The sequence below is a fragment of the Lederbergia citrisecunda genome, assembly GCF_018343695.1.
Lineage (GTDB): Bacteria > Bacillota > Bacilli > Bacillales > Bacillaceae_C > Lederbergia > Lederbergia citrisecunda.
In genome coordinates, this window is record NZ_JAGYPJ010000001.1 from 791,029 (window position 1) to 848,699 (window position 57,671).

Genomic DNA, 57,671 nt, shown 5'->3' on the forward strand with positions numbered 1-57,671 from the left:
GAGTTGCTGCTGCAGATACAGTATATCCATTCTCTCAAGCGGAACCGGTATGGCTTCCAAACCATAAGGATATAATCGAAACTGCTAAGAAAGTATTACTATTTTAATCACTTTTATCTTACAGGAGGGGAATACCATTGTCATTTCAATTTAAAATGCCAGATATCGGTGAAGGTATCCACGAAGGCGATATAGTAAAATGGTTTGTAAAACCTGGTGACAAAGTAGCCGAAGATGATGTACTATGCGAAGTACAAAATGACAAGGCAGTTGTAGAAATTCCGTCTCCAGTAGCTGGAACAGTTGAAGAAATTCTCGTGCAAGAAGGTCAAACAGCTACAGTTGGAGATGTACTTATAAAATTCGACGCACCTGGATATGAAGATCTTCAATTTAAAGGTGACCACGAAGAAGAAAAAACTGAAGCAAATGTCCAATCTACAGCAGAATCCGGTCAAGAGCTTAAAAAAGAAGAAGTGAAAGCAGAAGAACCAAAAGCAGCGGAAGCAACAGGTGCCGGTGCACAGCCTGAAGCAGAAGCTGATCCAAATCAACGTATTATTGCGATGCCATCTGTAAGAAAATATGCACGTGAAAAAGGTGTTGACATTCGCCTCGTTACAGGAACGGGTAAAAACAGCCGTATCATGAAAGAGGATATTGATGCATTCCTAAACGGTCCATCAGTTACAGAAGCTGTCGAAACAGCAGCACCTGTACAAGAAGAAACTAAAGCTGCAGCAACTGCTCCGGTAATTCCTGAAGGAGAATATCCAGAAACTCGTGAAAAAATGAGTGGAATCCGAAAAGCAATTGCAAAAGCGATGGTGAATTCGAAACATACAGCACCACATGTTACTTTAATGGATGAAATAGACGTTGAAAAACTTGTCGCACATCGTAAGAAATTTAAAGATGTCGCTGCAGAAAAAAATATTAAACTAACGTTCTTGCCATATGTTGTAAAAGCTCTTGTAAGTGCATTGCGTGAATTCCCTGCACTTAATACATCAATTGATGATGCAACTGATGAAATTATTCACAAGCACTATTACAATATCGGTATTGCTGCCGATACTGAAAAAGGTTTATTAGTTCCTGTCGTAAAACGTGCAGATACAAAGTCTGTTTTTGCGATTTCAAAAGAAATCAACGAATTAGCTGATAAAGCACGCAGTGGAAAACTTTCACCTACTGAAATGAAAGGTGCTACATGCACAATTACAAATATTGGTTCTGCTGGCGGACAATGGTTTACGCCTGTCATCAATCATCCAGAAGTAGCCATTTTAGGAATTGGGCGCATTGCAGAAAAACCAGTCGTTCGCAATGGTGAAATTGTTGCAGCTCCTGTCTTGGCATTGTCACTAAGCTTTGACCATAGAATAGTCGACGGTGCAACAGCGCAGAATGCACTTAACCAAATTAAACGACTGCTTAACGATCCTGAACTTTTATTAATGGAGGCGTAAAAAATGGTAGTAGGAGATTTCCCTATAGAAACAGATACAATTGTCATCGGTGCAGGTCCTGGTGGATATGTCGCTGCTATTCGTGCAGCACAACTAGGACAAAAAGTAACAATTGTTGAAAAAGCTGAATTAGGTGGGGTTTGCCTTAATGTCGGTTGTATCCCTTCCAAAGCGTTAATCACAGCTAGCCATCGCTATGAAACAGCAAAACATTCCGATGATATTGGTATTTCTGCTGAAAATGTAACAGTTGATTTTTCTAAAGTACAAAACTGGAAAGGTCAAGTTGTTAACAAACTTACATCAGGTGTTGCTGGATTATTAAAAGGAAATAAAGTAAATATCGTAAAAGGTGAAGCGTATTTTGTTGATGCAAATACATTACGTGTAATGGATGAAAATTCTGCCCAAACATATACATTCAAAAATGCTATTATCGCAACTGGATCTCGTCCGATTGAAATCCCAACATTTAAATTCTCAGATCGTATTATCAGTTCAACTGGTGCGTTAAACCTACCTGAAATTCCTAAAAAATTAGTGATCATCGGTGGCGGGGTTATTGGTGTGGAACTGGGTACAGCATATGCTAACTTCGGAACTGAAGTAACAATCCTCGAAGGAAGCGGAGAATTATTTGCTGGAGCATTCGAAAAACAAATGTCATCTGTCGTTGTCCGTAATCTTAAAAACAAGGGTGCGGAAATTGTGACAAATGCAATGGCAAAAGGTGCAGTAGAGAATGAAAACAGTGTTGTTGTCACATACGAAGCGAAAGGTGAAGAACAAACTGTAGAAGCTGATTATGTATTAGTAACAGTTGGTCGTCGTCCAAATACAGATGAATTAGGATTAGAACAAGTAGGGATTGACATGACAGACCGTGGAGTAATTAAAACGGATAAACAATGTCGTACAAACATTCCTAGCATCTTTGCGATCGGTGATGTTATTGCAGGTCCTCAACTTGCACATAAAGCATCTTATGAAGGAAAGATTGCAGCGGAAGCTATTTCTGGTGAACCGTCTGAAATTGATTATTTAGGGATTCCAGCAGTTGTCTTCTCGGAACCTGAACTAGCGACTGTTGGATACACTGAGAAGCAAGCAAAGGAAGAAGGCTTAGAAGTTGTGGCGGCTAAATTCCCATTTGCAGCTAACGGGCGTGCACTTGCGTTAAACAATACAGATGGTTTCTTGAAATTGATTACACGTAAAGAAGATGGATTAGTGGTTGGCGGCCAAATTGCCGGTGCTAGTGCATCTGATATGATTGCGGAAATTGGCCTAGCCATTGAAGCAGGAATGACTGCTGAAGATATTGCGATGACTATCCATGCACATCCAACATTAGGTGAAATTACGATGGAAGCTGCGGACGTAGCATTAGGAACACCGATTCATATTGTAAAATAAATAATTTACCAAAAGGCTGTCTCCACTGAAGTACTATATACTTTCAGAAAGGGGATGGCCTTTCATTTTAAGTAATGTCTTTGCATAAAATCAATAATAACTCTAAAGATTCGTGCGAAAAACGCTTGAAATGATGGTGATTCAGATGGTAAAGAAATATATAGCTCTTCTACTGCAATTAATGATATGGAGCGGTTTTACACTTGCAGAGTGGTTTTCTGGAAAAGAACATCTATTATCAAAAGTCATTTTATTTATTGTTTTTAGTTATCTTGCCATACTTATTGCGAGGAAAATAGTGGAATCTAAAAAAGACACCCTCATTATTACCGTAGTAAGTTTATTCACATATGGACTGCTACATTCAGCGCTTCATTTTTTCATATAGTTTCTTGGACACTACAAAAATAAAAGTCTATAATTTAACAATATATACTCCAACTCTTGAAAGGGGAACAATATGAGATTACCTATCATCATGTTCGCTGTTGCTTTGTTGTTAGTTGCTTGCAACGGACAGTCTACACAAAAGGAAAATTCGATGAAGAAAAATGAACCAGTGACAGAAGAGAATAATTCCGATTTGGTAGAACAAGAGGATGAACAGATTCCCGAAACTAATGTTGAAGAGGAAAAAGAAGATAAAAAAGTTGAAGCGCCAGAAGTTGAAGTAGTTGCTCCTGAGTATAAAATGAATGCAGTTTTTGCTTTAGAGCCGGTTAAGGATGCAAATCCGAAGGTTGTATTACTAACAATTGATGATGCCCCTGATAAATATGCGTTAGAAATGGCTAAAACTTTAAAAGAATTACATGCACCAGCCATTTTTTTTGTTAATGGACATTTTATCAACTCACCTGAAAAAGAAGCGATTTTAAAAAAAATATACGATCTTGGGTTTGAAATAGGAAACCATACATTCTCTCATGCTAATTTGACCACATTATCTCCAGAAGAACAAAAGGAAGAAATACTTTCTGTTAATGATAAAGTTGAAGAAATAACCGGGGAACGTCCTAAGTTTTTTCGTGCCCCATTTGGCGCAAATACAGATGTGAGCAAACAAATTGCCACAGAAGAAAACATGCTTGTCATGAATTGGACATATGGATACGATTGGGAAAAGGACTATATGTCGAAGGATGCCATTGCTGATATTATGGTTAATACCGAGTTATTAGGAAACGGTGCAAATTTACTTATGCATGACCGTGAATGGACGAATGGTGGGTTAAAACAAATTGTCAAGGGTCTTAGGGATAAAGGATTTGAAACTTTGGATCCGAAGCTAATCGAAACACCTCAATAAAAAGTAACCGTCCGATTAGTCCTTAAAACAAATTAATTGGAAAAAGCGAGCTGTGCTATATGAGGCATATGATAGAATTTCGCACAATGTTGATTGTGGCGAGCGTGACTCCTGCGAGAAAAAAGTGAGGGTGAAACCCTTGCAGGTGCGACATGCGCTGAGGAGGCTCACCGAACTTCCCGCTGAAAGCGAGCGCCTGTAGAGGAAATCAACAACCCAGGTCAACAAAACAGAAAGGGGCTTTCAAAAAGTCAAAAACGACAACTTTTTGGACAGCCCCTCCTTAATATATTATCTAATCGCTTCGAATTCTTTAATAACCCTTATAGTTTTTAATGTTTCATCTTCAAGGCCTTGAACAGGTAAGCCTACTTCTATGTTTTTTCTAATATATAACAAATTTTCTTCAGTAATGATTTCCCCTGGTATAAAAATAGGTATACCTGGTGGATAAACCATAATAAATTCTGCACTAATTCGTCCTGCTGACTCATTTAGAGGGATAATCTCTGTCTCAGAATAAAAAGCGTCTCTAGGACTCATAGCTAGAAGAGGAATATCGGGCAGAATGACATGATGATGATTTGCTTCATCATCTGCTTTTCCAAATTGCTCAGATAATTTCTTTAATGCTTCAATCAGAATGGCTGCTTCTACTTCAGTATCTCCTGGAGTGACAATACATAAAATATTATACAAATCAGATAGCTCAACTTCTATTTGATATTCATTTCGGAGCCATTTCTCAGCTTCATATCCATTTATTCCGAGATCTTTTACGGAAATAATGAGCTTGGTTGGATCATAATCAAAAACTGCATCAGACTCTAAAATTTCTTTTCCAGGACACAAGAGATGAGGGATTTCATTTACTTCTTGACGAATCGTTTCAGCAAGAGTGATAGCAGCGCCAATAAGATCTCTTCCTTCTGTTGCAAGTCTTTTTCTAGCTGCGTCAAGTGAAGCTAGTAATAAATAAGAAGTTGATGTAGTCGTAAGCATACTGATAATAGATTGAACCCGCTGTGGTGATACAAGCCCTTCACGAACATTTAACACGGAACTTTGGGTCAAGGAGCCACCTAGTTTATGCACACTTGTAGCTGCCATATCTGCACCGGCTTCCATTGCAGAATAAGGCAATCCTTCATGAAAATGAATATGAACACCATGTGCTTCATCTACAAGAACTGGAACTTCGTAGGAATGGGCAATTTCAACAATCTTTTTTAAATCAGCTGTAATTCCAAAGTAAGTAGGGTTAATAACAAGTAATCCCTTTGCATCAGGGTGAATTTCAAGAGCTTTTTCAACAGATTCTATAGTAATCCCATGTGAAATTCCTAAGTTCGGGTCAATTTCAGGATGAATAAAAATCGGAGTAGCACCCGAAAACACAATTGCTGACATTACTGATTTATGAACATTACGAGGAACGATTATTTTATCGCCAGGTCCGCAAACCGACATAATCATTGTCATAATGGCACCACTTGTCCCTTGTACAGAGAAGAAAGTATGGTCAGCACCAAAAGCTTCAGCAGCCAATTTTTGAGCCTCTTTTATCATTCCTTTTGGCGAATGCAAATCATCTAATGGTGCTATATTTATTAAATCTATTGATAAGGCATTTTCTCCAATAAAATTTCTAAATTCGGGATCCATTCCAGCACCTTTTTTATGACCGGGAATATGAAATTGAATTGGATTTGATTTGGCATGCTGCACCAGCCCTGTAAATAGCGGTGTTTCATATTGGGACAATGAAGTCACATCCTTTGTTAGTGATAGGAAAGATACTGAAACAAGAACAAATTATAACATCAATATTTTGTTTTTCATAGAGATATTTACACACAATATTGGTATACGACAGAACAAGTGAACTCATAATACATAATAAGTTATAAAGGAGCGTTTTAGATGGAATATCAGTACCCATTTTCATTAGATTGGACTACAGAAGAAATAGTTGATGTCGTTCATTTTTATCAGGCAATTGAAAAAGCGTATGAAAAAGGAATCGATAAAATGGAATTAATGAAGAGATATAAGAGGTTTAAAGAAATTGTGCCGAGTAAAGCAGAAGAAAAAAAGTTTGATAAGGAATTCGAAGAGGTAAGTGGATATTCTTCGTATAAAACGATTAAAAAAGCAAAAGAAACTGAAAATAATTCAATAATATTAATGGGAAATCAATAATACTTACAATTCCGACGACGTTTATGTAAGTTTCTAAACGGGTACAAACAAGCAAGAGCATTGACAAATTCATTCATACTTTAGACATGATAGGTGAACACACAATTTTGTTACCGCGAATATTGCGGCAACATACAATATAATAAGCAAACCCGAAAGTTGAATAATCTACTATTTCGGAAGGGGTGTTTTTCCGTGAAACAAGTAATGAATGCATATAAGAAAAAAAATTTGGATAAACAAAAGCTTGCAGTACTTCGTTTAGAGTTAAATTATGAATTGGCCGTGCTTTTTGATGCCATGCAAGAAGCTGATGAAGAAATGAAAGCAAAAACGATGCGCAAACTGGAAAGAATTCGTTCAGAATTAATAAAACTCGAAGCGCTATGAGTTGTAAGAAAATGAGGATAGTGATGTTAATGAAAGATTAAAACGGACTCCCAAGTGTATATTAAGTCGGGTGTTCGTTTTTTATTCGTGGGACACACTAAAAACTTGAAAATAGTAGTTGTTTTCTCTAAGCTTGTGGATAGGTAGAACGTAATGGAGGTATCGAAATGATCAATTGGTCCAACGTCGATAAAGTGGCTAAGGAATGGTTAAAAGAAGCAGGTAAGAACATTATCGCCTCGTTTAAAACAGCTTTACAAATAGATACTAAAGCAGATGCAAATGACTTAGTTACTAATATTGATAAAGAGATTGAACAATATTTTATCAACCGAATTCGAGAAACATTCCCTTCCCATAACATATTAGGGGAGGAAGGATTTGGTGATGAAGTAGAAAGCATGGATGGGGTTGTTTGGATAATCGATCCTGTAGATGGAACGATGAATTTTGTCCATCAGCAGCGGAACTTTTTTATTTCAATAGGAATTTTTGAAAATGGGGAAGGGAAGCTCGGATATTTGTATGACGTAGTACATAATGAATTATACTATGCTAAGTCAGGTGAAGGTGCGTTTTGGGATGAGTTGAGACTCCCAACGCTGGAAAAAGTAGAAGTGAGTGAAGCAGTCATTGGATTAAGTGCCTCGCTATTAATTTCCAGTGATCCGAATAATCCCTTTGCTTCTATCGTAAAAGATGTAAGGGGGACGCGATCATACGGTTCAGCTGCTTTGGAATTTGCATACGTTGCAACAGGCCGACTTGACGCTTATATAAGCAAGACACTTTCACCTTGGGATTTTGCAGGGGGGATAATTATTGTAGAAGAGATTGGCGGAGTTGTTACAGATTTTAACGGCCAACCTCTAAACTTATTGAAAAAAAGCCCAGTTATAGTTGCAAAGCCAGGGCTACATGAAACGCTTATCAAACAATATTTTCAGGTGAACTAAAGGATTTACTTTAGCTCACCATTTTATTTAATGAACTGTTAAACTTTGATGTTAAATTCCGCTCCAGGCGCACACTTTCCGAAGGAATCGAAAGCGGAGGTGACTGTTCAATTGGCGTATACATTTTCAAGGTCACTGACTTATCGTAGGGAAGGGACAAGAAATATTACTAGCCATTAGATCCGAAGCGAGAAAAGGTTTAGGAGCCTACTCGGCGCTTAACGCCCTGTGGGGTCTCCCGATAACCGTTTTTCCCGCAGTAGTCTCGCGATTACGCTACAATTAACAGTGTCAATCAAAAGCTTAAACAAATGTAATTTTGACGTTTGCCAATATCACAGTTTTCCTTCATCTCTCATTTTTTTCTTTGTTTTAAATCCATATCCCACAACAGCTATTAAAATAATAAAGCAAGCAATCATTCCAATATAGCTACCTTCACCGAGTGATATTCCTATCCCTACAATTGAGAGGGCTCCTATTGTCGCAAATAATAAAAGATTCCATTTGATTCCGTTCATCATTTTTTCCTCCTTAAAGTTATATTGTACAAAAAAAATTCCAAATCTTCTATAGCATGTGATATAATACTTCAGTTAAAAATAAAACTAAAAATGTCTAGCTACAGCGCCTATCGAATTATAAACTTCTTGTCCTTCTCCTTACGATAAGTCAAGCATCGACTCGTTCCTCGTCGTGTTTCTTTTATCTCAAGGCTTTGGCCAAAAGAAGAAAGTCGACTAAAACCGCCACGTCCTGTGGCAACGTCGACGGACCCACATCTTGTGGGCCTGTACGTCGATGAGCAAGGCGCTTCCGCTTTTCTAACGGCAGGAGGAAATACTTTGAAACTAAGAGAAGATATTCGTAATATTGCCATTATCGCACACGTTGACCATGGTAAAACAACATTGGTTGACCAACTTTTAAAACAGTCAGGAACATTTAGGTCAAACGAACACGTGGCAGAGCGCGCTATGGACTCCAATGATATTGAAAGAGAGCGCGGTATTACGATCCTAGCAAAAAATACTGCCATTCAATATAAAGATACAAAAATAAATATATTGGATACTCCAGGACATGCTGACTTTGGAGGAGAAGTCGAGCGGATTTTAAAAATGGTTGATGGAGTACTGTTGGTTGTTGATGCTTATGAAGGCTGTATGCCGCAAACGCGTTTCGTATTAAAAAAGGCACTTGAACAGAAATTGACACCAATTGTTGTAGTTAACAAAATTGACCGCGATTTTGCTCGTCCTGAGGAAGTCGTTGATGAAGTACTTGAGCTCTTTATAGAATTGGATGCAAATGATGAACAATTGGAATTCCCTGTCATCTATGCATCAGGTATTAAAGGAACTGCAAGCAGAGAGATTGAACAAGAAGAAAATATGGAAGCATTATACGAAACGATTATTGACTTTATCCCTGCTCCGGTAGATAACAAAGAAGAACCGTTACAATTTCAAGTATCACTACTCGATTATAATGATTACGTAGGAAGAATTGGAATTGGTAGAATTTTTAGAGGGACGATGAAAGTAGGTCAGCAAGTCGCTATTCTTAAACAGGATGGTACAACAAAACAATTCCGTGTAACTAAAATGTTTGGATTTTTCGGCTTAAAAAGAGTTGAGATTAATGAAGCCTATGCTGGTGATCTTATCGCTGTTTCCGGAATGGAAAATATTGATGTTGGGGATACAATTTGTCCAATTGAACATCAAGAACCCCTCCCTACATTAAGAATAGATGAGCCAACTTTGCAGATGACTTTCTTAGTGAATAACAGCCCATTTGCTGGAAGAGAAGGAAAATATTTAACATCTCGGAAAGTTGAAGAACGTCTACGCAGTCAATTGGAAACAGATGTAAGTCTTCGTGTAGACAATACAGATTCTCCTGATGCATGGATTGTATCAGGAAGGGGAGAGCTTCATCTTTCAATCCTTATTGAAAATATGAGACGTGAAGGCTTTGAATTGCAAGTATCCAAACCGCAAGTAATTGTAAGAGAAATAGATGGCGTAAAATGTGAACCAATTGAAAGAGTGCAGATAGATATTCCTGAAGAACATACAGGAAGCATTATTGAATCTCTCGGGTCACGTAAAGGTGAAATGCTTGATATGATTAATAATGGAAATGGACAGGTTCGCCTAGTATTCCATGTACCAGCTCGCGGATTAATTGGATATACAACGGAATTTATGACGTTAACAAGAGGTTATGGAATATTAAACCATACATTTGACAGTTACCAACCTATGCAACAAGGAAAAGTTGGTGGCAGAAGACAAGGTGTTCTCGTTTCCATGGAAACAGGAAAAGCGACTACTTACGGAATTTTACAAGTAGAAGATCGTGGAACGATTTTTGCAGAGCCAGGAACTGAAATTTATGAAGGTATGATTGTAGGAGAACATACGAGGGAAAACGACATTACGGTTAATATTACGAAAACAAAGCATGCGACCAATGTTAGGTCGGCAACGAAGGATCAAACGGCTGTCATTAAAAAACCTCGTCTAATGTCATTGGAAGAAGCTCTAGAATATTTAAATGACGATGAATATTGTGAAGTAACTCCAGAATCAATACGTCTTCGTAAAAAAATACTAGACAAAAATGAACGTGAACGCGTAGCAAAAAAGAAAAAGTATGCTGAAATGGAACAATAGATGAAACGTATATAAGCTTTATGTTATGCTATACTCGACCCAAGTGTTTAAAGGGTCGAGTTTTTTAACAGGCAAATGTTGGGAAAGAGGTAGAAGGTGAAATGAATATATTGAATGATGGGGGGCTTACACTCGCTCTCACAAAATCGGATCTTAGAGCGATTGATAACTTTTCTCCTACATTAAGATTTTTTTATCAATTGACGAACAATGCGTCTGCAGCTAATTGGTTGCTTTGGTTAACGATAACAGGATTGGCCGTCCTCGTATATAAGTTAGGTTTTGCTAAGAAATTACCTTTATTGAAATCGGCCGTTATTTATCTATTTTTAATCGTAGGTTGTTTGTTTTTAACATTTTTAGCTATATTTCTTCCAATTGCAGAAGGGCTAATGGTTGCTGCGCTTATATTAATTATCTATAAAATTAGATTGAATCGTGAAAGAAAATCAGGAACATTGGAAAGAAACTAATAAAAACGCAGGATTTCTTGTTTATTTTTAGAAATCCTGCGTTTTTTATTAAAAATCATCATCTTGTGTATTATAGCTAAATAATTGGAATGACCCGCTCGCTAGTCTAGCTTCAGTTTTTACCTTAATCCTGTCATAGCAACTTTGGCATAAGTATGTGTGAATGGGGCGATTTCTCAATTTTTTTGCCAAAGTAGAATCATCTTCCAGCTCTGAAGGTCGATCACATAGGATACATTGAACTTTCATTAAAACACCTCTGAAGAATGCCACTTTAATTCTTTTTAGTATAACATGTTATGAATTGGTAATTCACTACTTTTTTTCATTCGATTGTTTTTGTTGCTCTTGTTCCAATTGACGATCATTTTGCTCATTCATTTGATTTCTTGGCTTTTTCACTGCTTTTTCTGGATTTTTCCCCATTTCAGGAGTTGGAGCATCAGGAATGATACGTCCAACAATATCTGATAATTCATTCATGATCCCTTGGACTGGTTTTCCAGCAGCCATATCATTCTTAATTTCTTTCAATCGAGTGTTAATATCCGGATCAGCCACTACAAGTGCTCCCGCCCCTTGAGGGTCATGTTTTAAACTTTCAGCAACTGAATACTTAATGGTTCCCACTTTTGATCTATCAATGTTAGCATCGACATCAATTCCAACAATTGCGATATTACCAAGTACAACAGCCGTTGCACCATTTACATTCGGGATTCCAGCAGCAAGATTTGCAAGATGATTTGCTCTTTCCTCATCTGTATATTTGTTGTTTTTATTAATATTAATATGACTATTTTTAACAGATACCCCTTGAGGCATAACATCGGTATTACGATTGAACTGAGATTGGCCATTATTTTGACTACATGCAGATATAATCAGAAAGAAAAATAACAAAAACATTCCTTTACGCATCAAAATCCCTCCAATAAATCAATACTTATTGTCTTATTTTGCTTTTATCTTCTATCTTTATGCGGCCTTTCATATATTTCATAAAATAGAATAATCATCTGTAGTGTTGTTTCTCCTGACACCGGGCAGTGTACATGAACATAAGATATTAAAAAGGAGCAGGAGGCATCAATTTTGACAAAAATTTACGTGATAGATACAAATGTCTTGCTGCAGGATCCCAATTCAATTTTTTCTTTCGAGGAACATGACGTCGTGATCCCTGCTGTTGTACTCGAAGAAGTCGATTCTAAAAAGCGTTATATGAATGAGATCGGCAGAAATGCAAGACATATTGCGAAATTGATTGACAGCTTCAGAGAAAAAGGTAAGCTCCATGATAAAATAACGCTTGAGAATGGAGGGACTCTTCGAATAGAACTGAATCATCGTTCCTTTCAACAACTTCAAGAAATATTTATAGAAAAAACAAATGACAATCGAATATTGGCAGTCGCTAAGAATATCGCACTAGAGGAAGAAACGAAGGTAGACGGTAAACCAGTCATCCTTGTTAGTAAAGATGCTCTTTTAAGGGTTAAAGCGGATGCATTAGGATTACTCGCAGAAGACTTCTTGAACGATCGTGTTGTTGAATTAGATGATATATATACAGGTGTAGCAGAGCACTATGTTAGCTTGGATAAAATAGGACTCTTTTATGAAAAAGGAGAAATTTTATTACAAGAAAATCATGATCAAAGATATTACCCCAATCAATTTCTAATTATAAGGGACGAACTTGGAAGTTCCGCTTCTGGAATAGGAATTATTGATGCGTCTGGTGAAGTTCTAAAGAAGTTGTTACCCCATAGTGAACCAGTTTGGGGAATTAAGGGAAGGAATGCCCAGCAGACAATGGCATTGGAATTACTAGTTCGAAAAGATATTCAACTCGTAACAATGACAGGAAAAGCGGGTACTGGTAAAACCTTACTAGCCCTAGCTGCTGGATTAATGCAAACGGAAGATTTACGTATATATAAAAAATTACTCGTTGCTCGGCCAATCGTACCAGTAGGAAAAGACATTGGTTATTTGCCGGGAGAGAAAAAAGAGAAGCTGCGGCCATGGATGCAGCCTATATATGATAATCTAGAATTTTTATTTAATACGAAAAAACCAGGAGAAATCGACGCCATTTTGGCAGGGATGAGTTCGATTGAAGTTGAGGCGCTTACGTATATTAGGGGGCGCAGTATACCCGAACAGTTTATTATAATCGATGAAGCGCAAAACTTAACGAAGCATGAGGCGAAAACCATATTAACGAGGGTTGGAGAAGGGAGTAAAATTGTTTTCATGGGAGATCCAGAACAAATTGATCACCCTTATTTAGATGAATATAATAACGGACTGACATATGTTTTAGAAAGCTTTAAAAATGAACCATCTGCTGGACATGTAAAGTTAGTTAAAGGGGAGCGGTCTAGTCTAGCCCAACTTGCAGCTGATTTACTTTAGAAAAAATGATCCATCACTAAGGAATACCCTTGTGATGGATCATTTGTTAATTGTTGTATCTATTCAACTCTAAATGCTCTTACGAGTTTAATGGGATTTTGTCGATTGGAGCCATCGGGATACAATATATGAACAGGTCCATCTTCCCTTAGTGGCTTACCTTCCTTAGAATACTGAAGGATAAGATGATATCCTTCCTCCAAAGGGATCGATATATCTTCTGTTTCGGTTTCTATGACAAGGACATTGGCATCCTCAAGTGGTTCCGCATTTATTAAAAAGGGTTCAAACTTAATACCAAACGTACCTGTTAATACTTTTACTTTTTCAAATTGACGTTCAGATTTTAATGTTGGAGGAGCCACAGAGCCTTCCTTTATGACTCGATCCCAATGCTTAGAAACAACAGTAAATTCTTCTTCCTCTTCATCCTCGTGCTTATCTTGGGTGAAATATGTATTTAGGTCAATACGTCGATCATCAAAAATCCAAACGCCGGCATCAAGGGTAATTGGAAATTTTACTTTCCCCTTAATTGACATTATTGTGTTCATCATTACAACCCCTTTCTCGGTCGATATCAAGCGCAAGTTGCCTCCCGACTAGCAAAAGGCGCTTACGCTTTTCTTTGTCCAGCTTCAGCGCCTATCGACTAGCAAATTTCTTGTCCTTTTCCCTACGATAAGTCAACATCGATTCGCCTGTTGGCTCATCGTGTTTCCTTTATCTCAGTCCAAGGCCCAAAAAGGAACGTCGACTAAAACCGCCACTTCCTGTGGCAATGTCGACGGACCCACATCCTGTGGGCCTGTACGTCGATGTTCAGGCGCTTCCGCTTTTCTTTGTAAATTATAACTTGAAACTTTTGAAAATAAAAGTAATGGTGTCTTAGAAGTAAATACAAAGCATCTCGTTCTACTTGCATTTTATACATATTAGATGTAGAATTTACAGATAGGATTGTCTGTTTGTTACAAGAATGGCTATAAGATAAATGACCTTGATAAAATTGGTACATGCGCTGTTCTAATGATAAGGGGGATTAAAGTGGTGTCTGATATTCAAATTGATCATAGGGAAAAAGCCTATGCACTGCTTAAGGCAGACGCTGACAAAATTTTGCGTCTCATACAGGTGCAAATGGACAATTTAACAATGCCGCAATGCCCTTTATACGAGGAAGTGCTGGACACACAAATGTTTGGTTTATCTCGTGAAATAGATTTTGCTGTACGTCTTGGTCTAGTTGACCAAAAGGATGGAAAAGAGTTAATGGGCTCATTAGAAAGACAGCTTTCCGCTCTTCATGAAGCATCCTTAAAAAAATAAGGGTTGTATGCAGCAACTAAAATGTATCTAAAACTCAAACAGTTTTATTAATTGTTTGGGTTTGTTTTATAATTATGATTATCATAATAAACTCAATCATAGATTGGACGAGTTTTATGTTTAAAAAAATTTTAAAATCCTACGACTATTCCATTATTTCAGTATACATATTGCTATGTTTGTTTGGACTTGTGATGGTGTATAGCTCAAGTATGGTAAGAGCAGTTCAATGGTATGAATACCCAGCTGATTTTTTTTATCAAAAACAAAAAATTAATTTACTAATAGGGTTTATCGTTTTCTTGTTCTTTGCTATTTTTCCATACAAAGCATACCGTAATAAAAAATTCCTTATTTTCATGACTTTAATGGCAGTACTAAGTCTTTTTGCGGTAACTGTCTTCGGTCATATTGCTGGTAATGCTCAAAGACTAATTGAATTAGGTTCTAGGAAAATTCAACCTTCAGAATTTGTTAAATTGAGCGTTATTATTTACCTTTCTGCTGCATATGCCAATAAACAACGCTATATCAACCATTTAAATAAAGGTGTGTTCCCACCAATACTTTTTCTAATATTTGTTTGCTTTTTAATAAAAATACAGCCTGATAACGGAACAGCTTTTATTACACTAGTAATAGGAACAGCCATTATTCTTTGTTCGGGAATGAATTTTAAAACCATTTCTAAACTTATTGCTATTTGTTTGTTTGCTGTTTTAGTGTTATCTCCTTTTATAGTAATGAAATTTGATAAATTATTTACTGAAGGAAATAAGGATCGTTTTGTTGGATACTTAGACCCTTTTGGTACATATCAAGATGAAGGGAACCAGTTGGTTAATTCTTATTTGGCTATTGGTTCTGGTGGAGTAAAAGGTCTTGGGTTGGGACAAAGTGTTCAGAAACTAGGCTATTTACCTGAGCCACATACTGATTTTATTATGGCAATCATTGCAGAAGAACTTGGGGTTTTCGGTGTGGGCTTTGTATTGCTGGGACTAGCATACCTTGTTTTAAGAGCAATATTTATTGCGATGCGAAGTAGAGACCCGTTTGGTAGTATGCTTGCAGTCGGGATTGCTACTATGCTAGGAATACAATCCTTTATTAATCTCGGAGGGGTATCAGGATTAATTCCTATTACAGGAGTAACACTCCCTTTTATTAGTTACGGAGGTTCTTCCATACTTGTCTTATCCATTGCAATGGGGATCCTTACAAATGTAGCGATGTTTAAAAATTATGAAGAAAAATACGGGATGAGGAAACAAAATCCGGAAGAAGCTTTAAGAACAGTTCAGCCGTCGATTCAACAAAAATATCAATTTCGCGGTTAATATAAAAAAACTTGCTTAACTATAAAGTCAGCAAGTTTTTTTATGTTTTTAATGAATGATTGCTTCAGATGATTTCACTGAAGAATTGGTACTATTTTCGAGAGCTTCTTCTACTGGTTTAGGATTGTTTCGTGTAATCAGCATTATGAAATAGCTTAATAGTCCAAATAAAAAGGAGATGAATAAGGCGTGTGCAAGAGCAAAATATATATTTAATTTAGTCATAACGACAATAGCTCCTGCAGCCACTTGTAGAGTGACAATAATGAATGCGAAAATCCAACCCCAATACATAACTAGTTGATGCTTATAATGCTTCATCGAAATTATCATAATATATCCAATCCAAAGGAAGATGATTCCTGCAGCAAAACGATGGCCCATTTGTATCCACTCATACATATTATTAGGGAGAGTAAAACTTCCGTTGGTACACATCGGCCAATCCCGGCATACTAGACTTGCTTCTGTATGTCTCACTAATGCCCCTGTGTAAACAACTGCATAACTATATATAGTCACCCCGATGATATGTTTTTTCATTCTTTTATCAATAACAAGCTTATTTGTATCGAATTTCTTATCTACTTCAAATATGAGTAGGGTCAAAAGAAAAACTGCGGCGAATGAAATAAGAGATATCCCAAAATGAAGTGCTAATACAAATTTAGATTGAGGCCACAAAACTGCGGCTGCTCCAATTAATGCTTGCAGCATCAAAAAAGATATTGAAAGAATGGCAAGAGTTTTAGTTTCCTTTTTATGTCCAATGACTTTCCATGACCAAATCGCAAGAGTCAGAACAAAAATGGCGGCACTGCCTGAAACAAGTCGATGGGCTAATTCAATTATAAGCTCAGTTGAAATTTCTTTAGGAAACCATTCTCCGTTGCACAATGGCCACGATCTTCCGCATCCTAAACCTGAATCAGTTTTCGTCACTAATGCACCACCAAGTAAAACTGCTAGCATGATGATAGTGGTAATGACTGAAAACCATTTTAATTTCCGGTGCAAATTTTCACCTTCTAACTATAATGTTTTCATAAATAATAGTAATTCCATTACCGATACTACATAAACGTACAAAAAAAAACAACTGACAATATTGTTACAATGAGTTTATGAGATTTCGATTACTTGATTAACATAAAGTTATTTGATAAAAATGGATACATATACACTACTTGTCGATATTTTGTCATTGTTTGGACATACTCTAATCACTCGGAATATACAATATTAACCTGAATTATGATTTAATATTTAGTTGGAACGTCATTTTTACCATTGCTTTTATTACATTTTTTTTGCCAAAATATGCTACACTATAAAGGTTAGCCTTAAGACATCATACATACATTTAATTAGTGAACAAATACTGAAATTTCTTTGAAAAATGAGAAAAGAAATGAAAAATGCATTATAGTTATGTATGAACAATTATTTTAAGGAAAGGAGGAAGAAGAATGGGAAACAGTCGTATTCTAGCATCATTGGATGAAACATCAAGCCCTCCAAAAATTGGCTTGAAAGATTTTACTGCACTTATTAAAATTGGAATTGTCAATTCTAATTTAATTACTACTTTTACTGGTTTGTGGCTTGCATTTTTATTTACTGGGAATCATTTCCTTCAGTCAATTGATATTGTTATATTTACATTGCTAGGCTCTTCACTTATTATTGCCGGCTCATGTGCTTTAAATAATTACATAGATCGGGACATAGATCCGATTATGAAACGTACGCAAAACCGCCCAACAGTAACTGGAAAAATTAGTGGTTCAAAAGTTTTGACGATTGGTTTTACTTTTGTAGGTATTGGCTTAATCATGCTATTTATGACAAATATTACGACAGGCATCATCGGTATTATTGGCGTGTTTAGCTATGTTGTTCTGTATAGTCTATGGTCAAAGAGATTGTATGTAAGTAACACAGTCATTGGCAGCATATCTGGAGCAGTTCCTCCTTTAATTGGGTGGGCAGCAGTTGATCCTTCATTACCACCGATGGCATGGATGCTTTTTCTAATCATGTTTGTATGGCAGCCACCGCATTTTTATGCTTTGGCGATGAGAAGAGTAGATGAATACAGGGCTGCTTCTATTCCAATGCTTCCAGTTGTTAAAGGATTTGCGACTACAAAAAGGCATATCCTAATCTGGGTGGCTATGTTAATACCGATTCCTTTTTTCATGCACTCTTTGGGAATACCTTTTATCATTCTAGCAACTGTCCTTAATATTGGATGGCTTGTAATTGGGATTAATGGGTATAAAAATAGAGATGATAAAAAATGGGCTACTGGCATGTTTGTATATTCGATAAACTATTTGACGATTCTGTTTACGGCAATGGTAATATTATCGGTTTTTTAAAGGGGAATTCTTTCTTTAATAGAAATCCATATATTGAAGACATGGTCCTATGACCATGAAGACATTTTATGAAAGAGGGGTTTAATTTAACTATGAAACAATGGCTGCAAAAAGGGCGTCTTTTGTCAGTTTTTGCGATATTAGCGCTTGTTCTTTCTGGTTGCGGCAAGCCTTACCTGTCTGCACTAAAACCAGCAGGTGAAGTTGCGAAACAGCAATACGATCTCATAATGTTCAGCTTAGGAATTATGACTTTAGTTATTGTTGTAGTGTTCGCTATTTTCATTATTGTTATCGTTCGCTTTCGCCGCACAAAAGAGAATGAACATAAAATTCCTAAGCAAGTTGAAGGTAGTCATACACTAGAAATTGTTTGGACTATTATTCCTATCATTTTACTACTAATACTTGCAGTTCCTACTGTTGCTGTTACATTCAGTCAAGGTGATGTATCTGCAATGGATGAGAAAGACGAGGATGGCAATCCGACATCTTTAATTGTGAATGTACGTGCTCATCTGTATTGGTGGGAATTTGAATATCCTAATTTAGGAATAGTAACAAGCCAAGATCTTGTTATCCCTACAGGAGAAAAAGTTTATTTTAATTTGACTTCTGCAGATATTAAGCACTCATTCTGGATTCCTCCACTAGGTGGAAAACTTGATACAAATCCTGACAACATTAATAAATTCTTTCTATCAGTAGATCAAGATAAAGCGACTAAAGCTGGAGAAATTTTTTATGGTAAATGTGCTGAGCTTTGTGGACCTTCCCATGCATACATGGATTTCAAAGTAAAGGCATTGCCGAAAAATGAATTTGATCAATGGGTAGCAGACATGAAAGATGCTAAAGCACCTACACCTACAACTGAAGTAGCTAGTAAAGGTGAAGAAATTTTCAACAACAGCTGTCTTCTATGTCACGCAATTGATCCAAGTAATGAAGCACCAGCCGCGGGAAGAACTGCACCAAATCTTGCAAACTTTGCCGAGAGGGAAAAAATCGCTGGTATCTTAGATCATAATGAAGAAGAACTTAAAAGATGGATTAGAGAATCTGATAAAATTAAACCAGGTAACAAAATGCCTGTATTCACAAAAGATCAGATCAGTGATGATGACTTAAATGCTCTTGCAGCATACTTGATGGAGCTTAAAGTACAAAATAAATAATTAGCTCCGAAATGAAGGAGGTTTAAATGTGAGTAGTATTGCTCAAAAAAGAGGTTTCGGTGCTACAGTATGGGACTTTATGACAACTGTGGACCATAAGAAGATTGCAATATTATACCTTGCAGCAGGTGGGTTCTTCTTCTTACTTGGCGGACTCGAAGCGTTGGTTATTCGTATTCAATTGTTTGTTCCAGACAGTGGCTTTGTTAGTGCTGGATTATTTAACGAAATGCTTACTATGCATGGTGTAACAATGATTTTCCTTGCTGCAATGCCAATACTTATTGGTTTTATGAACTTGGTAATGCCGTTGCAAATAGGCGCTAGGGATGTTGCGTTCCCTTTCTTGAACTCATTAGGTTTTTGGTTATTTTTCTTTGGAGGATTACTTTTAAACCTTTCTTGGTTCTTAGGAGGAGCACCTGACGCTGGTTGGACATCATATGCATCATTATCACTTAATTCCCAAACTCATGGGATTGATTTTTATGCATTAGGGCTGCAAATATCTGGTTTTGGAACGTTAATGGGAGGTATTAACTTCCTAGTTACAATTATTAACATGCGTGCGCCTGGTATGACTTACATGCGTATGCCAATGTTCACTTGGACTACTTTTGTAGCTTCAGCACTAATTCTTTTTGCTTTCCCGCCACTAACAGTTGGTTTATTCCTTCTTACATTCGATAGAATGTTTGGTGCGAATTTCTTTAATGTGGCAATGGGTGGAAACACAATTATTTGGGAGCACTTCTTCTGGATTTTTGGTCACCCTGAAGTATATATTCTAATACTTCCAGCATTTGGATTGTTTTCTGAGATTTTCTCTACTTTTTCAAGAAAAAGATTGTTCGGATACTCCTCAATGGTATTCGCAACTGTCTTAATTGGTTTCCTGGGATTCATGGTATGGGCTCACCATATGTTTACAGTAGGTCTAGGTAATATTGCAAACGCCATTTTTGCGGTAGCATCATTTGCTATCGGTGTACCAACCGGTATTAAGATCTTTAACTGGTTGTTTACAATGTGGGGTGGAAATATTAAATTTACTACTCCTATGCTTTATGCTGCTGCATTTATTCCATCGTTCGTAATGGGTGGAGTTACAGGTATCATGGTTGCTACGGCACCTGCTGACTATCAATTCCATGATACATATTTCGTTGTTGCTCACTTCCACTATGTAATTGTTGGGGGAGTTGTGTTAGCTATATTAGCGGCTACTCATTTCTATTGGCCAAAAGCATTTGGTACAATGCTTAATGAGACGCTTGGAAAGATTACATTTGTATTATTCGTCGTGGGCTTCCATTTAACGTTCTTTATTCAACACTTCTTAGGGTTAATGGGTATGCCACGTCGTATTGCTACTTATCTAGACGGTCAAGGATTAAATACAGGGAACTTTATTAGTTCTGTTGGTGCATTGTTAATGGGACTAGGTGTTATTGTTCTCTTAATCAATATAATCATTACTTCTGTAAAGAATGTTAAAGTTGGTAATGATCCTTGGGGAGATGGAAGAACTTTAGAATGGGCACTACCATCACCACCTCCATTCTATAACTTCAAACAACTACCATTCGTTCGTGGTATTGACACATATTGGATTGAAAAGATGGAAGGCAGAAAAGGGATTACACCTGCTGAGCCAGTAGGGGATATTCATATGCCAAACGGTTCCATTCTTCCTGTATTTATTTCGTTAGGGTTATTTATTGCCGCATTTGGCAGTATTTATAGAACGGAGCAACCATGGGGTCTTGCAGTGTTAATTATTGGTCTCGTCATTGCATTCGGATCTATGTTATTAAGATCTCTTAAAGATGATCATGGTTTCCATATTCCAAAATCGGAATTAACGGATGATAAAGATAAGGGGGTAAGGGCATAATGCATGTTGAAGAACAATTTACACCAAAAACATGGCCTGAGGCACCCGAAAAAGCAACATTAGAAGGTAAAAACAAATTTTTGGGTTTTTGGTTCTTCCTAGGGGGAGAAACTGTATTATTCGCATCCCTCTTTGCAACGTATTTAGCATTAAAGGATAAAGTTCCAAAAAAGGGCGATCTCATTTCAACTGATTTATTTGAATTGCCATTAGCTTTTATTATGACAATGGTACTTCTTACAAGCTCGATTACAAGTGTATATGCGATTTATCATATGAAGAATTATCACTTCAAGAAAATGCAGGCTTGGTTGTTTATTACAGTTCTTTTAGGTTTGACTTTCCTCGGATTTGAAATATACGAATTTTATCACTATACTCATGGGCTAGGATTTGGTTACACTCATAGTGCATTCAGCTCGGCGTTTTATACACTTGTTGGATTTCACGGTGGGCACGTAGTTTTCGGACTTGGTTGGATCCTTTCTCTAATGTTGCGAAATTCGAAAAGAGGATTAAGCTTATATAATGCACCTAAGTTCTATCTCGCGAGCCTTTATTGGCACTTTATCGACGTTGTATGGGTATTTATTTTCACTGTCGTATATTTAATGGGGATGGTGTGATAAAAGATGGAAAACCAACAAATTAATTCTGGTAATGCCAGAGTAGATTTTGAATATCGTCGGAGAAGAAACGCAGAGGAAATGCGTCACCAAGTTATTTCTTTTGCAATCTCCATATTCTTGACACTAGTAGCGTTTGGATCGGTTTTGGCCGGTTTTGATAAATGGTTTGTCATTCCATTTATTTTATTACTCGCCATCGTTCAGGTGATTTTTCAACTTTATTATTTCATGCATATGAGTAATAAAGGACATGAGGCACCACAGTTATTTATTTACGGAGGAGCCATAGTTGGTTTTGCAACACTTTTGTGCTTCCTAACGATTGTTTGGATTTAATCATTAAAGAGCCAGCCAATATTTTTTTGGCTGGTTTTTTGATTGCTTTAGGAAATGATTAATGGAAGAGTAATCGATATATTTAAATCGGTAGTTTTCGTCTAACGTATGTAACTGTCAACTATAAACATTTCTGTCCTTTTCATTATGATAAGTCAACATCGATTCGCCGCTGGCTCATCGTGTTTCCTTTATCTCAGTCAGAGACCCTGAAGTTTGTACGTCGATAAACAGGCGCTTCTGCATTTCTATCTATATTGTTCATGAACTTGTCAATTGGCTGCGTTGAAGTGGGGGATATAAAAAAGGTATAATGTAAATGGGTTTTAATCCAATTAACGAGGTGAAAGTGGTATGCCTTTAAGTATTTTTGGATTCCGGGCACTATGGAGTCCTTATTTTATTCTATTCATTTTGCTTATAACGGCAGGATACTTTTTTATAACTGTAAAGAAGCGTCACCAATTTAAAGATAGTGAACCACTTAAAACAAGCCAAGCTGTATTATTTATATTAGCGATGGTTCTTCTCTATACAACAAAGGGATCGCCAATCGACTTGATGGCTCATATTATGTTCACTTTTCATATGGTACAGATGGCATTTCTTTATTTAATTATCCCGCCTATTTTCATTGCAAGCGTTCCTAATTGGTTATGGGAAAGAATTATTGATTTGCCTTTTATTAAAAAGGTTTTTAAATTCTTTACCAAGCCTCTAATCGCGTTAGTAGTATTTAATGGATTGTTTTCTGTTTACCATATTCCTATTATTATGGATGCAGTGAAAATGAATATCTTGTTACATGCTATTTACACGATCATTTTATTTATATTTGCCATTTTCTTATGGTGGCCATTAATAAATAAATTACCAGGTCATCATCAGCTTCACGGTCTTAAGAAACTTGGATATATCATTGGTGATGGGGTATTGTTAACGCCTGCATGTGGACTTATCATTTTCGCACCTGCAGCAATGTATACAACTTATACCGATGGTGAAATGTGGTTAAAGGCAATGGCTCTTTGTGTTCCGGGAAGTACATTATCAGGGTTATCGATAAGCGGTCCAGAACTATTTACAAATATGCCTGCAAAAGAGGATCAACAGCTTGGTGGAGTTCTTATGAAGATTATTCAGGAAATTGTTTTAGGATTTATGCTAATAAAAATATTTTTTGAATGGTTTAAAAAGGAACAAGAGGATGCTGAGAAAATTAATGAGGCTGCTTTGCTTCAAAATGGACCTCATCCAGTGGAATAAGCACTGCTATCTAAATATTGATAGCAAATACATAATATATTAGGGGATTGATTTTAAAATATGATGGTTCCAATATTACCGACAATTAGTACTGCATGTATCGTCATTAGTGCGATACTTGTAGCGATAGGTTGGGGAAAAATAAGAAAACGAGATATTGATGGGCATCGAAAAGTAATGACGATTGCTGGGATATTTGCTTTAGTATTTTTTATTATCTATTCTAGCAGAACGATTTTTGTTGGTAATACTTCATTTGGAGGACCAGATGAGTATAAAGTATTTTATACAGTATTTTTAATATTTCATGTTACATTGGCTACTGTTGGTGCGGTATTAGGTATTATTTCTTTAGTTACTGGTTATAAAAATAAACTTTCATTCCACAAAAAACTTGGACCTGTTACGAGTATTGTTTGGTTTGGAACGGGTATTACAGGTGTGATTGTTTATTTATTGCTTTACGTTATTTATAAAGGTGGAAACACAACTTCCCTTATTAAAGCGATATTAGGATTATAAAAGATAAAAGGGACGCTTACGAGCGTCCTTTTAAATTTGTCTTTATACAGAAAGAGAGGTTTAAAATAAAGATTAACATAGAAATTTCACAGCAACTTAAATTTTGAAATTCAGTTTTATTAATCCCGCTTCCTTTGCGGATTTAAATACAATGAGTAAAGTAGGACCTATTATCAATCCTAATATACCTAGCAATTTCAAACCAAGGAACATAGAAATTAATGTTGCGAGTGGTGAAAGTCCCATATGTTGTCCCATCACTTTCGGTTCTACTGTTCTTCTGATTACGAGTAATATGACGGCTAAAATAGCTAGTTTTGTTCCTAGGGCAATATTGCCAGTGAAAAAATGATATAACGACCAGGGAGCTAATATGACGATAGATCCAATAATAGGGATTAAATCAATGATCCAAATAACTAGAGTCATAATAACTGCTACCTTTGGGGCAATAATAATTAGTCCAATAAAAGCAGCAAGCATAATGATTAAGCTAACTAGAAACTGCGCTTTAAAAAATCCAAAAATAACTGAAGAGAGGCGCGAAGACATAAATTTAACCTTTTCAGATGTTTTATCAGTCATGTATTTGTATATACCTGCCCTAAGTTTAGGAAGATCTATCATAAACATGAATAACGCGATTAAATATACTAGAAAGCTTACTAAATAATTCGGAATATAGGACAAAAACGCGCTTATATTTTCAATCTTAACGTACTTTTTTAGGCTCAACATAAACGATTCTAAAAAGTTATTCACTTCTTCCGTAATGGCTGTTACAATTTCATCGGGAAAATCCTGTGCAGCATTACTGAAATATTCCTCGTAATGATTCCACATGACTGTCAACTCATGAATATAGCCTGGAGCATCCTCTACTAATTTAATACCTTGTGAGATTGCTTTTGTTACGATAAAGAATATTGCAAATGCCAATATAAGTGTAAAAATGGTAAATACTATAATGATGGAAAATTGTCGTTTAAGTTTAAATTTGGATTGAACAAATTTAACGGCGGGTTCTAACATCAATGCAGTGATAACTGCGATAATGAGGGGAATGGAAATAGGCAATATATAATAAAAAAACAAAGCTATTAAAAGAAAAAGTAAAATGGCGATAAGAAAAACTTTTTTTGATATTCCAGACAAAATGAATCCCCTTTCCATAAAAAGGTACTTTTATACATTATAAGTGGTAAATGCATAAATGGAAAATAATATAAATAAAAAAGAACACGAATATCAAATTCGTGTCCTCCTACCCTCGAAATTAATTAGTCTGCAAATACTTTTGCTTCTTCATAGATGGCTGATAGCATTTTGTTGCATTGTTTTACAAGGTGCTCTGGAAAAAATTCATCTTCTCCATATTCAACACCATGTGGATAGTAATGCTTACCTAGGATTGGTGTTAGAAGTTGGATAAAGGCATCGTACGAACCTACATCTCCTTCTGTTGCAAACCCTTGAATACGCAAATAGAACGTGCCCTCTTTTATTTCGAATTTATGATCGTATGTAACCCTTTCGTAATCCCATTGGCCAGCTCTGACCATTCCGTTATGTTCCATTACTTCATCCAAGCGATTTAAATCTACTGTTAATGTTTCAATACCAGTATTTTCAAACTTCATATTGATTACCTCCAACTTTATTATAGTCGATGAACGACAGTTTTCACTATTTATAATTAAATCCTCACGTCTAATAATAGTCGAAATTGAGTGATGTTGCAACGAAATGGAGTTTTTGAATGCAGGTTAATATTTATGTAATTTTTAATATAAAAATGTAGCAGATGTATAGATTTTTCTTCATTTGGTGAATATACAAATGGTGCGAGCACCTAGAAAAATTAAAAATGTTATAGGAGGATTTTAAAAAAATGACACAAATTCGTGATATCATGACTAAGGATGTTCAAACATGTTCTTTAAATGACAACGTATACGAAGTAGCCGTCAAAATGAAAGAAGACGATGTCGGTGTAATACCTATTGTTAATAATGATAAACTTGTAGGCGTTATTACAGATAGAGATATTGTTCTTCGTTGTATTGCGGAAAAAAATCCTCCTTCTTCCAAAGTAGAAGAAATCATGAGCAGTCATTTAGTGACAATAACCCCGGATACAACAACTCAAGAAGCGGCTGGTATTATGGCTAAAGAGCAAATTCGTCGATTGCCGGTAGTTGAAAATGGAAAATTAGTAGGCATTGTCGCATTGGCAGATTTTGCTGTGAGGGATTTAACGGATAACCAAGCAAAAGTAGCCTTATCCGAAATATCCGAACCTGATGAAAATCAAGCATATCATTAACTGTTGAACCCTGAATTTTCAGGGTTTTTTATATTTTGAATGTGGAACATGAATGATTAAATGTTATAATGATGGAAAGTAGTTATAGCATACAGTATCACCACAATTGACCATCCAAGATGTTACGAAAGGAGGGAGTGTGCTGCGAACATTATTTCGTGCAATGGTTATATCTGCAATTATTTTTTTTATAATGATTTATTTTTATTCAGATTCTGGAACGAATGAACCTTTAAAAGATTACAATAATGCTACTCCTCCCAAAATCGATCATTTTATTGATGATGAAAAAACGGATGATACGAATCGTCCGAAAGAAGGCTTATCTGCATATATTGGAAAGTCTGCAAAGAAACTAATTGATGATTACGGTGAGCCTCAAAGAAAAGATCCATCTGCTTATGGATATGAATGGTGGATCTATAAAAATTTTACTGGAACCTATATGCAGGCGGGTGTTCAAAAAGGTTCAATCGTTACGATATATGCAATAGGAAATCAATTAAATGTGGCTCCTTACTTAATCGGAGAGACAATCGAAGACATCTATCGTACTACCTATCTAGAAACAGAAATAATGGTAACTGAAGATAAAAGTACGTATCGATTTGAACTTTCAGAAGAAGATTTAAATGTTCGCCCACTCGTACAATTAGGTGATATTTTCGCGCAGTTGTCTATCGATAAATATACAGGAACTCTTTCAAGTATTCGATTTTTTGATAAGAAAACATTGATAACTCAAAGCCCGTATGAATTAGCCTATCGAGGAGACTTAATTACTCCATCAGAAATTAATGAAGTTCAATGGAAAGAGATAGAAAAAGGTAGTGAACAGCAAATCTTTGATATTACGAACGTGATACGAAATCGTTTTGGCCTGGATGAGCTGAAATGGGACGACCAAGTATCACAAGTTGCGTATGAACATAGTAAAGACATGTTTGATAATGATTATTTTTCGCATGATTCTCCTACATTTGGAACACTTGCTGATAGATTGGAAGCATATCATATAGAATACCAGTCAGCAGCCGAAAATATCGCTTCGGAATATATCGATGGTCCGGCAGCGGTAGAAGGATGGTTAAATTCTGAAAGACATCGAAAAGCATTATTAGATGGAAATTATTCAAAACTAGGTGTTGGAGTATATCAGAAAATTTACACACAAAATTTTATCCAAATTAAGTAACCTTAAGACCTTTATTAGGTCTTTTTCTTATGGAGATAATCACCATTATCACCATTTATCCATACTCTGCATATAAGGATAAATGAAATAGATGAGGTGACATACATGGCGAGTAAAAGTCTACATCCGTCCGTGGAACAATTTAAGTCTTTTGTTAAAGAGCATCCCAAACTTTTACAGTCAGTCAGGAAAAAAGAAAATACATGGCAGGAATTATATGAAGATTGGTTTTTACTTGGAGCAGATGATCCAAAATGGGCTCAGTTTGAGGATAATAATACCGAACAGGCCGTCAGTAATAATGAACCTGAACCGGAACAAAAAAACTGGATGAATCAAATCACTGGAATTATAAAAAATATGGATGCCAATCAAGTGCAGCATCATATCAACCAATTGAGTCAAGCAATTGGCGCAATTCAAGGTGTAATCAATCAATTTCAAACAAATAATCCACCTACCATAAATCAACCACCCGCCAACAATAATCCATTTGCATTTAAAAAAGACTAATGCATTTGTATAAAATATAAAGGAGTTGATAGGTGTTGAGACAAGAAGTCTTACAATATATCCATTCGAAAAATGAGTTGAGACAATTTATTCGGGAACAACCATATTGGTATCGAAAATTGTCAAGGGAACCAGAATCGTTGCAACAATTTGAAATTGCCTCATTGCATTATTTTAAACGGACCATTCCTCATCAAGTAGAAAAATTTTCAAATGGACTGCAAATGGCTTCAATGATGATGGGTATGTTACAGTCACTAAAAGCAAACTAAATCTTTTTCGTATGAACCTCATTCTTTAGTGAAAACTAAGGAAGAGGAGTGATTACGTTGAAAAAAATGATGGTTTGCTTATTTCTTTTTTTTCTTATTACTGGATGTAGACAAAAACTACCTGAGCCGGAGTCTTATGTTGCAAAGGCATCCGATCATATTAATAAAAGTCCACAATTAATGGATGTACGCCATATTGTTGATGGGCGTAATGTTAAAATTGAATGCATTGTTTCAGGGGTTTCCTTCGTTAATAATATCGATCATAATTATGGAAAAATAATAGTTTATGTCGATGGCCTAAGGCATGGAGAATTTACTACTCCTGCATTTATCATTAAAAATTTAAGTCCAGGAACCCATAGGTTAAAAATAGATGTTGTTAAGCCTAATAGCCAGTCCTTCGGTATAAATCGCCAGTTTATGGTTAAAATCAATTAATACAAGTCGCACTGAACCTAAAAACATGATAAAATAACGATTGGAGGTGGGCTAATGCTTGCTACAATCGAAAGTGTCGAAATAATTGAAAAAGCAGAGTTGATCGCAGAGCTTGTAATTGCTTCAGAAATTGCTGACAAGTACAGGTTTTTTTATCATAAATTAAAGAACGACAACGATACAAAAAAGAAAATCGTTGAGTTTAACAAGATGAAGGAATTATATACCGATGTCCAAAGATTTGGTCGTTATCATCCTGACTATAAGGAAATAATGATTAAAACGCGAGAAAGAAAAAGAGAAATGGATCTAGATGAAAATGTAGCGAATTTTCGAAGAGCTGAAAATGAGTTGCAGTCGTTATTGGATGAAATTAGCCTTATCATTGGAAGATCGGTATCTGAACATATTAAAGTGCCAACTGGGAACCCGTTTTTTGATTCAGGATCTTCGTGTAGCGGCGGATGCGGGAGCGGAGGAGCCTGCGGTTGTTCAGCATAATGAAGGAAGGTATAAAGGGGAAAGAGTATGCTTAGTGGAAGACAAGGATTGATTGTTTGGCTATTTAGTTTAAAAAATGCAAAGGCACTTAGAAGATTTGGAAATATACATTATATATCCAAACGAATGAAATACGTAGTCCTTTATTGTGCACAAGATGAAGCTGTTGCACTATCCGAAAAATTATCTTCAATGCCATTTGTAAAAAAAGTAGAACTGTCTTATAAGCCATTTTTAAAAACCGAGTTCGAAAATGCAAAACCAGATAAAGCAAAGGAATATGATTATCGGCTAGGAATTTAAATATTTGTAAAGGCTGCCAATAAGTTAATAAGGTAGCCTTTTTATCATTATGATACATACTAGGAGTCATAACATTGAAAAGAGTCATTTTTGTTTTAATTATTTTTATTAGTCTTATCGGAGGCTTGTTATTTTACCAGTGGGTTGGATACTCATCAAAAACTGTGGGAGTCAACCAACATATAGAACAAACGATTAATATTAAGCATACGGATAACAGTTTCAAAGTGGAACAAACGATAACAGGGGTAAAAGGCAAACAATATACAATAAAGGTTCCTACAGAAGCAAACAATATTAGATGCACTAATAATGAGGTAGAATGTCATATTCAAACATCAAATCAAGTTGTTTTACAAGATGGTCATGTCATGTTTCTGTATGACTTGCCTTCGAATAAAGACGTTAAAAGTCTCCTCTTAGAAAATTATAGTATAAAACTTCAGGAAATTGAGGTGGGCTCAACAAAAGTTCAATTAAGTGATTCTATTTGGAGAAATGGAAATTGGATCAGTACCTCTGAAATTGCAAATAAAAGAAAATTGGATTTGGTAGATTACTATGTAATTGAAAATGAAGGAAATGAGCCAGTGTTATATTGGCAAGCTGAGCCACTTCATCGAAATGAAGTGAATAAGAACTTCATTGTCTATTCTAATTCAAAAATACGTCATGATTTATTTGAAACAAAAGAAAAACTACCTAATCAAGGAAAAGCCATTCATATAGTGTTATCAAATCTACACGAAGAAGTAGAGAAACAAAATTTTCTCATTTTAAGTACTAAAAGACAACCACAAGAAATAAAAGAAAAAATAACAATTGCATTTATCTATTCTGTCTTTAACAATCCTACTGATTCGATAAGGATTACTGATATCATTTCGTCAATTATACTTAATAAACCAATAGGTGATTCGAAATCTATAAAAATATATAAAGAAATGAAAGACAAGCTAACTAGCGACGAGCTAAACAGTTGGAAAGAAAAAGTATTTGATTTACATCAGCGCAATATTAATCTAAAAAAGCTGGATGGATTATTAGAAGAAGTTACTGGTTTCAAGTCATCTTTTTTTAAGGATAATGCGTCGACGAAAGAGAAGTTACTACCTATGTTACTTTTGGATGCAAGAGAACTAAATATTAAAGGCAGTAAAGTTGATGATGTAAAAATCGTTCACGAAAAAGGAATTATGATGATTGAGTTTGTTCCTTTATTAGAGGCATTGCAATATGAAGTAAGTTTAGCTGATAAAGGTGTAGTTAAAGCGGAAAAGGGTGCAATTAAATATCGATTTTATCCAAATAAACGGATATTTGAACTAAATAATCAAAAATACGGCATGTCTCATGCGCCTATCGTTGACATCGATGGGCATGCTTATATTCAAATGAATATAGTTGATACGCTTTTAAATGTAAAAATAACTGAGAATGAAACAAAAATCGTGCTTAATTAAAAATATAATTACTGTTAAATTGTATGTTTTGTTTAGATGCGACTAGCAAATTTCCTGTCATTTTCTTTTCGATGATAAGTAAAAGGACGAAATTGGAGCGTCGTCAAGGGAATAACATCCTGTAGGACGGTATTTCGATACGTAAGGAGCCTACGCTTATCTTGTTTAGAGTCTCGCCCTTTCTATGCAATCAACAATGTAGCAGATGGGACAATGAGCGTTAACAAACATCAACACAAAAAATGCACATAGGATGGGGATAACTCGTTGTTACAGACTATTTCTATGTAGCCAAATTTAAAAAAACCCTGCATCTTCATGCAGGGTCCTTCTATTTCCGTAAAAAACGGATAGAAGGTAAAGGGAGAGGAGAAACCGGAGGAAGAACTTAAGGGGAACGTAAGTCTTCTCCGCGGTTGGCAACAACATCACATGATGCTGTTATGGTCATTATCGCCTTAATAGTAATTTTTATACTCTTTTTGGTTAGAGGGAATATTCATTTTGATTGGAATGCTAATTTGAATTGTGATAGGATGTAAAGGAAAAATCTAATACAAATTGGTGAAGATATGAGAGTGATTTCAGGTACGTGTAAAGGTCGGCCATTAAAAGCCGTTCGTGGAAATGAAACTAGACCAACTACTGATAAAGTAAAGGAAACGATATTTAACGTAATTGGACCATACTTTTCTAGTGGAATAGGTCTTGATTTATTTGCTGGAAGTGGTGGTCTTGGAATTGAAGCGCTGAGTAGGGGATTGGACCGTGTAATTTTTGTAGATAGGGACTCTAATGCAATACAAACGATCCATCATAATATAGCGCTTTGCAATATGGAAGAAAGATGTGAAGTATTTCGGAATAATGCAGAACGTGCACTTAAAGCAATTATGAAAAGAAATTTACAATTTGACTATATTTTTCTAGACCCGCCATATCGGAAGCAAAAGCTAGAAGAATTGCTCACTTTTATTGAAAGTAAGAAACTCATTGCCGCACAAGGCACAATCATTTGTGAACATAGTACGGATGTTGTCCTCCCTCAGAAAATCGGTAAATTGGAACGAGCTAAAAAGGGTGACTATGGAAGTATTGGGTTAACGTTCTATCATCTTATAGACAGTGAGAAAGGGGTCTAAGTATGGCCAACATTGCAGTATGCCCAGGTAGTTTTGACCCAGTGACATTAGGACATATGGATATTATCCGACGAGGCGCTAATGTTTTTGATGAAGTTTATGTCGTGGTGCTAAATAATTCATCAAAAAAACCGTTGTTTAGTGTAGAGGAAAGAATGGACCTACTTAAAAAAGTAACGAAAGAAATGCCTAATGTTAAAGTCGACTCTTTTGGAGGATTGCTTGTCGATTATGCAGAAAGTGTAAATGCGAAAGCAATTATACGTGGCTTGAGGGCAGTATCAGACTTTGAATATGAAATGCAAATCACGTCAATGAATAGAGTCTTAAATGAAAAAATCGAAACATTTTTTATCATGACAAATAACCAATATTCTTTTTTAAGCTCAAGTATTGTAAAAGAAGTAGCCAAATATCATGGTAATATTTCGGAACTCGTGCCTAAAGAAGTTGAATTGGCGCTATTAAAAAAATTTACATAATAACTAAAGTGGAGATAATTGTCCGTCGAGGTTGAATTTTCGTCAGGGTAAGTACAAGAAATGTACTTCTCGATAGACTGCTTGTTCTAAACGGAAGCTACCCTCAAATACTATTAACATTGTCTAACTCAGCAATAAAATGGATCCTACACATTTGTAGAATCCATTTTTTTAACTAATAAATATGTATAGATCATTAAAGATAGTATGGTAATGATCGGTCCTATTACAACAAACAGATTCAATGTATATTCCCACCATAAGTCATGTTCTTGTAACATGACTGGAATTACATTATTGCCTGATACTATATGAAGTTTTTCGGCAAAAGGCTTCCAAAGCAAAAAGGTGATTCCAGCGGCGAGGAAACCGTGTAGAATTCTTGCCATAAAAAAAGGTTTGAATTTAATATCCGTTAACGCGATAATGCTTGCGACTTGAGCTTGAACACTAAATCCGCTAAAGCCCAAAATAAAGCTTGTAATCATAGCTTGGTGCATCAAATTTGCTTCATTCACTTGACTAGCCATTTGACTGCCTAATGTTATTTCAAAAATACCTGCAATAATTGGAACACCTAATTCTTGCGGTAAATGGAAAATCTTTAAAATATATTCCGTAAAACCAGCAAGTAGGAAAGTGATATTTAATTGATATAGCAATTTATTAATGACGGAAAAAAGGATAATAAAACCGCCTATCATCAGCAAAGTTTGAACAGAGGAGATGACGGCATCGCCAAGTAATTTTCCTATTGGCTGTTTGTTCATTATCCTTGTTCTATGAAGTTCAGATAATGCATGTGAGAAAATCTTCCATGGTGATCGTCTTTCTCGATACACTCTTTTTTCTTTTTCTCCATAAAACCTCATACATATTCCAACCAAGAAGTTTCCTAAATAATGAGCAAAGGCAAATAGAATTCCTAACCTTGGGTTTAGGAAAAATCCTACAGAAACCGCTCCGAAGATAAAAAGGGGACTGGATGAATTCGTAAAAGAAACTAATCGCTCCGCTTCCACTCTTGAGAGTTGCCTTTCCTGTCTAAGTCTTGCGCTTAGTTTCGCTCCAGCAGGGAAACCAGTAGCCATTCCCATCGCCCAAGCGAAGCCTCCTACACCCGGAACTCTAAATAATGGCCTCATTAAAGGCTCTAAAAGTACACCCATAAATTTTACTACTCCAAAACCGATAAGCAATTCAGAAATAACGAAAAAAGGAAATAAAGAAGGAAATACAATTTCCCACCACATATTTAATCCTCGGATAGATGCACTAAAAGATTCCTTGGGGAAAAGAATCATGGAGCATGCCATAATCGTAACTCCAGATGCAAGTAAAATGGTTTTCATTTTTGATAAATTCAATGGCCCTACCCCCTGTCCAACATCCACATAATCAATATACTCATAGAATAGTCTTTTAGACCATAAAATGTGGTGGGGGGAGATATGTGTGATAATGCCGAAAATTGGGTTGGCATTGGGATCTGGTGGAGCAAGAGGATTTGCACATCTAGGAGTATTAAAAGCATTAAGGGATCATTCCATACCCATTCATATGATTGCTGGAAGCAGCATGGGGGCTCTTGTTGGCTGTTTCTATGCGTTTGGACATGATTTAGATCAAATAATAAAACTGTCCATTGCTTTTAAACGAAAATATTATCTTGATTTTACTGTTCCTAAAATGGGATTTATTATTGGGAACCGAGTCAAAAGCTTAGTTGATTTATTTATGCATGGTAAAAATCTAGAAGATTTGCAAATACCTGTTTGTGTCATTGCAACCGATTTGCAAACTGGTGAAAAAATAGAATTTAGGAAAGGACATATAGCATCAGTAGTAAGGGCAAGCATTGCCATACCAGGAATATTCATACCCGAAAAACTAAACGGGAGACTTCTTGTAGACGGAGGGGTCGCTGATCGAGTTCCAGTTTCGTCTGTGAAAAAAATGGGTGCTGATCTTGTAATTAGTTCAGATGTTGCAGGTGTAAATACAAAAGCAGAAATTTTAAATGTATACGATGTCATTATGCAAAGCCTAGATATTTTGCAAATGGAAATTGGTACGGCACGGGAAATTGAATCAGATATTATGATTCACCCTCCATTGGAGCAATTTAGTGCCCGTGCTTTTAAAAATATTGAAGAAATTATTAGAGTTGGGGAAGATGAAACGTTAAAAAAAATTCCTGAAATCAAAAAAATAATTCAGGAATTTCAATTAAATAGTAATGAAAAAATAAAAGAAAGCTAATATTTATTCTCATACAATATAGGTGGTTGTGCAAACTCTTGTTTAAGTAATATAGAGCGTTCTGGTTCAGACAGGGCAAGCGCATAAATATTAGATGCTTTTAAATCAAGTTCTAGCATGTCGTTTTGAAACCCGGATACTTTTGAAATGAGTGGAACTTGAAGTTCTTTTTTTATTGTCCTTACATATTCTCGTCCTCGCTCGTTCATTCCAAGCAGTCGAATATATTGTGGATTTTTATCTAAAGACTGTATCGTCTGTTTTTTTGTATTTGTAAGAATGTGAATACATGTTCTTTGCAGCCTTGTCCATGTATATCTTTTTGTTTTGATGAATGTCATGAACTCTTCAAAGCTACTAGATGATTGGCTTGCTTTTATTAGACGATTTTCCAAACCTTCACTCACATCATAAATTTCTTCTAACTCTTCTTTTGTCATGGATAATATTTTATATTGAAGAAGAGACCAATACTGTTCCCATGAATGAAATTGTCCAAACATATCATGATAATTATGTAGCTCAATAAAAGTGCCGTTTGGAACATATTCACGGATTTCGTTAAAATCACTATGGAAATGAATTGATTTTCGAATAGATGTAGCACTTGTAATGGAGGAGCCACTTAAATATTCATCATGATGTTCAGCACTTTTTCTCTTTACGGTATGAAAAGATATGCTAGTATTTATTATTTCTCCTGCAGTCATATAATGATATCCAAGAATATTATTCGGTTTTGTCAAATCAACAATATTCCCGTTCGGTTTTAACTCTTTAAATGCAGAAGACAGAGCGGAAGGATAGCTTATCCCTTGTTTAATAAATTTTCGAATATAGGTGTCATATTCGTCTTTATGATCGTTGATAAACTGAACTGTTTCATAAAACTGATGAATGTCACCAGATTCACTTCCGAAACAAATATTTCTGCAGCCAATTGCATTTAATAACGAAACAGCTCCATATGCAAATATTTCTGCATTTTGAACTGCGAATGCATAAGGTAATTCTATAACGATATCGACACCAGCTTGTAATGCCATTTTTGTACGTGTCCATTTGTTTACTAGGGCGGGCTCACCTCTTTGTAGAAAGTTTCCGCTCATAACGGCAATAGCAATGTCGGATTGGGCTAATTTTTTTGCCGATTGGAATTGGAATCTGTGCCCATTATGAAATGGATTATATTCAGCTACTATCCCTACAGAATTCATTAGTTGATCCTCCATTTGTTACCAAGAACTTGTAAATGATTTATTCACATCATACTTGAAAAAGTTTGGAATGAAAATAGGATGCTTAAAGAACACGCTAGACGGAACTATTTATTAAGACATGAGAATAGTTTATTCCTTTTTAAAAAAAATGAGAAAAAGCATACCTTCATTTCAAAGTCTATACTCTTAATGATTATTATGGTGGCCATTATCCCAATGATAGTCACAATAACCATTATGTTACCTAGGTGTAAAAGCTACAGAAATAGGGTAATCTGAATAACCTTAGCTAGGATCTGATAAGCTGGCAGGCTAATGGTCTAGGCATAAAATAGAGATTTGTGTAGAATTCGTCAAATTATTTCACAACTAAGTTTTATACTCAAAATAGTGTATACTGATGTATGTTTAAGGAATAGATACCCGTCAGATTGTTCTTTAAGAAGTCGAAAAGAAAATAGATAAAAAGAAAGACCGAGGTGAAAGCTAAAATAAGGAAGAATTTTTTTCTACATTTACGTAATTTATTGACAAAAATATAAGTGAAAGCTATAATTACTTTTGTTGCCTAGAGGTGATCGTGTTGAAATGGACAGTTTTACAATTACAAAAATTTCGTGATGTGGAACTAGAAATAGATAAGCTAGTGGATGTCTCTCAAGATCTCATGAAAAGAGATTCTGAAATTAGAGATGCATCGCCTATACATGTTACAGGTACAGCACGAATTGATTCTCGGAAAGTTGTGTTTCATCTTCATTTGACAGGACAATTAATTTTGCCATGTTCTCGAACACTTGATGATGTTACATATCCAATTAATATTCACTCAACTGAGACTTTTATATTAAAACCAGTTGAATATTCTCCTAATGATGATGAGGAGATTCATGAACCTGATGAAGGTGTTGTGGACTTAATTCCCGTTATTGAAGAATTAATATTATTGGAAGTTCCGTTGCAGGTAATTTCTGAAACTGCAAAAAATACGGAAACACTTCAAGCTGGCCGTGATTGGGAAGTAATGACGGAAGATCAATTTAAACTTGAACAACAAAGAACTACAAACATAGACCCTCGTCTTTCGGGTCTCGCAGCATTACTGAAAGATAAAAAAGAGTAACAACATTTTTTGATTTAAAAACAATATTGTATTAACTCGAGTATTATCTCAGACCTTTTAAGGAGGTGGGAAGAATGGCAGTACCAGCTAGAAGAACTTCTAAAAAAGTAAAAAGACAAAGACGCACTCATTTTAAACTTCAGGTCCCAGGAATGGTGGCTTGCCCTAACTGTGGTGAAATGAAACTTGCACACCGCGTTTGCAAAGAGTGTGGAACGTATAAAGGAAAAGAAGTAGTAGGTAACTAATAATAATCCAAAAAAGCGTGAAGAGATCATCTCTTCACGCTTTTATCTTTCTTAAGAAAATTATTAACCATAGTTGTTGGAGTTGGCTTTCCTGCTTTGCTCCAGCGCCGTTCGACTCGTATTCTCCTAGTCCTTATCCTCACGATAGGGAACAACGACTAATCTTGTATGGCCATTTATGCTTGGAATCAAGTTAAAAGCCACTAACTTATAAAATATAAGATCAACTTCCCGGGGTGGTGAATATTTGTTAAGATCGAATTTCTTCCTCTCATCAAGTGTCTTCTTTTTTCAAACTAGTAGTGCTTCCTTTTTTGTAAGTGGATCGAGAAAGGAAGGTCAACAAAATCGCCATGTCCTTATGTCTTAGGTAATTCACTCCCATTCTGTGGTAGTGTACAATGATAAACGGGGGCATACACTTTTGTTCATAATCCTTTAATCTCAATTCATTGTGAAAAAATTATAATCATAGGCAATTTCGTCAAATTGTAATTCATATATATTTTTACTAGAGCTGGATTCTATCTATCCCTGCAACTGCATATACTTAGAAAAAAATAGGGGTGATAAAATGACAGCTGCACGGCAGGATGCTTGGACTTCTGATGAGGATTTAGTGCTTGCGGAATTAGTGCTTGCCTACATAAGGCAAGGCAACACACAACTCCACGCTTTTGAGGAAGCTGGGAGAAAATTAAAAAGAACAGCGGCGGCATGCGGTTTTCGTTGGAATTCTAACATTCGAAAAAAATATAAAGAAGGAATAGATCTTGCTAAGAAACAAAGGAATGTAAATAAAAAAGATAAAAGTACGGAAGTAAAAGAATATAGTGTTCCAGGCATTGAAAATAAGGAAATACCCACGGATGATTCCATTATTCTTTCAGATGCTATACTTTTTTTTCAAAAGCTGGAGAATGAACTTGCTGCCATTGAAAAATATAAACAAGAAAATAATCAACTGAAAAATGAGATGTTGGCATACAAAGCCGATAAGGAAGCGGCCTTTAGAGCAATGGAAGAAATGACAAAAGAATTTAATCAACTAAAGGATGAATACCGTTCACTTATTACTCTTTTGGATAAGGCTAGGAAAATGGCAGGGGAATTGTCGGACGCTGAAAAAGTAAATGCAATTTTTTGAAAATTGGAGCTTGCTATAGTAAATGTTGATTTTATCTGACTGGAGCTTATTAGGATGGGTTTAAATTCTTTACTGCTTAAAAAATGGAAAAAGAGCCGTAACGGCTCTTTTAAATTTGCAGTGGTTTAAAAGTTTTCCAAATGTTCATCGCTCGGGTTAGGCTCTACTGGCTTTCTGGCAAAACACATAATCCCCGCAATTAAGTACAGCAAGGCTGGTAAAAATCCGAATCCAAATGAAATGACTCCAACTAATATTGCGCCAATAATAAACATAAAGCCTGCAAGCTTAGGTTTATTATTCCCTTTAACCGTGATAACTCCAATGACTCCTAGAATAATACCTAAAATAGCTGCAATAATTAATGCCCAACCAGCACCTAATATAAAACTAAGAGCTAAATCAATATCATCCGGGTTAACGGCAGGATCGTTCAATGATTCTTCCATTACAAACGATTTAAGGTCTTCCGAATCACTGATCCACATAAAAAACATACCAACTAATGCGGTCAGTGCACTTAAAATGATGCCAATAATTCCTAATGTAACTTCTGCTGTCCGTTTCAAACAATAACCTCCTGCAATAAAATTATTATGGACACATCTCATTATACGAGATACAAGCTAAATAGTTTCAAATAATATAAGATATTTTGTAGGAAATTAGTACTGTTTTTCTATTGCACTCTTCTTTGAAAAATCTGTGGAAAGAATTGTATTTTCTTTTGACCTTTTCCCAGAAGTTCTCTTAATGTTTTTGTTCAGAAACTCCAAAAGGGTACCACACAAGAGGATTTTCCCCCAAGTCCCGTTCCACTTCATATTTTACTGGTTCAAATCCCATTTTTTCAAAAAACTTGCGAGAGTTCATTCGAGGGTTCGTTTTGATCGGCATATTATAGTTTTTTGCATAATTAATTAGTTTTTTTCCATAATTATTATTTTGGTATCCCGGCAATACTTCTAGCTTCCAAATTTCTAAATAATCTTGAGGAGGATCAAAATATTGATCAAAAAGTGAATCCTTTCGATACAAACTCATGCGAGCAACAAGCTTGTCACCGAAATATATACCATAAAAAGGTGAGTGTGAATCATCCTCAATCATATTAGCTTGTAAATCCTCTAGCATAGATAGTTCTTGGGCGCCATATTCTTTAAATTTTTTAAATTCTTCCATTGTTTTATAGTTTATTTTTAACTTTTCCACTTTGGGATTCATGTAAAGTCCTCCTTACAACTTATTTATTGATATTTGATATCAATCTATATTGATAGAAAAAACCTAACAATCATGATAAATCACCTTAATCAATATTATATATCAAAGATCAAAATTATTCAGTGATTGAAAGTTAGTTGATTATATGAGGAGGAGTTTTTTGTGAAAACGATTGAATCACCTATTACTGGCATCGTATTAAGAATCGATTCATCGGTCGGTGAAGAAGTATCTGTTGGTCAAGTTGTTATCGTTCTAGAATCGATGAAGATGGAAATTCCAGTTGAAATGATGGAACGAGGTAAAATTACAGAAATAAAAGTAATGGTAGATGATTTTATTAATGAAGGTGATGTCCTACTCGTGTATGAATCTTTATAAAAAGGAGGTCGTATGCTTGTCTACTGAATTTGATAAGTTACAGGAGAAACGCAAGACTATTTATAAAGGCGGTAATTCTAAATATCACGAGAAATTAAAGGTGCAAAATAAATTATTTGTACGAGACCGTCTCTCGTTTCTTTTTGATGATGGAATGTATGAGGAGGACGGTTTGTTTGCAAATTTATATTCAAAGGATCTTCCTGCGGATGGTGTCATTACTGCAATCGGAAAAATCAATGAGCAAACAGTTTGTGTAATGGCAAATGATTCTACAGTGAAAGCTGGATCGTGGGGAGAAAGGACAGTAGAAAAAATCATACGTATTCAAGAAACAGCTGAGAGATTAAAAGTTCCCCTTCTATATTTGGTGGATTCTGCCGGTGCAAGGATTACTGATCAGCTTGAAATGTTTCCGAATAGACGTGGAGCGGGTAGGATCTTTCATAACCAAGTAAAATTATCCGGTATGATACCGCAATTATGTATTTTATTTGGCCCCTCTGCAGCTGGTGGTGCGTATATCCCCGCCTTTTGTGATTGTGTTATTATGGTTGAAAACAATGCTTCCATGTATTTAGGTTCCCCTCGAATGGCTGAAAAGGTTATTGGAGAAAAAGTAAGCCTTGAAGAAATGGGCGGGGCCAGAATGCATTGTTCTGTAAGTGGTTGTGGAGATATCTTAGTGAAAACAGAGGAAGAGGCCATCGAAATGGCTAAAACTTATCTTTCATACTTCCCGGCAAACTATCAAGAAAAAACAAGGAAAGGGAAAGCCCAAGATCCTAAAAATGGAAGATCACTGGAGGCTATCATTCCATTAAATCAAAATGTCCCATTTGATATGTATGAAGCCATGGATACATTTATTGATTTAGGTAGTTTTTTTGAAATTAAGAAACTTTTCGCCTCAGAGTTGATTACTGGTTTTGCACGAATAGATGGGAGAGTAATTGGCATTATTGCAAATCAACCAAAAACAAAAGGAGGAGTTCTTTTTATTGACTCCGCCGATAAAGGGGCAAGGTTTATTCAGTTATGTGATGCTTTTCATATTCCATTGCTTTTTCTAGCTGACGTACCAGGATTTATGATCGGAACGAAAGTAGAACGAGCCGGAATCATTAGGCATGGAGCTAAGTTGATTGCTGCGATGAGTTCAGCAACGGTCCCTAAAATTTCCGTAATCATGAGAAAAGCATACGGTGCAGGTCTTTATGCAATGGCGGGACCGGCTTTCGATCCGGATTGTTGCATCGCTTTACCAACAGCACAAATAGCGGTTATGGGTCCGGAAGCGGCTGTTAATGCAGTGTATTCAAATAAGATTATTGAAATAGTGGACCCAGTTGAACGTTTAGATTTTATTAAAGGAAAGCAAGAAGAATATAAAGAGCATATTGATATTTATAAACTAGCATCTGATTTAATCATCGATGAAATTGTAGCCGCAAATGAATTGAGGAACACGCTCATTTCTAGATTTGCTCTATATGAAACGAAAGAAATACCTGAGATTAAACGTAAACATCCAGTTTTCCCTGTCTGATTATTTTAAATTCCCAGATTGACATATCTTTGTTACAATAGTCCTATAAACATGTTAACGGGTGATGTTGTGAATATTGGTATAGTTGGCGGAGGGGCAGTTGGGCTTCTTTTTGGAGCATATTTTAGCTATTATCATAATGTATCTATCTTTGCTAAAACGCAAAAACAGGCAAGAGTATTAAATAATCATGGAATTACTTTACTTCGAGAACATACTAACAATAGGTGTAATGTAATTGGGTATGGAGAATATGATAATTTGGCTAATCAAGATTTTATTATTGTAGCCGTTAAACAATATGATCTCGAATCTTTGGAGGATGTTATAAAAAAAATTCCTAAGCACATACCTATTCTCTTTATTCAAAACGGGATGGGGCATTTGCAGCTATTGGATGCTTTGCCCCATACTTCTATTTATGTTGGAACGGTTGAGCATGGTGTACTGAGAATTGATTATGAAACGATCAGGCATACAGGAATCGGAAAAACGAATATTGCCGTTTATCGTGGGCTCGAACAAGATTTCGAAAAATTTCCTGCAATGAATGACCCTTTTTTTCCTATTCAGTTTCAATCAAATTATATACATATGCTTAATTCGAAATTGATTGCCAATGCATTAATTAATCCGTTAACAGCTATCTATCAAGTCCCAAATGGAAGGATTATCGAAAATCCATATTATTATGAAACTTTTTTACGGTTATTTAATGAAATCTTTCCTTTATTTCCGGAAATGGATCAAAATGATGTACTGCAAGAAGTAGTAGGGATTTGTAAAAAAACGGAACATAATACATCTTCTATGTTAAAAGATTTAAAGGAAGGACGAAGAACGGAAATAGACGCGATTTTAGGTTATATCATTGATGAGGGAAATAAAAAAGGACAGGCTTTACCTTTTACAAAAATAATATTCAAAATGATAAAGGGGAAGGAATTAGAAGGGGGATTAAGTGAATAATGATCGTTTTTATCACCTCATTGGCTGCAATATTTATTATTCTGCCTGTACTTCTCTATGCTCTTGTATATTACATAATGAAACAATGGACTAAAAATCACCGAAAAGCTAAAGGTGCGGCTATTAATTTAACGACTTTCGTATTAATTTTATCAGTGCATTATTTAATTTTAACCATTTGGTCTAAATCTTTGCTTTGGGTAATCATTCTTTTCATATTATTCACAGCTATTGTGTTTACTTTTATTTACTGGAAAGTGAAGGAAGAAGTTAATTACGCAAAAGTATTTAAAGGTTTTTGGAGGTTGAACTTTTTACTGTTTTCGGCTATATACATAAGCTTGCTAATATACGGAGCAGCCTCACGAGCAGTTGAAGCCATAATATTTGGTTGACTCAATTTTTCAAAAAGCCAAGAAATCATTATTTTTTATAGTCTATATTTTTGAATTTCGGCTTTTGCTGAGCTCCAGCGCCTATAGACTAGCAAACATCTTGTCTCTTTGCGTAGGAGGCCAGATTCGTCCTATTGGGCTTATCTTGTTTCCTTTATCTCAGTCCGAAGTTCCAAATAGGAACGTCGACTAAAACCGCCACGTCCTATAGCGACGTCTGCGAACTCGCTACTTGCAGGCCTGTACGTCGATAAGCAAGTTGCTTGCGCTTTTCTTGAAACAACATAATATCTTTTATAAAAAGATTTTGCTATACTAACGCTTAGGAAAATGCAGAAAGGAAGTACGGCTTATGAATTTTGAAAGCATCGTCATTCCAGCTATGAACGACTTTGCTTCTCTTTATATAGAACAAAAAGAACCTGTAAAAGGCTTTTTTCATTACGATATAACGGAGAACACTGTTTACGAAAAACGATATCGCGATCTCATGTCGAGAAATATTAATCGGGCTGGCATTGCAAGAGTAATTGAAAATTATATGATGAAATTTCCTCAGTCAGATAAAACGAAACAATCATTGGAAAAATTGCGAAATGAAAATTCTGTTGTAGTGATAGGTGGACAACAAGCCGGGTTATTAACAGGACCACTTTATACGATACATAAAATAATCTCAATTATCAAACTTGCAGAAGAACAAGAAAGTAAGCTAAATCAACCAGTAGTTCCCGTTTTTTGGATTGCTGGGGAAGACCATGATTTTCTGGAAATCAATCATGTTTATGCGGAAGCAGGAAAGTCATTAAAAAAGATTTCCTTTGTTAGCAATAATGATGAAAAGAAAATGACTTCTCATATTCACTTTAATAAAGATGAAATGCTTCAATGGGTCAATACCATTTTTATGCATTTTGGCGAAAAAGAACATACCAAAAAAATATTATCTACATTACAAACTGCCATTAAGCAATATAGTTCAATAACCGATCTTTTTTCATATATCGTAATGTCTCTTTTCAAAGATTATGGCTTACTTATTATCGATTCAGCCGATCCAGCATTGAGGAAAATAGAAGAGCCTTTCTTTTCCCAATTAATCGATCAAAATGTAGAGATTACTCAAGAAGTTCTAAGCCAGCAGAAAGAGATTGAGACTCAAGGGTTTAAAAAAGCGATTGAAATGGAAGATAGCGCCGCCAACATATTTATTTATCTAAATAATGAACGGATTTTGTTAGACTATGATTCTGAACGTGATTGCTTTATATCAAAAAAAGCTCAAATTGAATTGGATCGAGAGAGCTTACATGAATTACTAAGACAAGATCCTGAAAAATTCAGTAATAATGTAGTTACAAGACCAATCATGCAGGAATGGCTTTTTCCAACGTTAGCTTTCATAGCCGGACCAGGTGAAATCGCTTACTGGGGTGAGATAAAACAAGCTTTTGACTTTTTAGGAAATAAAATGCCACCTATTATTCCTAGGATGAATATGACATTTCTTGAAGCAGCTGTCGAACGAGATATTTTCGATTTGGAATTATCAATTGAAGATATTCTTAAAAATGGTGTTACAAGAAATAAAGCCTTATTTTTGGAAAGTGTTGCTGATCAAGAATTGCGATGTATGATTGATCAAGCCAAATCTTTTTTGGAAGAGAAGTACAATTCTATTTTCGAAAGATTTGAAGAGAACGACCGAGGATTATTGCCGCTTGCTAGAAAAAATCTATCGATTCATTTGAATCAACTTGATTATATGGAACAAAAAGCAAACCATTCGCTTGAAATCAAGCATAAAACCATTTTGGAAAAATACAACCGAATTGAACGTAGTTTAAAACCAAATGGAACTCCACAAGAACGAATGTGGAATATTTTTTACTATTTAAATGAAATGGGAGAAAGCTTTATTCATCAATTGATGGAAGAAAAATATGTTTTTGATGGGACACATAAGTTAATTAGAATATAAGAAAATCAAACTATCTTAATGATAAGAGTAAACTTTAATCATTAAGATAGTTTTTTTTATTTTCTAAATAAAAAATGTGGTGGAAAGTGGGGGAATGTGGTACAGTAAAGTTAGAAAGTGGGGGCTTGTCTTATGTTTATGGGAGAATACCAACATAACATTGACACGAAGGGTCGCTTAATCGTCCCAGCTAAATTTCGTGAACATCTCGGGGAGACCTTTGTTATTACTCGTGGTCTTGATCAATGTTTATTTGGATATCCTATCGAAGAATGGCGCCTTTTGGAGGAAAAGCTAAAATCTCTCCCCATGACTAAGAAAGATGCTAGAGCATTTACGAGATTTTTTTTCTCAGGGGCCGTTGAATGTGAAATAGATAAACAAGGCAGAATCAATTTGCCAACACCACTTCTTGGATATGCAAAACTTATAAAAGAATGTGTAATTTTAGGGGTATCAAACAGAATTGAGATTTGGAGCAAGGATATTTGGGAAGACTATTTTGCAAAATCAGAAGAATCATTTGCTGAAATTGCAGAGAACATGATGGATTTTGACATTTAATTCATGTTCTTGGAAAGGTGACATCTTATGTTTAATCATACTACTGTTTTGTTAAATGAAACTGTCGAAGGATTGAATATTCGTCCTGACGGGATTTATGTGGATTGCACTCTCGGTGGTGGGGGGCATTCAGAATTAATTCTTTCCAAGCTATCCAGTGAAGGCAGGCTAATAGCATTTGATCAAGATGAAACAGCTATTGCTCATGCTAAAGAAAAACTTTCAAAGTACGAAGAAAATTTGATGTTCGTTAAAAGTAATTTTAAATATATAAAAGACAGGATTAACAGCCTAAGTATACATAACGTGGATGGGATATTATATGATTTGGGGGTTTCATCTCCACAATTAGATACTCCAGAAAGAGGATTCAGTTACCACCACAACGCACCACTTGATATGAGAATGGATCTTCAAGGAGAAATTTCAGCCTATGATGTAATAAATCAGTGGCCTTACGAAAATTTGGTTCGGATTTTTTTCCATTATGGTGAGGAAAAGTTTTCTAAACAAATTGCTAGGAAAATTGAAGCCGCTCGGGAAAAAGCTCCGATCGAAACAACTGGTGAATTAGTTGAGCTGATTAAAGAAGGGATACCGGCACCAGCTAGGAGAAAAGGTGGACATCCCGCAAAAAGAATTTTCCAAGCAATTCGAATAGCTGTAAATGATGAGCTGCATGCATTTGAAAGTTCGTTGCATCAAGCAATCGATTTGCTAAATCCTTCAGGAAGGATCAGTGTCATAACATTTCACTCGTTAGAAGATAGAATTTGTAAAACGGTGTTTAAAGAAGCGAGCGAAGGACCTCCATTGCCACCAGGGATGCCAATAATACCTCAAGGCTATGAGCCTAAGCTTAAGCTTATTAATCGAAAACCTATCATTCCTTCAGAAGAGGAATTGGACATGAATAATCGCGCTCGTTCTGCGAAATTAAGAGTTGCAGAAAAGAGATAAGAACATCGATAAACCCGTATATATGCAAACTGATGTAGGGGGAGACATTTTGAGTAATTTAGCTTATAAATATAACCAACAACGTGTAGAAGCACAACAACAAACTCAAGTTCAAGTAAAGACTGTAAGAAGACATGCGAAAATCAGTCTTGGGGAAAAATTCCTTGCAATGTTGCTTATAGCTTTCGTTGCTATTATGGCTGTTCAAATTATTTCCGCTCAGGCGCAAATATATGAAGTAAATAAAAACATTGAAGATGTCAAATCTGCTATTCATGAAAAGCAAAAAATTAATGGTGATTTGGAATCACAAGTAAAAGAACTACAAAGTCCTGAGAGAGTCATGAAAATAGCTAAAAATTCTGGGCTAAACTTGAATGAAAATAACGTCAGGGTTGTTGAGAAGAAATGAAAAACAATAAAAAAAATATGAACATAGGAGCAGCGTTTTTCTTCATTTTTTTTAGCCTGCTCTTTTTTGTATTGATTGTTAGATTTGTCACCATTCAATCTACTGGAGAAGCTGAAGGGAAAGTACTTTCGGCTAAAGCTGCACAACTATATTTGCGCCAAGAAAAAATCCCAGGTAAAAGAGGATCGATTTTTGATCATAATGGCGAAGTAATTGCCGAAGATACGGCCTCCTACACACTTGTGGCGATACTTGACGAAAAACTGACGACCGATCCGGAACATCCTCGACATGTTGTTGATCCACAAATGACCGCATCAAAACTTGCCAAGGAAATAGAGATGAGTGAATCAGAAATATTTTCGAGACTTACGAAAGAAGGAAGAAAGCAAGTAGAGTTTGGGGCTTCTGGAAAAGACTTATCGCTTAGCGTAAAGAAAAAAATTGAAGAACTAAAGCTTCCAGGCATATCTTTTATTAAAGATTCAAAACGCTTTTATCCAAACGGTATCTTTTCCTCCCATTTGGTTGGTTACGCACAAAAAGATGAGAAAACATCTGAAATTGTTGGGAAAACAGGGTTGGAAAAAAGTTATGATGATTTATTAAAAGGTAAGGATGGCTCTATTAAGTATGAGGGTGATATTTGGGATTATATTTTGCCGAATACAAGTAAACATGTCGTCGAGCCTGTAAATGGAAACGATATTTATTTAACACTTGATAAAAAAATACAAAGCTTTCTAGAAGACGCGATGAATAAGGTTGATGAGCAATATCAACCAAAGAGGATTATGGCAGTTGTCGCTGATCCGAAAACAGGGAAGATTCTTGCTATGGCACAAAGGCCAACTTATCACCCTGCAACAAGAGTCGGTATCGATAAATCATGGCATAATGAGATTATTGAAACCTCTTATGAACCAGGTTCAACGATGAAAATTTTTTCATTGGCTGCAGCGATTGAAAAGAAAGTATTTAATCCAAATGATACGTATCCTTCCGGTAGATATTATGTCGATAATAAAAGTAAGCCTATTAAAGACCATAATGGTGGTAGTGGCTGGGGATCCATAACATATCTTGAAGGGGTACAGCGTTCCTCTAATGTTGCATTTGCTTATCTTCTTGAAAAGATGGGCACAAATGCTTGGCGGGAATATATGGATAAATTTAAATTCGGCACACCGACAGGCATAGATCTTCCAAATGAGGTTCCAGGAAATATTTTGTATGACTGGCCAATTGAGAAAGTAACGAGTGTATTTGGTCAAGGTACGACAGTAACTGCCCTGCAAATGGTACAAGCCATGTCTGCCATCGCAAATGATGGAAAGATGATGAAACCATATGTCGTAGAAAAAGTTGTTAATCCAAACGATGGGACAGTGAAGGAGACAAAGCCGGAGATAGCTGGTCAACCGATTAGTAAAAAGACTGCGAGCGAAGTAAGAAGTATTTTAGAAACGGTTCTAACATCGGAACATGGTACAGGTGCAAGATATAAAATCGAAGGTTATAAAGTAGCTGGTAAAACGGGTACTGCTCAAATTCCTGATCCTACAGGCGGTTATTTAGAAGGGTTAAACAATTATATATTCTCATTCCTTGGTCTTGCTCCAGCAGATGATCCTAAATTAATCATGTATGTAGCTGTTGAACAACCTAATTTAAAAGAAGATGAGAATGGCTACCCTGAGAATGGCAGTGTTCCAGTCTCCATGATTTTTAATCCTGTAATGAAAAGCAGTTTACAGTATTTAAATATTCAACCTGAAGAAATTCAAGAGACTAAAATTGCCAGTCTTCCTAATTTCAGTAAAATGAACACGAAAGCAGCAATGGATTATATTAAGGAAAACTCATTAGAACCTATTCTGTTAGGTGTTGGAGAAAAGATTACAGGACAATCTCCAACTCCAGGGGCATCGCTAATGGAAGGTGAAAAAATAATCCTTAAAACGGATGGAAATCTTTCCTTGCCAAACATGATAGGATGGTCCAAGCGTGATGTACTAAATGTAGCCCAAATGGCTAATTTAAATGTAAATATGGTAGGAGACGGATTTGTTGCTAAGCAAAATATTAAGCCTGAATCACCAATTCACGAAGGTGATCATCTAGTCGTCAACTTGGAAACGCCAAGACAAACTATCGAACGAGAAAAAGCAGAAAAAAATAAAGAGGATGAAGATAAGCCTCTAGATTAAAAGAAAAGCAGACGCCAATGACTTAAAAGGTTTTGGCGACTGCTCTTTTTTTTAGAAATAAGAAAGCATATCATTTTAAAGGACTATAATTTTGAACTAAGGCTTTTTATTTTCTAGATCCGGGCGCCATTGGCTATAGGTCAAAAACCCATGCCGCTAAAAGCCAAACTATGTAAAGATCGTAATTGTAAGATTTGTGCTTTTTTAAACCAATAAATAGAAAAGTTAGAAAAAACCATATTAATTATTTAGTTTTTTTATCGAATTACATATCAATCAAAAAAATAATAATAAGTAAGGAGGAGAAAGGAGAAAGGAATGGCTACTATTCGTAAAGAAATCGTAATTGAAGCAAATGCTGAACAAGTATGGGACGCAGTGAGTGATATCGGTGCTGTACATCAACGGTTTGTGCCGGGGTATACTTTGGATACCAAGTTAGATGGTGATTATAGAATTCTATTCTTTCCACATGGAGGCAAAATACGTGAACGGATTGTTTCGATTGATGATGAATCATATCGGCTCGCTTATGCGGTTATCGAAGGAAGTAGACCACCCTTAATTCATCATCATGCTTCTTTTCAAGTTTTTGCAGCGCATGATAACGAAAGTATACTCGTCTGGATAACTGATTTTCTACCAAAAAATACAGAACCTGAAATGAGAATCCGCATTGATCCAGCAGCCCAAATAATAAAGCAGACCGTAGAGAACGAAGTACAAAATAGTAAGCCTTTATAAAAAAGAAGAAATAATATTGAAAATTTGGAATGGGCATGCTATTTCAAGCTGTTTTCCTTCTGCTATTTTAACATCAGGCTCATCATCACGGACAATTGACAGTCCTTATGAGACAAGCTGCCTTGAAGGTTCCTGGCGTAGATGGTCCTAGCAAAGGAGAATGGAAAGCAATGAATGCTCAAAAGAGCTGATATCGTCAATGATGCCAAAAAGCAGGCGCCTGTCGGTTTTTTCTACTTCTGGAATTTATTTCATTGCTTAACTTAGTTTGTACACTGGATCCGTTTTTTATATTCATTGAAGAAAAATGATATTCAAGAATCGGCGCAATTCTTGTACAAGGAATTGTGTCTTTTTCAGTTATCCTGGTGAACTTAATAAGAAATCATTTTGTTTAGTAGGCCCAAAAGACGAATTTGACATAGATCAGCATCAATAAACCTTTTGTTTGTTACATAGTACCAATTAAAGAAATGGATACTAATTAGATAGCAAAAAGGAGTGATACTGATGGCTATGTGCCCTATATGTAATTCGTTTAAAGAATTAGAAATATATTGTCCAGAATGTAGTTCTCGATTAGAAGACTCAGGTAAGGTATCCGATTTTTTAGACCCTTACGGTCATTATAATGATGAAGAAACTGTAAAAATGGGTGATGGCTACCCCAATACAGCGAAAGATCAGATTTGTCCTCATTTAATGTACTGTAACAATTGTGGACATAATGAGGTGAAGTTCGTTCAAGAAGAATAGCTGGCCAAATGATTATCTCTATAATATCTAACAGTAAGTGAACAATTCGAAAACAATATGTAGTAGCTTTTTTCAATAAATGGGTGCTTTAATGAAATGACAGTTTTAAACGACTTTATTGTTTTATTTATTTCCCGTCCTAAGTTTAGAGTGGGATTATGTCTGTTTAAGGTTTTGAAATAATTAAACGTTATTGTTACAATAAAGGCTCTTCTAAGCTGTATGTTGGTTTTCGGTCCAAGAACGCTTTCCGCGAGCGGTACGGAATCCATTCGTCAAGCGTTTTCCCGCAATAGTTCCGTGCCTTCCGCTCCTATCAACGTAGTTAACATATACAACAGAATGTTAAGAAAGTCATATTATCAGAAAGAAAAAATGTTCAACTCAATACTTTCTAATAAATGTTTATCCTAAAGCTTCCAATTTGACAGTGATGATACTTTTTCTTACATTACCTGCAAGAAGTACACTACTTGCTCTTTTCTATATTTCGTTCTACTCCTCATGGACAAGGCATAAGCTTAAGCGAGCCGGAAAGTGAGGAGGTCCTTTTTTTGAAACGTGTTTCGACTGTTACAGTTAGAAAAAGACTGTCATTTATTCTAGCTGCTGGTTTGTTTATCTTTTTAATCATTGACGTTAGATTAGGGTATGTTCAATTTGGTATGAGTAGTGTTTTGACTGAGAGAGCAAGGGATTCATGGAGTCGAAATATTCCATTTGAACCGGAACGCGGAAAAATAGTTGATCGAAATGGAATACCCATTGCAAGCAATCAAAGTGCACCTACTGTTTTTGTTATCCCTAGACAGATAGAAGATGCTGCAGAAGCTGCAGAAAAACTAGCTGCAGCCTTAAATATGTCAAAAGAGAAGTTATATAAACAAATGGTGAAAAATTCTTCCATTGAAAGGATTCGAGAAGGAAGAAAAATTTCTTTTGAAAAAGCAATGGAAATTCGTGAGTTAAATATAAAAGGGGTCTATATTGCGGAAGATTCAAAACGCCACTATCCGTTTGGTAGTTATCTATCACACGTACTAGGCTTCACAGGAATTGATAACCAAGGGTTAATGGGTCTTGAACTATATTATGATAAAGAATTAAGTGGAAAGAAAGGATCAGTACAGTTTTTCTCGGACGCCAAAGGAAGAAGAATGCCTGATATGTCTGATGAATATGATCCTCCTGTTGATGGATACGATTTGAAGTTGACGATTGATACAAAAATTCAATCCATTGTTGAACGAGAACTTGATAATGCTGAGGCACTATATAATCCAGATGGGATCATTACCATAGCGATGGATCCAAAAACTGGAGAAATCTTAGCGATGTCGAGCAGACCGTCTTTTAACCCCGCTGATTTTAGGGAAGTTCCTCAAGAAGTATATAATCGCAACTTACCAATTTGGAGCACATATGAACCTGGATCTACCTTCAAAATTATTACACTTGCGGCGGCACTTGAAGAAGGAAAAGTGGATCTTGAGCATGATCATTTTCATGATCCGGGCTTCGCTAAGGTAGGGGGAGCAACATTAAAATGCTGGAAAAGGGGAGGACATGGTAGTCAATCGTTCCTTGAAGTGGTAGAAAACTCATGCAACCCTGGGTTTGTTGAGTTAGGAGAAAGACTTGGTAAGGAGAAGTTATTCAAATATATTCGTGATTTCGGATTTGGGCAAAAAACTGGAATCGACCTAGCTGGAGAAGGAACTGGAATTCTATTTAAAATGGATAAGGTAGGTCCGGTTGAACAAGCAACAACTGCCTTTGGTCAAGGGGTATCGGTTACTCCAATCCAACAGGTTGCCGCTGTAGCTGCTGCTGTAAATGGTGGCATTTTATACCAACCCTATATTGCCAAGGAATTAATAGATCCGAATACGGGGGGAGTTGTGATGCGGAAGACTCCTGTAGCTAAGCGAAGGGTTATCTCTGAATCCACGTCAAAGGAAGTCCGTCATGCTCTTGAAAGTGTTGTCGCTCAAGGAACCGGCGGGAACGCATTTATTGATTCTTATCGGGTAGGGGGAAAAACAGGAACCGCCCAAAAGGCAAAAGATGGACGGTATTTGGAAAATAATCATATCGTATCTTTTATTGGCTTTGCTCCTGCAGATGATCCGCAAATTGTTATATATACAGCTGTTGATAATCCGAAAGGTACCATTCAATTTGGAGGAACTGTAGCAGCACCGATCGTCGGTAAAATAATGGAAGATTCATTACGAGCATTGGGGGTCGAGCCAAGAAAAAATCAAATCGAAAAAGAAAAAAAATGGAATGATCCTGTCATGATAAGTGTTCCTGACTTAAAGGGAATGACAGTTAAAGAGATACAGCAACAAATGTACAACTTAAAGCTTAATGTTAGCGGTGAAGGGACAGAAGTTGTTCAGCAAGTACCGGAACCGGGTGTTAAAGTAGAAGAGGGTTCTGTCGTGCGAATATATATGAAATAGCTTACTAAGGCGGCATGAGAATCTCATAGCCGCCTATTTCTTGAATGAATTCATAAAAAGTTTCAAACGATGATAGCTTCATTTAAAATAATTTTGTAGAATAGAAAAGAATGCTTTAATTAAAGCAAACGGTCATCTCATTAGATTTAATAAGCATGACTAATCCCGCTTATCTTAGTCTAGCTTCGGGACATTTACTAGCAAACTTCTTTCCCTTTTCCCTATGATAAGTCAACATCGACTTGTCCATCGTCGTGTTCCTTTATCAAGGATTGGGCCAAATAAGTAAAGTTGACTAAGACAAACATGTCTTGAGGCGACGCTTCGAGGACATATATCCTATAGGCAGGTAGGTTTATCACAAGGTTTTTCTGCAATTCTTATGAGATACGTTGAAAGGACTGAATGAGAATGGAACTACATACACTTTTACAATCAATACCTTTTATACAGATGCCCGTTGATAATCCGGAAATTTCTAGTATTGAGAATAACCATAAAAAAGTAAAGCAAGGAAGTCTATTTATTTGTATCACTGGCCTTGTGTTTGATGGTCATACCTTTGCGAAGGAAGCAGTTGTTAATGGGGCTGCGGCCATACTCTCAGAGAGAACTCTCGATTTAGATGTACCGGTTATCGTTGTAAAAGATACAACACGGGCTATGGCAATTTTGGCAAATGCTTTTTACGGTCATCCAACTCAAAAATTACAATTAATTGGCATTACTGGAACAAATGGTAAGACAACGACAAGCCATTTAATTGAAGCCATATTCCGCGAAAATAAAAAAGTAACTGGATTAATTGGAACGATAAATATGAAAATTGGAGATCGGACAATCGAAACGAAAAATACTACTCCTGATAGTCTTGTCCTTCAATCCGTTTTTCATGATATGGTAAATGAGCAGGTTGATACAGCCATTATGGAAGTCTCGTCCCATGCTTTAGTACAAGGAAGAGTAAATGGTTGTGATTATGATGTTGCAATCTTTACAAACTTATCGCAAGATCATCTTGATTACCATCATACAATGGAGGAATATAGACTCGCGAAGAGCCTTTTATTTTCTAAGCTTGGAAACTCTTATTATGAAAATAAGAAATTTGCTGTATTAAATGCGGACGATGAAGCAACTAAAAAATTTATCGTTGAAACATCAGCTCATATTGTAACTTATGGCATTGAATCACCGTCGGATTTTATGGCAAGTAATATTATTCTTGAAAATAATGGCACTCGTTTTACATTACTCACACCAGATGGAAATAGGGACATCGCGATGAATCTAATGGGAAGGTTTAATATATACAATGTTCTTGCTTCTATTGCAGCTGCATACGTCTCTAATATTCCGTTGGATCTTATCGTTCATGCTATCGAAAAGGCAACTGGAGTACCAGGAAGATTTGAAACGGTGAACGGTGGGCAAGATTTCTCGGTTATCGTAGATTACGCCCATACACCAGACAGTTTGGAAAATGTTCTAAAGACCATTCAACAGTTCGCGAAAAAACGAATATTTGCAATTGTTGGCTGCGGTGGAGATAGAGATCCTTCCAAGCGCCCTTTGATGGCTGAAATTGCCTGCAAATACTCAACGGACCCCATTTTCACTTCAGATAATCCAAGGAGTGAAAATCCATTAGCAATATTAGACGACATGGAAAAAGGAGCGGTAGGAAACTATCAAATTATTCCGGACCGTACAGAGGCGATTACAACTGCTATTCAAACAGCAAGAAATGGTGATGTTGTATTAATCGCAGGAAAAGGTCATGAAACATATCAAATAATTGGAGATCAAGTATTTGATTTTGACGATCGTCTTGTCGCATTAAAAGCACTAAAGGAGCGATAAAAACATGCTCACGTATAGTGATGTAGTGAAGTTTAATCCTCATACTAGAGGAGTTAAAGTAAATACATTGGTATACAGAACTTTGACTTTTGACAGCTCTATACAGCAAGCGAAAGGGTTGTTTATTGGTTCAAAAAGAGATGGCAATTTACTAAGGGCAATAGGGAATGGGGCGATTTCGGTGATTTGGCCTAAAGACATCCCGCTCCCTGACTATACACCTAATGATTTTCCAGTTATATTTGTGGATGATTCAATAGAAGCAATGGTAAAGCTTGTCCACAAATATACAGAAAAAATGACTATGAAAAAACGTGGAGACGCAACAATCATGATAATTACAAAACAAGATTTACAAAATGATCGTATGTATGATGAAATATTTGGTTTACTTGATAAACATTTAGTATGCATGGAAATGGAGAATGAGGATAAATGATGGAAAAAGTTATTTTATTTGCACTTATCATGGCTTTTCTTATTACGGTTTTACTTTCTCCTATCTTTATCCCGTTTCTTAGAAGGCTAAAATTTGGTCAAAGTATTCGTATTGAAGGTCCTAAATCACATCAAAAAAAGAGCGGGACACCAACAATGGGCGGGATTTTAATCGTCTTGTCTGTTATTATTACCTCGCTCGTAATGACATGGAAATATTCTCAGCCTAGTTTAGAAATGTATTTGCTTTTATTCGTTTTACTTGGTTATGGCTTACTGGGCTTTTTAGATGATTTTATCAAAATCGCTCTCAAACGAAATCTAGGTTTAACATCAAAACAAAAACTACTAGGACAAATCGTAATCGCTGTTGTTTTTTATATTGTCCTTAAAATAAATGATTTCTCAACTGCTATTTCCATTCCATTTACTGATATTCAATTGGAATTAGGATGGATATACCCATTATTTATTATTTTCTGGCTAGTTGGGTTTTCCAATGCTGTCAATTTAACGGATGGACTTGACGGATTACTTTCAGGTACTGCAGCAATTGCTTTTGGTGCATTTGCTATTTTAGCTTGGAGCGGGTCACAATATGATATCTCTGTATTTGCAGTAACGGTCGTAGGAGCTGTTTTAGGCTTTCTTGTTTTTAATGCACATCCTGCAAAAGTTTTCATGGGAGATACTGGTTCTTTAGCTCTCGGGGGAGCTATAGCTGCAATTGCTATTTTAACTAAAATGGAATTAATTCTTATTATCATAGGTGGAGTTTTTGTTATTGAAACATTATCGGTTATTTTACAGGTTGCATCCTTTAAAACGACCGGGAAACGTATATTTAAAATGAGTCCCTTGCATCACCATTATGAACTTTCTGGATGGTCCGAATGGCGTGTAGTCGTAACCTTTTGGGCAGTGGGCCTCCTTTGTTCAGTTTTAGGAATTTATATTGAGGTGTGGATGTAACATGTTAAATGTAAATGATTACCATTATAAAAAAATACTCGTACTAGGACTTGCGAAAAGTGGAGTTGTAGCTGCATCACTTCTTCATCAATTAGGTGCTTTCGTAACAGTTAATGATTTTAAACCTTTTGAAGAGAATCCGGATGCTCAGGGGCTTTTGGAGCAAGGAATAAAAGTGGTTTGCGGTAGTCATCCTGTAGAATTGCTTGATGAGGGATTTGAATTAATCGTTAAAAACCCTGGAATTCCTTATTCTAATCCACTTGTACAAGGTGCAGTGGAGCTCGGAATTCCGATCTTGACAGAAGTTGAATTGGCTTATCAAATTTCAGAAGCAGATATTATTGGAATTACTGGAACAAATGGTAAAACAACTACAACTACGTTAATTTACGAAATGTTAGATAGAGCGAATCGCAATCCTTTAATCGCGGGGAATATTGGTACCGTTGCTTCAGAAGTTGCACAAAAAGCAACGCCGGATAATACGATGGTCGTTGAATTATCTTCTTTCCAATTAATGGGGATAAATTCATTTAGACCACATATTGCAATTGTTACCAACCTATATGAAGCTCATCTTGATTACCATAACAATTGGGAAGAATATGCCAATGCAAAAATGAATATTACTAAAAATCAACGTGAGACTGATTACGTTATTGTAAATGCTGATCAAAAAGAACTAATGGATTTGATTAGCTTTTCAAAAGCAAAAATAATCCCTTTTTCAACAAAGGAATTCATTCAAGAAGGTGCTTCAATCAGAAATGGCATGCTTACCTTTATGGGAGAAGATATTATGAGCTTGGATGAAATAGTTTTGCCTGGTGCCCATAATTTAGAAAATATATTATCAGCTACAGCAGCTGTAAAATTAATGAGTGTAGATAATGAGTCGATTCGCAAAGTTCTCACTACTTTTACTGGTGTAAAACAT

At 35.9% G+C, this 57,671-nt stretch carries 62 protein-coding genes and 1 pseudogene (2 of these 63 only partly in view); 51 read left to right on the plus strand and 12 right to left on the minus strand.

From position 1 onward, the window contains the following. The 5 genes from KHA93_RS03950 to KHA93_RS03970 form a co-directional block, all read left to right on the plus strand. Nucleotides 1-107, plus strand: the end of a protein-coding gene (locus KHA93_RS03950) for an alpha-ketoacid dehydrogenase subunit beta (protein ID WP_213109530.1). 871 nt of this gene lie to the left of the window's left edge; 107 of the gene's 978 nt are visible here — the last part of the coding sequence; its start codon lies off the left edge, out of view; the stop codon is at nt 105-107. A 30-nt stretch (nt 108-137) separates the two neighbouring features. Continuing rightward, a complete protein-coding gene (locus KHA93_RS03955) occupies nt 138-1,472 on the plus strand; it encodes a dihydrolipoamide acetyltransferase family protein (RefSeq protein WP_213109531.1) in 1,335 nt (444 codons plus the stop codon). A gap of 3 nt (nt 1,473-1,475) precedes the next feature. Beyond that, nucleotides 1,476-2,888, plus strand: coding sequence for a dihydrolipoyl dehydrogenase (gene lpdA / locus KHA93_RS03960; RefSeq protein WP_213109532.1), 1,413 nt, complete (start codon nt 1,476-1,478; stop codon nt 2,886-2,888). 145 nt (nt 2,889-3,033) lie between these two features. Then, nucleotides 3,034-3,276, plus strand: coding sequence for a hypothetical protein (locus tag KHA93_RS03965; protein ID WP_213109533.1), 243 nt, complete (start codon nt 3,034-3,036; stop codon nt 3,274-3,276). Nucleotides 3,277-3,348: 72 nt separating this feature from the next. Then, complete coding sequence (locus KHA93_RS03970) at nt 3,349-4,197, plus strand: polysaccharide deacetylase family protein (RefSeq protein WP_213109534.1); 849 nt, start codon at nt 3,349-3,351, stop codon at nt 4,195-4,197. A 291-nt stretch (nt 4,198-4,488) separates the two neighbouring features. Here KHA93_RS03970 and KHA93_RS03975 read toward each other — a convergent pair whose 3' ends face one another. After that, nucleotides 4,489-5,961 carry an aminotransferase class I/II-fold pyridoxal phosphate-dependent enzyme gene (locus KHA93_RS03975; RefSeq protein WP_213109535.1) on the minus strand — a complete coding sequence of 491 codons (1,473 nt, stop codon included), beginning with the start codon at nt 5,959-5,961 and terminating at the stop codon, nt 4,489-4,491. A 159-nt stretch (nt 5,962-6,120) separates the two neighbouring features. Between KHA93_RS03975 and KHA93_RS03980 the strand changes: the two genes are divergently transcribed. The 3 genes from KHA93_RS03980 to KHA93_RS03990 all read left to right on the plus strand — a co-directional run bounded on the left by KHA93_RS03980 (nt 6,121) and on the right by KHA93_RS03990 (nt 7,745). Then, nucleotides 6,121-6,399, plus strand: a complete 279-nt coding sequence (locus KHA93_RS03980) for a UPF0223 family protein (protein WP_213109536.1) — start codon at nt 6,121-6,123, stop codon at nt 6,397-6,399. 195 nt (nt 6,400-6,594) lie between these two features. Then, nucleotides 6,595-6,789, plus strand: a complete 195-nt coding sequence (locus tag KHA93_RS03985; protein WP_213109537.1) for a YkzI domain-containing protein — start codon at nt 6,595-6,597, stop codon at nt 6,787-6,789. Nucleotides 6,790-6,956: 167 nt separating this feature from the next. Beyond that, the gene (locus KHA93_RS03990; protein WP_213109538.1) at nt 6,957-7,745 is read left to right on the plus strand and encodes an inositol monophosphatase family protein; all 789 of its coding nucleotides are present in this window, start codon (nt 6,957-6,959) and stop codon (nt 7,743-7,745) included. Between the two features lie 335 nt (nt 7,746-8,080). On the opposite strand, the gene KHA93_RS03995 is transcribed toward KHA93_RS03990, so the two are convergent. Continuing rightward, nucleotides 8,081-8,269 (minus strand): YlaF family protein, encoded by a 189-nt coding sequence (locus tag KHA93_RS03995; protein WP_349772255.1) that lies wholly within the window; start codon nt 8,267-8,269, stop codon nt 8,081-8,083. Nucleotides 8,270-8,590: 321 nt separating this feature from the next. Here KHA93_RS03995 and typA point away from each other — a divergent pair, with 321 nt between their 5' ends. Both typA and KHA93_RS04005 read left to right on the plus strand, forming a co-directional pair. Beyond that, on the plus strand, nt 8,591-10,429 hold the full coding sequence (typA, locus tag KHA93_RS04000; protein WP_213109539.1) for a translational GTPase TypA: 1,839 nt from the start codon (nt 8,591-8,593) through the stop codon (nt 10,427-10,429). A 101-nt stretch (nt 10,430-10,530) separates the two neighbouring features. Next, a complete protein-coding gene (locus KHA93_RS04005) occupies nt 10,531-10,902 on the plus strand; it encodes a YlaH-like family protein (RefSeq protein ID WP_213109540.1) in 372 nt (123 codons plus the stop codon). Between the two features lie 48 nt (nt 10,903-10,950). On the opposite strand, the gene KHA93_RS04010 is transcribed toward KHA93_RS04005, so the two are convergent. Further along, a complete protein-coding gene (locus tag KHA93_RS04010; RefSeq protein ID WP_213109541.1) occupies nt 10,951-11,151 on the minus strand; it encodes a YlaI family protein in 201 nt (66 codons plus the stop codon). 66 nt (nt 11,152-11,217) lie between these two features. Then, the gene (locus KHA93_RS04015; RefSeq protein ID WP_213109542.1) at nt 11,218-11,823 is read right to left on the minus strand and encodes a YhcN/YlaJ family sporulation lipoprotein; all 606 of its coding nucleotides are present in this window, start codon (nt 11,821-11,823) and stop codon (nt 11,218-11,220) included. 174 nt (nt 11,824-11,997) lie between these two features. Between KHA93_RS04015 and KHA93_RS04020 the strand changes: the two genes are divergently transcribed. Further along, nucleotides 11,998-13,326, plus strand: a complete 1,329-nt coding sequence (locus KHA93_RS04020) for a PhoH family protein (RefSeq protein WP_213109543.1) — start codon at nt 11,998-12,000, stop codon at nt 13,324-13,326. A 59-nt stretch (nt 13,327-13,385) separates the two neighbouring features. On the opposite strand, the gene KHA93_RS04025 is transcribed toward KHA93_RS04020, so the two are convergent. After that, complete coding sequence (locus KHA93_RS04025; protein WP_213109544.1) at nt 13,386-13,880, minus strand: peptidyl-prolyl cis-trans isomerase; 495 nt, start codon at nt 13,878-13,880, stop codon at nt 13,386-13,388. Nucleotides 13,881-14,355: 475 nt separating this feature from the next. On the opposite strand from KHA93_RS04025, the gene KHA93_RS04030 reads away from it, so the two are divergent. Together KHA93_RS04030 and KHA93_RS04035 are read left to right on the plus strand one after the other, a co-directional pair. Beyond that, complete coding sequence (locus KHA93_RS04030) at nt 14,356-14,655, plus strand: Fpa/YlaN family protein (RefSeq protein ID WP_233711038.1); 300 nt, start codon at nt 14,356-14,358, stop codon at nt 14,653-14,655. Nucleotides 14,656-14,771: 116 nt separating this feature from the next. Continuing rightward, a complete protein-coding gene (locus KHA93_RS04035) occupies nt 14,772-15,995 on the plus strand; it encodes an FtsW/RodA/SpoVE family cell cycle protein (protein ID WP_213109546.1) in 1,224 nt (407 codons plus the stop codon). Between the two features lie 48 nt (nt 15,996-16,043). Here the strand turns inward: KHA93_RS04035 and KHA93_RS04040 are convergent, their stop codons facing one another. After that, nucleotides 16,044-17,012 (minus strand): COX15/CtaA family protein, encoded by a 969-nt coding sequence (locus KHA93_RS04040; protein ID WP_213109547.1) that lies wholly within the window; start codon nt 17,010-17,012, stop codon nt 16,044-16,046. A 452-nt stretch (nt 17,013-17,464) separates the two neighbouring features. Between KHA93_RS04040 and cyoE the strand changes: the two genes are divergently transcribed. From cyoE to KHA93_RS04075, 7 genes are all read left to right on the plus strand, one after another. After that, nucleotides 17,465-18,379 carry a heme o synthase gene (gene cyoE / locus KHA93_RS04045; RefSeq protein WP_213109548.1) on the plus strand — a complete coding sequence of 305 codons (915 nt, stop codon included), beginning with the start codon at nt 17,465-17,467 and terminating at the stop codon, nt 18,377-18,379. 92 nt (nt 18,380-18,471) lie between these two features. After that, complete coding sequence (gene coxB / locus KHA93_RS04050) at nt 18,472-19,557, plus strand: cytochrome c oxidase subunit II (RefSeq protein ID WP_213112765.1); 1,086 nt, start codon at nt 18,472-18,474, stop codon at nt 19,555-19,557. A gap of 28 nt (nt 19,558-19,585) precedes the next feature. Then, nucleotides 19,586-21,454, plus strand: a complete 1,869-nt coding sequence (locus KHA93_RS04055; RefSeq protein WP_213109549.1) for a cytochrome c oxidase subunit I — start codon at nt 19,586-19,588, stop codon at nt 21,452-21,454. Further along, nucleotides 21,454-22,080 carry a cytochrome (ubi)quinol oxidase subunit III gene (locus KHA93_RS04060; protein ID WP_213109550.1) on the plus strand — a complete coding sequence of 209 codons (627 nt, stop codon included), beginning with the start codon at nt 21,454-21,456 and terminating at the stop codon, nt 22,078-22,080. Before KHA93_RS04055 ends, KHA93_RS04060 begins: the two co-directional genes overlap by 1 nt. Before the next feature lie 6 nt (nt 22,081-22,086). Beyond that, nucleotides 22,087-22,419, plus strand: coding sequence for a cytochrome c oxidase subunit IVB (ctaF, locus tag KHA93_RS04065; RefSeq protein ID WP_213109551.1), 333 nt, complete (start codon nt 22,087-22,089; stop codon nt 22,417-22,419). A 354-nt stretch (nt 22,420-22,773) separates the two neighbouring features. Beyond that, nucleotides 22,774-23,685, plus strand: coding sequence for a cytochrome c oxidase assembly factor CtaG (gene ctaG / locus KHA93_RS04070; RefSeq protein WP_213109552.1), 912 nt, complete (start codon nt 22,774-22,776; stop codon nt 23,683-23,685). Nucleotides 23,686-23,745: 60 nt separating this feature from the next. Continuing rightward, nucleotides 23,746-24,207 carry a DUF420 domain-containing protein gene (locus KHA93_RS04075; RefSeq protein ID WP_213109553.1) on the plus strand — a complete coding sequence of 154 codons (462 nt, stop codon included), beginning with the start codon at nt 23,746-23,748 and terminating at the stop codon, nt 24,205-24,207. Between the two features lie 96 nt (nt 24,208-24,303). Here the strand turns inward: KHA93_RS04075 and ytvI are convergent, their stop codons facing one another. After that, on the minus strand, nt 24,304-25,362 hold the full coding sequence (gene ytvI, locus KHA93_RS04080) for a sporulation integral membrane protein YtvI (RefSeq protein WP_233711039.1): 1,059 nt from the start codon (nt 25,360-25,362) through the stop codon (nt 24,304-24,306). A 125-nt stretch (nt 25,363-25,487) separates the two neighbouring features. Beyond that, nucleotides 25,488-25,847, minus strand: coding sequence for a YugN family protein (locus KHA93_RS04085; RefSeq protein WP_213109555.1), 360 nt, complete (start codon nt 25,845-25,847; stop codon nt 25,488-25,490). A 251-nt stretch (nt 25,848-26,098) separates the two neighbouring features. On the opposite strand from KHA93_RS04085, the gene KHA93_RS04090 reads away from it, so the two are divergent. The 10 genes from KHA93_RS04090 (at nt 26,099) to coaD (ending at nt 32,845) form a co-directional block, all read left to right on the plus strand. Further along, nucleotides 26,099-26,533 carry a CBS domain-containing protein gene (locus KHA93_RS04090; RefSeq protein WP_213109556.1) on the plus strand — a complete coding sequence of 145 codons (435 nt, stop codon included), beginning with the start codon at nt 26,099-26,101 and terminating at the stop codon, nt 26,531-26,533. Between the two features lie 139 nt (nt 26,534-26,672). Next, nucleotides 26,673-27,728 (plus strand): CAP domain-containing protein, encoded by a 1,056-nt coding sequence (locus KHA93_RS04095; protein WP_349772256.1) that lies wholly within the window; start codon nt 26,673-26,675, stop codon nt 27,726-27,728. Between the two features lie 105 nt (nt 27,729-27,833). Continuing rightward, the gene (locus KHA93_RS04100; protein WP_213109557.1) at nt 27,834-28,241 is read left to right on the plus strand and encodes a YlbD family protein; all 408 of its coding nucleotides are present in this window, start codon (nt 27,834-27,836) and stop codon (nt 28,239-28,241) included. Between the two features lie 35 nt (nt 28,242-28,276). Next, nucleotides 28,277-28,513, plus strand: a complete 237-nt coding sequence (locus KHA93_RS04105; protein WP_213109558.1) for a YlbE-like family protein — start codon at nt 28,277-28,279, stop codon at nt 28,511-28,513. Between the two features lie 57 nt (nt 28,514-28,570). Next, complete coding sequence (locus KHA93_RS04110; RefSeq protein ID WP_213109559.1) at nt 28,571-28,954, plus strand: hypothetical protein; 384 nt, start codon at nt 28,571-28,573, stop codon at nt 28,952-28,954. A gap of 54 nt (nt 28,955-29,008) precedes the next feature. Continuing rightward, nucleotides 29,009-29,455, plus strand: coding sequence for a YlbF/YmcA family competence regulator (locus KHA93_RS04115; protein ID WP_213109560.1), 447 nt, complete (start codon nt 29,009-29,011; stop codon nt 29,453-29,455). A gap of 27 nt (nt 29,456-29,482) precedes the next feature. Beyond that, nucleotides 29,483-29,758: a YlbG family protein gene (locus KHA93_RS04120; protein WP_213109561.1), complete on the plus strand. Its 276-nt coding sequence runs from the start codon at nt 29,483-29,485 to the stop codon at nt 29,756-29,758. Between the two features lie 74 nt (nt 29,759-29,832). Continuing rightward, nucleotides 29,833-31,221 carry a stalk domain-containing protein gene (locus KHA93_RS04125; protein ID WP_213109562.1) on the plus strand — a complete coding sequence of 463 codons (1,389 nt, stop codon included), beginning with the start codon at nt 29,833-29,835 and terminating at the stop codon, nt 31,219-31,221. Between the two features lie 572 nt (nt 31,222-31,793). Then, complete coding sequence (gene rsmD, locus KHA93_RS04130; RefSeq protein ID WP_213109563.1) at nt 31,794-32,363, plus strand: 16S rRNA (guanine(966)-N(2))-methyltransferase RsmD; 570 nt, start codon at nt 31,794-31,796, stop codon at nt 32,361-32,363. A 2-nt stretch (nt 32,364-32,365) separates the two neighbouring features. Continuing rightward, on the plus strand, nt 32,366-32,845 hold the full coding sequence (gene coaD / locus KHA93_RS04135) for a pantetheine-phosphate adenylyltransferase (RefSeq protein WP_213109564.1): 480 nt from the start codon (nt 32,366-32,368) through the stop codon (nt 32,843-32,845). A 146-nt stretch (nt 32,846-32,991) separates the two neighbouring features. Here coaD and ylbJ read toward each other — a convergent pair whose 3' ends face one another. Further along, entirely contained in the window at nt 32,992-34,197 is a 1,206-nt protein-coding gene (gene ylbJ, locus KHA93_RS04140; protein ID WP_432806340.1) for a sporulation integral membrane protein YlbJ, read from the minus strand. Between the two features lie 109 nt (nt 34,198-34,306). On the opposite strand from ylbJ, the gene KHA93_RS04145 reads away from it, so the two are divergent. After that, nucleotides 34,307-35,107, plus strand: a complete 801-nt coding sequence (locus KHA93_RS04145; protein ID WP_233711369.1) for a patatin-like phospholipase family protein — start codon at nt 34,307-34,309, stop codon at nt 35,105-35,107. Here KHA93_RS04145 and KHA93_RS04150 read toward each other — a convergent pair. After that, complete coding sequence (locus tag KHA93_RS04150; protein ID WP_213109567.1) at nt 35,104-36,324, minus strand: nucleotidyltransferase; 1,221 nt, start codon at nt 36,322-36,324, stop codon at nt 35,104-35,106. The genes KHA93_RS04145 and KHA93_RS04150 overlap by 4 nt on opposite strands. Before the next feature lie 583 nt (nt 36,325-36,907). Between KHA93_RS04150 and KHA93_RS04155 the strand changes: the two genes are divergently transcribed. From KHA93_RS04155 to KHA93_RS23475, 3 genes are all read left to right on the plus strand, one after another. Then, nucleotides 36,908-37,450: a YceD family protein gene (locus tag KHA93_RS04155; RefSeq protein WP_349772257.1), complete on the plus strand. Its 543-nt coding sequence runs from the start codon at nt 36,908-36,910 to the stop codon at nt 37,448-37,450. A gap of 74 nt (nt 37,451-37,524) precedes the next feature. Beyond that, nucleotides 37,525-37,698 carry a 50S ribosomal protein L32 gene (gene rpmF / locus KHA93_RS04160; protein ID WP_213109569.1) on the plus strand — a complete coding sequence of 58 codons (174 nt, stop codon included), beginning with the start codon at nt 37,525-37,527 and terminating at the stop codon, nt 37,696-37,698. Nucleotides 37,699-38,272: 574 nt separating this feature from the next. Beyond that, nucleotides 38,273-38,845, plus strand: coding sequence for an RsfA family transcriptional regulator (locus KHA93_RS23475; RefSeq protein ID WP_213109570.1), 573 nt, complete (start codon nt 38,273-38,275; stop codon nt 38,843-38,845). 125 nt (nt 38,846-38,970) lie between these two features. Here KHA93_RS23475 and KHA93_RS04170 read toward each other — a convergent pair whose 3' ends face one another. Continuing rightward, entirely contained in the window at nt 38,971-39,414 is a 444-nt protein-coding gene (locus KHA93_RS04170) for a DUF4064 domain-containing protein (protein ID WP_213109571.1), read from the minus strand. Between the two features lie 181 nt (nt 39,415-39,595). Next, nucleotides 39,596-40,069: an N-acetyltransferase gene (locus KHA93_RS04175; RefSeq protein WP_213109572.1), complete on the minus strand. Its 474-nt coding sequence runs from the start codon at nt 40,067-40,069 to the stop codon at nt 39,596-39,598. 162 nt (nt 40,070-40,231) lie between these two features. On the opposite strand from KHA93_RS04175, the gene KHA93_RS04180 reads away from it, so the two are divergent. From KHA93_RS04180 to murD, 17 genes and pseudogenes are all read left to right on the plus strand, one after another. Further along, complete coding sequence (locus KHA93_RS04180) at nt 40,232-40,450, plus strand: acyl-CoA carboxylase biotin carboxyl carrier protein subunit (RefSeq protein ID WP_213109573.1); 219 nt, start codon at nt 40,232-40,234, stop codon at nt 40,448-40,450. Between the two features lie 16 nt (nt 40,451-40,466). Further along, on the plus strand, nt 40,467-41,999 hold the full coding sequence (locus KHA93_RS04185; RefSeq protein WP_432806302.1) for an acyl-CoA carboxylase subunit beta: 1,533 nt from the start codon (nt 40,467-40,469) through the stop codon (nt 41,997-41,999). A gap of 51 nt (nt 42,000-42,050) precedes the next feature. Continuing rightward, complete coding sequence (locus tag KHA93_RS04190; protein WP_213109575.1) at nt 42,051-42,968, plus strand: 2-dehydropantoate 2-reductase; 918 nt, start codon at nt 42,051-42,053, stop codon at nt 42,966-42,968. Next, nucleotides 42,968-43,363 carry a DUF3397 domain-containing protein gene (locus tag KHA93_RS04195; protein WP_213109576.1) on the plus strand — a complete coding sequence of 132 codons (396 nt, stop codon included), beginning with the start codon at nt 42,968-42,970 and terminating at the stop codon, nt 43,361-43,363. The genes KHA93_RS04190 and KHA93_RS04195 overlap by 1 nt, the downstream gene beginning before the upstream one ends. Nucleotides 43,364-43,715: 352 nt before the next feature. Next, nucleotides 43,716-45,344 carry a bacillithiol biosynthesis cysteine-adding enzyme BshC gene (bshC, locus tag KHA93_RS04200; protein WP_213109577.1) on the plus strand — a complete coding sequence of 543 codons (1,629 nt, stop codon included), beginning with the start codon at nt 43,716-43,718 and terminating at the stop codon, nt 45,342-45,344. Nucleotides 45,345-45,476: 132 nt separating this feature from the next. Then, nucleotides 45,477-45,908 carry a division/cell wall cluster transcriptional repressor MraZ gene (gene mraZ, locus KHA93_RS04205; protein ID WP_213109578.1) on the plus strand — a complete coding sequence of 144 codons (432 nt, stop codon included), beginning with the start codon at nt 45,477-45,479 and terminating at the stop codon, nt 45,906-45,908. 27 nt (nt 45,909-45,935) lie between these two features. Beyond that, nucleotides 45,936-46,868, plus strand: coding sequence for a 16S rRNA (cytosine(1402)-N(4))-methyltransferase RsmH (gene rsmH, locus KHA93_RS04210; RefSeq protein WP_213109579.1), 933 nt, complete (start codon nt 45,936-45,938; stop codon nt 46,866-46,868). 49 nt (nt 46,869-46,917) lie between these two features. Then, nucleotides 46,918-47,280 carry a cell division protein FtsL gene (ftsL, locus tag KHA93_RS04215; protein WP_213109580.1) on the plus strand — a complete coding sequence of 121 codons (363 nt, stop codon included), beginning with the start codon at nt 46,918-46,920 and terminating at the stop codon, nt 47,278-47,280. Beyond that, the gene (locus KHA93_RS04220; RefSeq protein ID WP_213109581.1) at nt 47,277-49,490 is read left to right on the plus strand and encodes a penicillin-binding protein; all 2,214 of its coding nucleotides are present in this window, start codon (nt 47,277-47,279) and stop codon (nt 49,488-49,490) included. The genes ftsL and KHA93_RS04220 overlap by 4 nt, the downstream gene beginning before the upstream one ends. Nucleotides 49,491-49,808: 318 nt before the next feature. Next, entirely contained in the window at nt 49,809-50,234 is a 426-nt protein-coding gene (locus tag KHA93_RS04225) for an SRPBCC family protein (protein WP_213109582.1), read from the plus strand. Nucleotides 50,235-50,305: 71 nt separating this feature from the next. After that, nucleotides 50,306-50,425: pseudogene (locus KHA93_RS04230) on the plus strand (DinB family protein); the annotation flags it as partial. Between the two features lie 319 nt (nt 50,426-50,744). Then, nucleotides 50,745-50,990, plus strand: coding sequence for a hypothetical protein (locus KHA93_RS04235; RefSeq protein ID WP_213109583.1), 246 nt, complete (start codon nt 50,745-50,747; stop codon nt 50,988-50,990). Nucleotides 50,991-51,544: 554 nt separating this feature from the next. After that, nucleotides 51,545-53,458, plus strand: a complete 1,914-nt coding sequence (locus KHA93_RS04240; protein WP_213109584.1) for a stage V sporulation protein D — start codon at nt 51,545-51,547, stop codon at nt 53,456-53,458. Nucleotides 53,459-53,869: 411 nt separating this feature from the next. Further along, the gene (locus KHA93_RS04245; RefSeq protein ID WP_213109585.1) at nt 53,870-55,321 is read left to right on the plus strand and encodes a UDP-N-acetylmuramoyl-L-alanyl-D-glutamate--2,6-diaminopimelate ligase; all 1,452 of its coding nucleotides are present in this window, start codon (nt 53,870-53,872) and stop codon (nt 55,319-55,321) included. A gap of 4 nt (nt 55,322-55,325) precedes the next feature. Beyond that, nucleotides 55,326-55,760, plus strand: a complete 435-nt coding sequence (locus KHA93_RS04250) for a hypothetical protein (protein ID WP_213109586.1) — start codon at nt 55,326-55,328, stop codon at nt 55,758-55,760. Next, nucleotides 55,757-56,731 (plus strand): phospho-N-acetylmuramoyl-pentapeptide-transferase, encoded by a 975-nt coding sequence (gene mraY, locus KHA93_RS04255; protein WP_213109587.1) that lies wholly within the window; start codon nt 55,757-55,759, stop codon nt 56,729-56,731. The genes KHA93_RS04250 and mraY overlap by 4 nt, the downstream gene beginning before the upstream one ends. Nucleotide 56,732: 1 nt before the next feature. Then, nucleotides 56,733-57,671: the 5' portion of a UDP-N-acetylmuramoyl-L-alanine--D-glutamate ligase gene (gene murD / locus KHA93_RS04260; protein ID WP_213109588.1), read on the plus strand. The gene runs 423 nt beyond the window's last position; only the first 939 of its 1,362 coding nucleotides appear in the window; the start codon lies at nt 56,733-56,735; its stop codon lies off the right edge, out of view.

Bases quoted from the DNA above. Each gene is read 5' to 3' on its own strand.
- lpdA (WP_213109532.1), top strand. From the start codon at position 1,476: ATGGTAGTAGGAGATTTCCCTATAGAAACAGATACAATTGTCATCGGT.
- KHA93_RS03965 (WP_213109533.1), top strand. From the start codon at position 3,034: ATGGTAAAGAAATATATAGCTCTTCTACTGCAATTAATGATATGGAGC.
- KHA93_RS03970 (WP_213109534.1), top strand. From the start codon at position 3,349: ATGAGATTACCTATCATCATGTTCGCTGTTGCTTTGTTGTTAGTTGCT.
- KHA93_RS03980 (WP_213109536.1), top strand. From the start codon at position 6,121: ATGGAATATCAGTACCCATTTTCATTAGATTGGACTACAGAAGAAATA.
- KHA93_RS03990 (WP_213109538.1), top strand. From the start codon at position 6,957: ATGATCAATTGGTCCAACGTCGATAAAGTGGCTAAGGAATGGTTAAAA.
- KHA93_RS03995 (WP_349772255.1), bottom strand. From the start codon at position 8,269: ATGATGAACGGAATCAAATGGAATCTTTTATTATTTGCGACAATAGGA.
- KHA93_RS04005 (WP_213109540.1), top strand. From the start codon at position 10,531: ATGAATATATTGAATGATGGGGGGCTTACACTCGCTCTCACAAAATCG.
- KHA93_RS04010 (WP_213109541.1), bottom strand. From the start codon at position 11,151: ATGAAAGTTCAATGTATCCTATGTGATCGACCTTCAGAGCTGGAAGAT.
- KHA93_RS04015 (WP_213109542.1), bottom strand. From the start codon at position 11,823: ATGCGTAAAGGAATGTTTTTGTTATTTTTCTTTCTGATTATATCTGCA.
- KHA93_RS04025 (WP_213109544.1), bottom strand. From the start codon at position 13,880: ATGAACACAATAATGTCAATTAAGGGGAAAGTAAAATTTCCAATTACC.
- KHA93_RS04030 (WP_233711038.1), top strand. From the start codon at position 14,356: ATGATAAGGGGGATTAAAGTGGTGTCTGATATTCAAATTGATCATAGG.
- KHA93_RS04035 (WP_213109546.1), top strand. From the start codon at position 14,772: ATGTTTAAAAAAATTTTAAAATCCTACGACTATTCCATTATTTCAGTA.
- cyoE (WP_213109548.1), top strand. From the start codon at position 17,465: ATGGGAAACAGTCGTATTCTAGCATCATTGGATGAAACATCAAGCCCT.
- coxB (WP_213112765.1), top strand. From the start codon at position 18,472: ATGAAACAATGGCTGCAAAAAGGGCGTCTTTTGTCAGTTTTTGCGATA.
- KHA93_RS04060 (WP_213109550.1), top strand. From the start codon at position 21,454: ATGCATGTTGAAGAACAATTTACACCAAAAACATGGCCTGAGGCACCC.
- ctaF (WP_213109551.1), top strand. From the start codon at position 22,087: ATGGAAAACCAACAAATTAATTCTGGTAATGCCAGAGTAGATTTTGAA.
- ctaG (WP_213109552.1), top strand. From the start codon at position 22,774: ATGCCTTTAAGTATTTTTGGATTCCGGGCACTATGGAGTCCTTATTTT.
- KHA93_RS04075 (WP_213109553.1), top strand. From the start codon at position 23,746: ATGATGGTTCCAATATTACCGACAATTAGTACTGCATGTATCGTCATT.
- KHA93_RS04085 (WP_213109555.1), bottom strand. From the start codon at position 25,847: ATGAAGTTTGAAAATACTGGTATTGAAACATTAACAGTAGATTTAAAT.
- KHA93_RS04090 (WP_213109556.1), top strand. From the start codon at position 26,099: ATGACACAAATTCGTGATATCATGACTAAGGATGTTCAAACATGTTCT.
- KHA93_RS04100 (WP_213109557.1), top strand. From the start codon at position 27,834: ATGGCGAGTAAAAGTCTACATCCGTCCGTGGAACAATTTAAGTCTTTT.
- KHA93_RS04115 (WP_213109560.1), top strand. From the start codon at position 29,009: ATGCTTGCTACAATCGAAAGTGTCGAAATAATTGAAAAAGCAGAGTTG.
- KHA93_RS04120 (WP_213109561.1), top strand. From the start codon at position 29,483: ATGCTTAGTGGAAGACAAGGATTGATTGTTTGGCTATTTAGTTTAAAA.
- rsmD (WP_213109563.1), top strand. From the start codon at position 31,794: ATGAGAGTGATTTCAGGTACGTGTAAAGGTCGGCCATTAAAAGCCGTT.
- coaD (WP_213109564.1), top strand. From the start codon at position 32,366: ATGGCCAACATTGCAGTATGCCCAGGTAGTTTTGACCCAGTGACATTA.
- ylbJ (WP_432806340.1), bottom strand. From the start codon at position 34,197: ATGAAAACCATTTTACTTGCATCTGGAGTTACGATTATGGCATGCTCC.
- KHA93_RS04145 (WP_233711369.1), top strand. From the start codon at position 34,307: ATGCCGAAAATTGGGTTGGCATTGGGATCTGGTGGAGCAAGAGGATTT.
- KHA93_RS04150 (WP_213109567.1), bottom strand. From the start codon at position 36,324: ATGAATTCTGTAGGGATAGTAGCTGAATATAATCCATTTCATAATGGG.
- rpmF (WP_213109569.1), top strand. From the start codon at position 37,525: ATGGCAGTACCAGCTAGAAGAACTTCTAAAAAAGTAAAAAGACAAAGA.
- KHA93_RS23475 (WP_213109570.1), top strand. From the start codon at position 38,273: ATGACAGCTGCACGGCAGGATGCTTGGACTTCTGATGAGGATTTAGTG.
- KHA93_RS04175 (WP_213109572.1), bottom strand. From the start codon at position 40,069: ATGAATCCCAAAGTGGAAAAGTTAAAAATAAACTATAAAACAATGGAA.
- KHA93_RS04190 (WP_213109575.1), top strand. From the start codon at position 42,051: ATGTTAACGGGTGATGTTGTGAATATTGGTATAGTTGGCGGAGGGGCA.
- KHA93_RS04195 (WP_213109576.1), top strand. From the start codon at position 42,968: ATGATCGTTTTTATCACCTCATTGGCTGCAATATTTATTATTCTGCCT.
- bshC (WP_213109577.1), top strand. From the start codon at position 43,716: ATGAATTTTGAAAGCATCGTCATTCCAGCTATGAACGACTTTGCTTCT.
- mraZ (WP_213109578.1), top strand. From the start codon at position 45,477: ATGTTTATGGGAGAATACCAACATAACATTGACACGAAGGGTCGCTTA.
- rsmH (WP_213109579.1), top strand. From the start codon at position 45,936: ATGTTTAATCATACTACTGTTTTGTTAAATGAAACTGTCGAAGGATTG.
- KHA93_RS04220 (WP_213109581.1), top strand. From the start codon at position 47,277: ATGAAAAACAATAAAAAAAATATGAACATAGGAGCAGCGTTTTTCTTC.
- KHA93_RS04225 (WP_213109582.1), top strand. From the start codon at position 49,809: ATGGCTACTATTCGTAAAGAAATCGTAATTGAAGCAAATGCTGAACAA.
- KHA93_RS04235 (WP_213109583.1), top strand. From the start codon at position 50,745: ATGGCTATGTGCCCTATATGTAATTCGTTTAAAGAATTAGAAATATAT.
- KHA93_RS04245 (WP_213109585.1), top strand. From the start codon at position 53,870: ATGGAACTACATACACTTTTACAATCAATACCTTTTATACAGATGCCC.
- KHA93_RS04250 (WP_213109586.1), top strand. From the start codon at position 55,326: ATGCTCACGTATAGTGATGTAGTGAAGTTTAATCCTCATACTAGAGGA.
- mraY (WP_213109587.1), top strand. From the start codon at position 55,757: ATGATGGAAAAAGTTATTTTATTTGCACTTATCATGGCTTTTCTTATT.